This is a genomic window from Streptococcus raffinosi, from assembly GCF_030284685.1.
Classification (GTDB): Bacteria; Bacillota; Bacilli; order Lactobacillales; family Streptococcaceae; genus Streptococcus; species Streptococcus raffinosi.
This window is the reverse complement of the sequence record NZ_JASUZV010000011.1, coordinates 1-57671: the sequence shown is the minus strand read 5'-3', so window position 1 is coordinate 57671 and position 57671 is coordinate 1. Positions and strand designations below refer to the sequence as shown.

Here is a 57671-nt window from a genome sequence, read left to right as displayed (position 1 = left end):
GAAGTCCGATGAGGTCACTATCAGAGAACTTAGAACCGACACGTTCGTTACGATCATCTGTCAAGACATCATAACCTTCAGCCATAAGAGCAGCTTCCAAACGCTCTGTCAAGGCAGTTGCTTCCTCGTCTTTAGTGTTAACCGTAATCAAGTGAACATCATAAGGCGCCAATTCTTTAGGGAAATTAATACCCCAAGCATAACGGTATTGACCTTTTGGTGTCTTGTTAACAAAGAGACGTGCATGTTGCTCAATAACTGCTGATAGGATACGGCTAACACCGATACCGTAACATCCCATGATAATTGGAACTGCACGACCATTTTCGTCAAGAACATTAGCCCCCATGCTTTCTGAGTAACGCGTACCAAGTTTGAAGATATGGCCGATTTCAATACCACGCGCAAACTTAAGAACACCTTGACCGTCTGGAGAAATCTCACCTTCTTTGACTTCACGGATATCTACGTATTCCGCCTTGAAGTCACGCTCTGGGTTAACTCCTGTCAAGTGGTAGCCATCTTCGTTAGCTCCAACGACAGCATTAGCCACATCCTGAACCTTACGGTCGGCAATGATACGAATATTGTCAGGAAGGTTGACTGGACCAAGAGAACCAAAGTTAGCACCAAAGACTTGACGAGCCTCGTCTTCTGTAGCTGGTTCAAGGAAGTCCGCTGCGAGGAAGTTCTTCAACTTCACATCATTAACATGATCATTACCCACGAGGAGAGCCACTACAGGTTCATCATCTGCCATAAAGAGTAAGGTCTTGATAGTTTGTTCTTCTGGAACATTCAAGAAAGCAGCAACTTCATCAATTGACTTGCAATTTGGTGTTTCAACACGAGTTACTTCTTCTTGCGTCACAACCTTGGTCGCTGGTGTGTAGGCATTTGTTGCCATCTCAAGGTTAGCGGCATAGCTTGATTCTGTAGAGTAAGCAATCGTATCTTCACCTGATACCAACCATGATGTCAATTCATGCTTGATGTCTTCCATGACATCTTCTGGGATTTCATCTAATGAAGCGATTGACTTGTCAAGAACGACCCAACGATCAAGGTCTGTACGCTCAGGAGTAACCGCCATGAACTCTTGAGAATCCTTACCACCCATGGCACCACCATCACCGATGATACCCTTAAATTCAAGACCAGCACGTGTGAAGATAGCCTCATAGGCCTTACGGTAGTCTTCATAAGTCACATCCAAATCTTCATAGTTTTGGTGGAAACTATAGCCATCTTTCATGATAAACTCACGTGTACGGAGAAGACCGTTACGTGGACGTTTTTCATCACGATATTTAGATTGGATTTGGTAGAGGTTAAGTGGCAATTGCTTGTAAGACTTAACCGCATCACGAACCAAGGCTGTGAACGTTTCTTCGTGGGTTGGACCTAGGATAAAGTCAGATTTATCACGGTTTTTCAATTTATAGAGGTCTTCACCATAGGTTTCATAACGGCCTGATTCACGCCACAAATCTGCTGTCAAAAGCGCTGGCGCCAACATTTCAACCGCACCGATTTTTTCAAATTCCTCACGCATGATAGCTTTGAATTTTTCGATAGCACGATTTGCCAATGGCATATAAGCGTAAATACCAGCAGAGACCTGACGCACGTAACCCGCACGTACCATAAGGGCATGACTGATAACTTGAGCATCACTTGGCATTTCACGAAGTGTTGGAATCAACATCTTACTTTGTTTCATCATTTACATACTAAGGAGGCTGGCCCTTGGGTCAAGTCCCTTAGACTTCCTTTCATTTCATTTTTTGTTTCTAATCAAAAGAAAGCACGCATAATATCATTCCAAGTGACAGCAATCATGAGGACGACCATGACCGCAACACCTGCAAGTGTGATATAGCTTTCAATTTCTTGATCAAGGGGTTTACGACGAATGGCCTCAATAAGGTTCATGACAATTTTACCACCGTCAAGGGCTGGAATTGGAATAAGATTGAAAATTCCCAAGTTAATAGAGAGCATTCCCATAAGACTGAGAATATCAACCAACCCATTTTCAGAAGCTTGAGCAGACATCTGGAACATGGCAACAGGTCCACCGAGCTTGTTCAAGCTAAAGTGGGTAATAAGGCCCTTCAGCGCCACAAGAATGGTTGTTGTCCCTTCCCAAGCCATTTGGAAACCACCAAAAATCTTATCTTTAAGACCTGTCTTTAAGGCAGGAGAGACACCCAAAAGATAGCTACCTTGGCTCCCCTTCGGTTTAATAGAAACTGTTTCTTCCTGACCACTGCTTCTCTTAACTGTCACAGAAAGGCTCTCACCTTTGGAGAATTTTTGAGTATTACTTGTCAAAGCTGCTTTTAAACTATCCCAATCCGTAACCTTGTCCTTATTGATAGCCTCAATGGCATCTCCATTTTTCAAGCCTGCCACCTGAGCAGCACCACCATCTGCCACTTGAATACGGTTGGTTGATGTGTCGTGGACACCTCCTTGAACAAAGGCTAAGATAATAAAAACAAGCACTCCAAGAATGAAGTTATTCATAGGACCAGCAAAGTTGGTTATTAAACGTCCCCAAATGCTAGCATTTTGATATTGGACGTCCTTTGGAGCGATACGAAGTTCTGTACCATCTTCCTCAACAATAGTAGCATCATGGTCAACGTCATAAGTCTTGGTTTCATCTAGAACTAAACCAGTAATGGTCAACTTATCTTCTAAATCATAGGCAGTGACATTCATAGGCAAGGCCGTCTGGTCAACCTGACGATTAGAAAGATTAATGCGCCTTACCTTACCATCAGTCCCAATCGTTAGACTGGCAGGGCTACCCGTCTTAATCTCAGTTGTATCTTCACCCCAACCAGCCATACGGACATAACCACCCAAGGGGAGGATACGAACAGTATAAACGGTACCATCCTTACCAGTGTGGGCAAAGATTTTCGGTCCCATTCCGATGGCAAATTCACGAACCAGAATGCCCGAGCGTTTGGCAAAGAAGAAATGTCCAAATTCATGGAAGACGACAATTACACAGAAAATCAGTAAAAAAGTAATAATAGCTTTCATTTAGACACCTCCACCCCTAAAAAAGTCCTAGGAAGTGCATAATTGGGAAAACGAAAATCCAGCTATCACAACGGTCCAAAATACCACCGTGCCCAGGAATGAAATTTCCTGAGTCTTTAACGCCGAAATGACGTTTAATAGCTGATTCCACCAAATCACCAAATTGACCGAAAATACTAAAGAGAATCGTACAGATAAGCAACCAGAAGAAGTTGTGTGGGGCATAAACTCCATGGTTAATCAAACCAAAGACTAGTGCTACAATGATTGCTGATAAGATACCACCAATACTACCTTCAATGGTTTTGTTTGGTGATACTTTTGGCAATAACTTATTCTGACCAAATTGACGCCCAAAGAGGTAGGCTCCAATATCTGTCGCCCAAACAATGAAAAGCGCAAAAAGAACTTTTTCCCAACTATCCAAACGTGCCGCAATAAGATTTTGGAAACCGAAACCAACATAAAAGGCAGATGCGATCGGATAGGCTGCATCGTCAAAAGAATAGTGGTCGCTATTAAGGACAATCCCTGCTAAAATCAAAAAAGAAATAATAGCAAAGCCTGTCACACTGGCATTTGTCGGAAGACTGATAAAGTAATGGTCAATCGGCACTGCCAAAATAAAGGCTGCCAACATAGACAAAATACCTTCGATAGAGAAAATCTCCAAGTGCTTCATACGAAGCATCTCAGACACTGCAACCATGGCCATAGCCCCAACCAAAAGCTGGAAAGGAAGACCACCGATAAAGAGCAATGGGAGGAAAATGGCTGCTGCCACACCCCCACCAATTAAACGTTCTTGCATGAGAGGTCCTTTCTAGACACCACCGAAGCGACGGTGACGTTTATTGTAGTCAGAGATGGCTTGGCGTAGCCCTTTCTGGTCAAAATCTGGCCAGAAAACATCTGTGAAGTAGAACTCACTGTAGGCAGACTGCCAAGGTAAGAAATTACTTAGACGAAGCTCCCCACTCGTACGAATAATCAAATCCGGATCACGGTAGAGGTACGGCAACTTATCCGTCATCAAATGCTTCGCAATAAGATCTTCATCAATAGCTTCAAGACTAAGTTTACCTGCTTCAACTTCTTTAGCAATGGCTTGAACAGCAGACACAATCTCCGCACGGCCACCATAATTAAGCGCAAAGTTAAGAACCAGACCAGAATTATGTTTAGTCTGCTCAACCGCCTTTTCAAGAGCCTCCAAAGTTTCCTTAGGTAGACGACTATTATCCCCAATCGTCAAAATACGAACATTGTTTTTGTCTAATTCTGGTACATATTTGTTAAAAAATTCAACTGGCAAATTCATGATGAATTTTACTTCATCTTGTGGGCGTGACCAGTTCTCCGTTGAAAAGGCATAAACCGTCAACACCTTGACTCCAAGTTGTGACGCTTCGATGGTTACCTTTTGCAAAGCATCCATCCCAGCCTTATGACCCATCACACGTGGTTGTAGACGTTTTTTAGCCCAACGGCCGTTCCCATCCATAATAATACCAATATGGTTAGGAATATTGTCTAGAACCTCTTGATGAGATTTTTTTCTAAATTTAAACATGGAATATCCTCTAAATATAGTTTACCCTTTATTTTACCATATTTTTAGGGGTTCTGAACAGTTTTTAATACTGGGGAGATTAGAAAACGTAAAAAGAGGCTGGAACAAAAGTCACAACCTCTAAATTATCATAACAGCTTCACAACTTATTTTTCATCAGAAGACTCAATGGCTGAATCTTCTTCAATAACAGTCTCTTCACTAGTTTCTGTTTTTTCTAAACTTGGTGCAGGCGTAATCACTTTCATGATTGAACGGCTCAAATCGAAGGTCAAGAAAACACCTTCAGCATCCAAAACGATACGATTATTTTCTTTATCAACCTCATCAACAATAGCGATCAAACCACCGATTGTTTCAACTTCAGCACCTTTAGCAAGACCTGAAAAGCGATCTTCTTGAGCTTTTGCCTGACGACGACGGCTATAAGCGATGTAAGCAATAAATGCAATCACATAAATAACAAGAATAGGTATTATTTTCATATTTCGTGTTCCTCCAATAATTCACTTGGCTACTACTATATCAGATTAAAGCAGGACAAGCAAGGCAAATCTTTAGACAAATCACATAAAAACACTTCCCATTGTGAGGAAAGTGTCTAATCACATTACAAGTCTGCTACGTTGTGATAAACTTTTTGAACATCGTCATCTGCTTCAAGTGCATCAACGAGTCCTTCAAAGACCTCAAGGTCTTCACCTTCGAGAGTAACTTCAGATTGTGGAATCATTTCAAGTTCAGTGACTTGAAATTCCTCTTGACCGTTAGCACGGAGAGCTTCCAAAGCTTTGTGAAGAGCTGTTGGTTCTGTGTAAACAGTAATTGTTCCATCTTCTGCTTCTACATCTTCAACGTCTACATCTGCTTCAAGCAACTGCTCAAAGATAGCGTCTGCATCTTCGCCAGCAAATACAATAACACCTTTTTTATCGAACATGTATGATACTGAACCTGAAGCACCCATGTTACCACCGTTTTTACCAAAGGCAGTACGTACATTAGCAGCTGTACGGTTAACGTTTGAAGTCAAAGTATCTACGATAATCATAGAACCATTAGGCCCAAATCCTTCATAACGCCCCTCAACGAAAGTTTCATCTGTGTTACCTTTGGCTTTATCAATGGCCTTATCAATAACGTGTTTTGGCACTTGTGCTTGTTTAGCACGTTCCAAAACGAATTTCAAAGCTGAGTTTGATTCTGGATCTGGTTCACCTTGTTTAGCAGCTACATAGATTTCAACACCAAACTTAGCGTAAACCTTTGAGTTAGCACCATCTTTAGCAGTTTTCTTAGCAACGATATTAGCCCATTTACGTCCCATGGGATTCACCTCTTCTAAGAGATGTTCTGACATCTCTGATTTGTTTTTTCTTTTTTGAAAATAGCAAAACACGCTAAATTCACAATCCCTTACATTATAGCACTTTGACTGCCGTTAGTAAAATTGAAATAAAGACGAACCACTTAGCTTACAAAACATCTACTCGTCACTCTCTCCCAAACGAACAATCTTATCAAAATATGGTTCACTTTCCTTTATAAGATGGTGGGTAACCGTGATAAAAGTGATATCGGGATCACTTAACAATTGGTACTCAATACGAGTAGCATTATCATGGTCAAGATTTGCGGTAGCTTCATCAAAAATCACAACTGAACTTCCTTTTAAGAATGCTCTTATAAGACCTATTCTTTGTTTTTGTCCCTCCGAAAAGCTTCCATCATTTACTTGCTCATCTATACGACTTAGGAAAGATAAAAGATTAACTCTTTCAAGAGCTTCCTTGATGTGCGTATCAGTAATAGCATCATTCCAAAGAGTTAGATTATTCCTCAAGGTGTCATTATAAATATGGGTTTGACTCCCAACATAGGCACATGCAGACACGATTGAATTCTCATCAATTTCTTTTGACTCCAATTTTCCAAACAAGATTTTTCCTTCATAATCTTTAAGATTTCCTAGGAGCAAATTAAGCAAGGTTGACTTCCCACTACCTGAGCATCCAGTAATAGCGTACTTACCTCCCTCTTTAAAGGTTTGAGTGAATCCCTTAATAATAGCATTTTCTCCAAAAGAATAACGCACATTCTTAAAATTAATATCCTGAAAAATAGGTAGGTCAGACTTTGAGACCGTAGGATAATCTTCGAATTTTCTTAAGATAGGTTCAACAGACTTAATGGTTACTTGTAGCTGATTAATAGTTGATAGAGAGTTAAATATGTTACCTGAAATTTGACCCACAGAAGCAATGGTACCTACGGCAATATTCCCAAAAATAATTAACAAACCGGTTAAGAGTAGTATCAACATCTGAGCGATGACTGAAAACAAGGACATCAGAGTCTCTGTACTAGTGCTCCTTTTTGTATAAATGATTTTCTGGGAAATATAGTCCTCAACAATAGATTTCACTTGTCTAAGAAAAATATGTTTACGACTGGCGTAATAAACATCTGCATATCCATATAACTGGTCACTTATTCCTGAGACAAGTTCCTCATTCGCTTTGGAAAATCTCTCCATTGCTTTCTTCATTTTAGTGGCAAATGGTTTAGGAAGATAAGTCAGACACAAAGTTAATAAAATGACTAACAGAACAATCCTTACATCATAACTTAATAAGGCGATAATCGAAAATAAGGTAGTAAAAACCGTTGAACAAAGGATATAAATACTTGTAAAGCCGTTCGATTCAATCAATTGAATATCATTATTTAATACTGAGAGATGTTCTCCAATATCAATCTTTCTGAATTCACTAAAAGAATGATGAGTAATTTTACTAAGATAAGACAGCCGAATCACCAAAGACATCTTCTGAATCAATTTCGCCTGATGAACTGTGATAATATAATTCAAAACTAAATAAATAACGTAAAGTCCTACCTCCAGACCTAATAAGGCTAAAAAAGATTGGATTTGCTTCGATACCAGCTGATTAGTCATTAAAGCTAAAGTAACCGAAGCACTCACAAAAATAGCGGCATTCAGCGCTAACAGTATGATATGAACTAAATTTTCATACTTGTATTTAAGAATATAGGTTCTCATAGACTTCCTCACAATCTACATCACCTTGGTATATAGCTAGTTGGATTAATCGAAGACATTGGAATACCTTGTATCCATTGAAAATTAAAAACCATAGTGATGTTGTACTATGGTCTTAGTTTATCCTATTTTTTTGCTCATTCTATAAAATTGTCATATAGTGGAATTCAGCAACTCTTGATACTCCGCATCCTTCATAAGCAATAACTTTTCTGCACCTAAATTTCTAAGTGTTTCTAAACACCCCTCAATTAGATTTCTTCCTTCAGAAACTTCACCCGACTTTATCAAGTAGAACCCCATTACAAATATCAACTCATGTCTTTCATATAATAAAACCTCAGGAATTCCAATATCATTGACTAAATCTAAATAGTATTTCGCAGAATCTAATTCATCACGTCGTAAAAATTCATAAGCTGCATTAATGAGAAGACTAAGTCGAATTCTTTGATTTGAGTCGCTCTTTCCAAAAAGGCTAGTTCTATACACGATCTCCTTGGTCAAAACATTAAGTGTCTGGGTGGAAATAAACGACATACTATTTCCTAATATGATTAACTCTCTTTCTCCCCATTGTTCAATGCTAAAAAGATAGTCTGTTAATTCCCTTACCTTATTTTCATCAACTTCTTTATTTGAAACACTTACCAAAAAAGATTCTAGCATAATACTGTTATAGAGAAATGATTTGTCTTGTGTGAGCTCAAATTTATGAAGCTCTTCTCCAGCATACTTCTGTAACGATAAACTATCGTTTTGATAATAAGCCTTACTAGCACTTTCTAATAACTTTTCAGTATGAGTTGGATTATCTTGAGATAAAATGCCATAGAACTCTTCAATACTGACATCCAACTTATCTAACAAAAGAAAAAATCTAGATAATGAGATATCAGATTCTCCACGTTCAAACTTGGATAGGAAAGATACTGATAAATAATCACTAGCAAGTTCTTTCAATGTTAAATTCTTTGATAAACGAATTTTTTTCAATAAAGCACCCATTTCCGTAGGTCCAATCATAATCCATCCTCCTATGATGAATTAATTATAGCAACAATCATCCCTAAATTAAAGAGTCATAAAACCCAACTAGCCGGTTCAAAAAAGTTTAAAACAAAAATCGTAAATTAACCTACAAGAAATAATTAATGGAGAGTTTTAGCCTACAAATGGATAAAAAAAGACCAGCCAAAGCTGATCTTATCTGATAATTACAAGCGAGCGTTAAGTTCTGCTCCAAGTTCTTCAAATCCTGGTTTTCCAAGAAGAGCAAACATGTTTTTCTTGTAAGCTTCTACACCTGGTTGGTTAAACGGATTAACAGCATTCAAGTATCCTGAAAGAGCAATCGCAATTTCAAAGAAGTAAATGATGTAACCCAATGTAAAGGCATCTTGTTCAGGGATAGTGATGAACATATTTGGCACGTTACCATCTGTGTGAGCAAGAAGAACACCGTCTGTTGCTTTTTTGTTAACAAAGTCAACATCTTTACCTTGGAGGTAACCAAGTCCATCAAGGTCTTCAGCCAATTCAGGAATAACAACATTCTTACGTGGTTTGTCTACACGAACAACAGTTTCAAAGAGGTTACGTGTACCTTCTTGAATGAATTGACCAAGAGAGTGCAAGTCTGTTGAGAAGTTTGCTGAAGTTGGGAAGATACCTCTTTGGTCTTTACCTTCAGATTCTCCAGCCAATTGTTTCCACCATTCTGAGAAGTATTGAAGTGATGGTTCATAGTTAACCAAGATCTCTGTTGTGTAGCCTTTACGGTAAAGGATATTACGTACAGCTGCATATTGGTAAGCTTCATTTTCAGAAAGTTTATCTGAAGAATATTCTTTACGGGCAGCGTTAGCACCTTCCATAAGAGCTTTGATGTCAGCACCTGAAGCTGCAATAGGCAATAGACCTACAGCTGTCAATACTGAGAAACGTCCACCGATGTCATCTGGTACAACGAATGTGTCCCAACCGTTAGCGTCTGCTTCAACTTTAACAGCACCTTTTTGGCGGTCAGTTGTTGCATAAATACGTTTGTTGGCTTCTTCTTGACCATATTTCTTAATAAGGAGTTCCTTAAAGAGACGGAAGGCAATAGCTGGTTCCGTAGTTGTCCCTGATTTAGAGATAACGTTAACTGAGAAATCCTTGTCTTCAACATATTCAAGCAAGTCTGCAAGATATGTTGATGAAATTGAGTTACCGGCATAAACGATTTGTGGTGCCTTACGTTCTTCTTTAGTTTGAAGGTTAGCAAAGTGATGGTTCAAGAAATCAATTGCTGCTTTGGCACCAAGGTAAGAACCACCGATACCAATAACAACCAAAACATCGCTATCTTCTTTAATTTTTTCAGCAGCTTTCAAGATACGATCGAATTCTTCACGATCATAGTTTTCTGGAAGGTCACGCCATCCAAGGAAGTCAGCACCTGGGCCTGTTCCTTTACGAATCATTTCATCTGCTGCAGTTACTTGTGCTTGAAGGAAATCCACTTCATGTGGTGCTACAAATTTATCCAAAAGTTTTGAATAATTAAATGTAATATGAGCCATTTGTCTCTCCTTATATATATTCAATTACAACTTATAGTTTACTCTTTTATTTGCCTTTTGACAATGTTTTTACCTTTATTCAGCCGAATACCGCTAAAATTTTACTAAAACTCTAACTCTGCTTCAAGTCCGTAGTGATCACTAACCAAAGGTTGATTGTTGCCATCAAAAATGACACTAAGTCGGTTGACTGTCCAATCTTGACTAGCAAAGACATAATCGATACGTAAAGGCTCTTCATTGCCCTTCCAGCCATCGATACCTGGTCCAACTGTATAGCTACCAGTTGTTTCTTTAGCCACTTCAAAACTATCCTGAAGATGGAGTGGGCTAGCCAAGATAGCTTGGTAGCCTTCCTGACCTGCTGGGTTGTTAAAGTCACCTGCTAGGATAAGTGGCTTTCCAATACCTTTGAAACGTTCCTCAATACGTGCCCACTCTTCTTGGAAACCTTTGTCCCACCATGAAAGGTGAACGCTAGCGACAGCCACTTCTCGGCCATCTACAGTCGTCTCAGCAACGGCTACACGGCGTGTATGGTAGTCCGTCGGATCATCAACATCTGAAACCAAGATTTCACTAGCTGTCAATGGTTGACGTGATAAGACAGCAACTCCTTCATTAAGGTGATCATAACCAATGTGATTATAAGCCCAAGTCCAATGGTATTGAAGGCCTTCTTCGGCTAACTTTTCTACCAAAAGACGGACAAAATGATCTTGGTGAATTGGTGTCGCTGAAGGAAGGGCATGATAGTAGTCATCTGTTGCTACTACTGAAGTCTCTATTTCCTGATTGACTTCTTGAAAACAAATTAAATCATACTGGGCTTTAAGAATCTGTTCCTTTAGGGCTTGGAATTTCCCTTCTGCATCTTCTTCCATCCAACTGTGGGTATTTAGAGTTAGAAATTTCATACGTTTATCCTTTTCTCTGTCTTACATATACTGACAAGGAGGTCTCTTACAAACAAAACAGCCCAGGGGCTGTCTGTTTGATTATGATGTAGCCAATTAAAGTTCTACTTTTGCAACTGGAGCTTTAGCTGCCAATTTACCTGTATGTTCTACTTTAACTGATTTAATAGCATCTGGATTTGTAAAGACAACAACTGTAGTTGTTTCACGACCTGCCTCACGGATAGCAGCGAGGTCTGCTTCTACCAAGAGGTCACCCGCAGCAACTGTTTGACCTTCAGTAACTTTAACCTCGAATGGTTTTCCTTCAAGACTAACAGTGTCAAGTCCGATGTGAACCAAAACTTCAAGTCCATTGTCTGTTTCCAAACCAATAGCGTGTTTAGTTGGGAAGATACTTGCCACTTTACCAGCTACTGGAGAAACAATGTTACCGTTATCTGGTTCAACAGCGAAACCGTCACCCATCATTTTTTGTGAGAATACTGGGTCTTTGACATCTTCAATGTTGATGACTTGACCGTCTGCGACTGAGTAGACATCTTCAGTAACACCTTTGAATTTAGCTTCTGCTTTCTGAACAGCAGTCATTTGGCTTGGAAGTGTTTCTGGAATCACTTCACCTGAATCAAGTACGTCTTGGATATCAGATTTCAAAACGTCAGCCTTAGGACCGTAGATAGCTTGAACACCTTGTCCTTTCATGACAAGACCCATAGCTCCTTCGGATTTCCATTGAGCTTCAGTTCCGACTTTTTCAGCGTCTTTGACAGTAACACGGAGACGTGTCATACATGCGTCAACGTCCACGATGTTAGCACGTCCACCAAGAAGGTTGATGATGTTGATAACTTGTGAGCTTGCTTTGCTTGTTCCAGCACCAGCTGATTCACCAGATTCTGAAGAATCATCATTTTGTTCGTAGTTACCATTACGTCCTGGTGTTGCGTAATCAAATTTCTTAATCATGAAGTTAGCGATGAAGAACATGATAACACCAAAGAGTACAGTTACCCAAATGAAGTTAACGATATCCATCGCCAAACCAGCGTTAATAGCGAGTGGTGTACGTGTCAAGAATTCGATAGAACCGAATGAGTGAACACGGAGGTGAACAATGTCAGCCATTGCAAAGGCAGCACCTTGTACAAAAGCGTATACGATGTAAAGTGGAGTAGCCACGAACATGAACATGTATTCGATTGGCTCAGTTACCCCTGTCAAGAATGTTGCAAGCGCAGTGGCAGTCAACATACCTTTGTATTGATGTTTCTTGTCTTCGTCAACGTTACGGTAGATAGCTACGACCATACCCATCAAGATACCAAATGAACCAATCATTTGACCAACTTTAAAGCGGGCTGGTGTGTAGGCTTCAAGAAGGTGTTTGTATTGATCTGGATGCGCACCTTTAAGGTTAGCAAGGTCAGTAACCCATGCGAGCCAGAGTGGGTCTTGACCCAAAACTTTAGTACCTTTTGCAGCACCAGTCAAGACTTCATAAGTACCACCCAATTGAGTGTAGTTAATTGGGATAGTCAACATGTGGTGGAGACCAAATGGCAAGAGAAGACGTTCCAAAGTACCGAACAAGAACGGTGCCAAGATTGGAGCAGTTTCTTTTGAGTTGGCAATCCACATACCAAAACCGTTAATTCCAGATTGGATAATTGGCCATACAATAGCAAGAACGATAGCTGCAATAGCTGAACGAAGAATAACTACGAATGGTACAAAACGTTTACCATTGAAGAATGACAAAGCTTCTGGCAATTTACGGAAGTTATAGTATTTATTGTAAGCAGTAGCTCCGATGAAACCAGAGATGATACCTACGAATACACCCATGTTAAGGGCTGGAGCTTCCAAAACACTGATGAAGTAATCAGATACCTTGATTGATTGGCCAAGAAGTGTGTGTACCATAGCACTCTTATCAGCAAGAATATCTGAAGTAACACCAAAGATTGAACCAGTCAAGCGGTTAATCAAGATAAAGGCAAGACCTGCTGCAAAAGCACCTCCTGCACGTTCCTTAGCCCAACTACCACCAATGGCAAGGGCAAACAAGATGTGAAGGTTACCGATAACCCCCCAACCAATCTGCTCAAGAAATCCACCTGTAATAACGAGTGGTGCCACGTTTGGATTAATCATGGCAATCGTTTTACCGATAGAGATCATAAGACCTGCTGCTGGCATAACCGCGATAACAACCATGAGGGCTTTACCGAATTTCTGCCAGAACTCAAAGCCAAATTTTTCTTTTAGCTTATTCATTTCATTTCCTCCTACTTTTGATGCAAACGTTTGCATACCTTATGTAATTATTATAGCATCTTTTACTGATTTGTAAAGCGCTTTCCTTAACTTTTTTTGATTTTTTTAAAAAAAGTTAAAACCCCAGTAAAACCGGGGCTTTTGATACGTATTAAGCCATCAAAACCATGAGAATAGGAATCACCACCATGGTTGCAAGTGTTGTCTCCGTCACCATGACTGCAGCGTAATCACTATCTGCTCCGTAGAGTTTGGCAACCACAGGTGCATTGGTCATAACAGGCATAGCGGACTGGATGATAAAGACTTGCTTCATCAAAGTTGGTAAGGGTGACCAATAAACGATGGCAGCCATCAAAAGTGGGGCAACCACAAAGCGACCAAGCAGAATTAAGACTTGATCCTTTTTAAGAGTCAGTTGCTTCACACCTGCATTGGAGACCGACAAACCGATAAATATCATAGATAAGGGGGTAGTCAAACTGCCTAGATACTGCAAATCACTGGCTAGAAAAGCAGGGAGCTTAATATGTAGAATAACGATAAGAAGCCCCAGCATAAAGCCCATCAAAGGAGGTGAAAACACCTTTTTCAAGCTTGTTTTTAGGTCAAACTCAGCTTCTCCTTCACCATCACGTTGGATGAGATAGGTCCCCAAGGTCCAGAAAAAGGTCGTATTACACATGTAATAGATCAAAACATAGGGAATACTAGCATCTCCAAAAAGGGCCTGATTGATGGGAAGCCCCACGAAAATAGTATTGGAATTAAAAAACATGGAAATAAAGAGTCCCCGACGGTCCTTTTTCACGGCAAAAATCCTAGCCACGGCTGTCGCAATACCAAGTAAGATAACCATAGATAGCGCTGGAAAACGTAAATCTGGCAACATTTTTAGGAGGTCAGCCGCTGTGAAACGTTGCGTGATGGTATAAAGCATATAGCAGGGCAAAGCAATTTGAGTAACCAACTTAGCGATTAAACCACGCGACTTGTCATCAAACCAGCCCTTCTCACCCATGACGAAGCCCACTAAAATCATACCCAAAATGACTAGGATTCCAGATATACTTGTTAAAAAGATTTCCATGTTTTCTCCTTTTTATTATTTTTATGAGGGAATGATAGACATTAACAAATAGCCAATGGGTTTGTTTGACTACATTTAAAGTCTTTTTCAAACAATATCTCAAAAACTACTTTAGTATATCACAAAAAGAACTTGATTTCTCAAGCTCTTTTCTTCTACTTATTCTGCTTTTAAAAGGGGTTCAAAGATTGATACCAGTCCAAAGAAAGCAATGAAGATCAGTGTGATGGTCGCACTTGCTGGCGTTTCCCAATAATAGGAAATGAAGATACCAGAGAGCATACCGACCAATCCAATACCAATGGCCCAAAAAATCACGGATTTGAAGGTTTGACCGATTTTCATGCCAATCGCTGCTGGAAGAATCATAATAGTAGAAACCAAGAGCGATCCTGCTGCTGGAATCATCAAAGCAATGGCTACTCCGGTTACGATATTGAAGAGGAGAGACATAAGACGTACTGGTAAGCCATCGACATGAGCAGTATCCTCGTCAAAGGTCAAAAGATACATAGGACGAATAAAGAGTAAGGTCAAGACCAGTACAATCGCCGCAATCACAAAGAGGGCACGCACCTGTTCGGAGCTAATTGTGATAATAGATCCAAAGAGATAGCTATCTAAGCTCATGCTACTGCTACCCGCCTTGCTACTGATAATCAAGGCTACAGCCAAGCCCATAGACATGAGGATAGCCGTTGAAATCTCCATATAGTGCTTGTAACTAACCCTTAGATACTCTAGGACTAGAGCAGCAATCACCACAACCAGCAAGGTGGTCCAAGTAGTTGATTGACCCAAGAAAATGCCCACAGCCACCCCAGCTAAAGAAACGTGACTCAAGGTATCACTCATCAAGCTCTGACGACGAAGAATCAAAAAGAGTCCCAAAATAGGTGAGAAGATACTGATAGCGATGACGGCGAGAATAGCACGCTGCATAAAATCATAGGTTAATAATTCACTAATCATGTTTGTGCCCCTCTCCATCTTTTTCATGGACGTTAAAACAACGCCAAGGCAATTTCTGATTACGAACCAGATGGATATTACGGTCCGTGTATTCCTTGACCTCTTCTGGGTCATGGGTAATCATCAAGACAGACTTACCATGCTTATGAGCTGAGTGGTGCATAAGTTCATAGAAGGTATTGGCTGTTCCTGCATCCATCCCTGTCGTTGGTTCATCCAAGACAAAAATATCTGGATCTGAAGCGAAAATACGAGCAATGACGGCACGTTGCTTTTGCCCACCTGAGAGATGTCCAATCTGCTTGTGACGATTTTCCCACATACCAACAGATTCTAGAGCACGTTGAACATGCTCTAAGTCATGTTTGTTCAAACGACGGAACCATCCCTGATGGGGGTAACGACCTGACTTGACAAACTCATAAACGGTACTTGGGAATCCTGCATTAAAGCTGGCAATTTGTTGTGGTAGATAGGCCATTCGAAGCTTCTTGCCATCTTTGTTAGTATCAGAAATCGTCACAGTCCCCTTCTTAGGTTTGAGAATACCCAGGGTTGCCTTGATAAGCGTTGATTTGGCAGCACCATTTTCCCCAGTCAAGGTAACAAACTCTCCAGAGTCCAAGTGATAGTGAATATTATCCAGAACGGGCTCCGCATCATACTGGAAGCTCAGTCCTTCAACTGTAATATAACGCATCTTATTCCTCGATTTTTTCTTCTAATTTCGTCAAGAAACGCCCTATAATCTGACGTTCTTTACTATCAAACTGCTCCAATACAGAGCGATAGACACCTAACGTTTCTTGGTGGTGTTCCTCATGCTCCTGGGCAATGGGTTGAGCCTCTTGTGTCAGGACAAAGTAGGTCACCCGTCCATCATCCTTATCCTTCTTGGCCTCCAACATTCCTTCCTTGACCAAGGTCTTAACAGCCTTAGTAACAGCAGCCTGACTGACATTTAAGGTCTTTGCCAGCTCCGAATTGGTCTTGCGACCCTCAGCCAAAAGCATGAGAATATGTTCCTGAGTATTAGTCAATTTAACTTGACTACGGCACTGCCCAATAAGGAGCTCATGCTGATTTTCAGACTTGAGCACGATTTGATTAATCAATTGATTGACTTGTTCTTCTAGTTCTAGCATTGCTTTCTCCATTTACTTAACCAGTTAATTATATCGAAAATACAGAGGTTTTGCAAGGGAGGACGAAAAAAATTGGAAAAACTCTATCAATACTATTAAGGAAGAATAGACGGAAAATAAAAACCTAACCAATCTGGTTAAGTTTTCATCATATAGAAGCTTATCGTAAAGTCGCAAAGATTTCTTCAACCTGAGCAACAGACTCGGCACGTGAGACTTCGCCACGAACCTTAGCTGCTCCTGCTGTTCCACGAAGATAGTGTGGTGCCAGACCACGGAATTCACGGACAGCAATCTTTTCACCTTTAAGGTCCACCAAACGTTTGAGGTGGTCTTCAGCGATGTCCAGCTTCTTATCAAATGGAAGCTCTGGCAACTCCTCTCCTGTTTCGAAGAAGTGATTGATTTGTGTGAAGATGTATGGATTGTTCATAGCTGCACGACCCACCATAACGGCATCGACACCAAGTTCTTCAATCATGAGCTTAGCATCTTGAACGCTACGAACATCGCCATTTCCGATAAATGGAATCTTAGTGATAGCCTTAGCAACTCGGGCCAAAGTCTCGTGGTCACAGTGACCTGTGTACATCTGCTCACGAGTACGACCGTGCATAGCAAGGGCAGAAACACCTGCAGACTCCGCTGCAAGAGCGTTTTCTACAGCCAAATCACTGTCTGACCAACCCGTACGCATCTTAACAGTCAAAGGAATATCAAGTACTGACGTTACTTCCTTGACAATGTGGTAAATCTTATCTGGATCTTTGAGCCACTTGGCACCAGCTTCATTTTTGACGACCTTATTGACCGGACAACCCATGTTGATATCAACAATATCAGCCTTGGTATTGGTCTGGATAAAGTCGGCTGCACGCTTCAAACCTTCAGCATCACCACCGAAAAGCTGGATAGACATTGGATGTTCATTCTCATCAATATGAAGCATGTGGAGGGTCTTCTCATTATTGTAGAGGAGCCCTTTTTCAGAAATCATCTCCATCACCACAAGACCAGCACCAAACTCCTTTGCAATAGTACGGAAGGCCGAGTTGGTCACACCTGCCATCGGAGCTAGCACTGTACGATGAGGAATCTCCACATTCCCAATCATGAAGGACGAATTAAGTTTAGTCATTGATGAGTTCCTCCAGGTCAGCTTCTGAAAATTCATACTTGCTTTGGCAGAATTGGCAGACGATTTCAGCACCGTGATCTTCATCTTTAATAGCTTGAAGTTCATCCTTACCTAGACTCAAGAGAGCATTTTCAAAGCGTTCACGTGAGCAATCGCACTCAAAGCTAAGCTCCTCTTCAGACAAACGTTTGAAAGGCTCATCCCCATAGATGGCATGCAGAAGCGCTTCAATATGGTCATCAGATTCCAATAGTGTTGAAATGGCAGGCATTTCTTGGATACGTTTTTCATAACGAGCGATTTCTTCCTCGGTGGCTCCTGGCAAGACCTGAAGCATAAAGCCACCAGCAACCTTGACCTTGTCCTCCTCGTCGAGAAGAACATTAAGACCAACAGCAGATGGGGTTTGCTCAGACTCTGTCAAATAATAGGCAAAGTCTTCACCAATTTCACCAGAAATAAGTGGTGTTGATGACGTGTAAGGATTACCAGTTCCATAATCAATGATTGAAACAAACTGACCTTGTCCCATGAAAGGACCGACTAAGACTTCACCGGTCGCTGTTTTCTTGATATCTACACCTGGATTTTGGATGTAGCCCTTAACATGCCCCTTGGTATCGGCTACAGAGATGATATGTCCAAAAGAGCTGTTTCCGATAACCTTTACCGTAATCTTGCTATCACCTTTTTGGTTAGCAGCCAAGATTTGATTGGCAATAAGGGTACGCCCCAAAGCGACTGTTGATGATGATAATGTATTGTGTTTTTCTTGTGCGGTTCTAACTGTTTCAGTGCTATCAAGAACGTAAGCACGGAAAGAACCTGATTCTGAAATTGTTTTTATTAATTTATCCATAGTGACTCTATTATAACACAAAAAAGAGGGTGGAAAAGTCGTAAACGCTTGGCGTTTCCTCTCCCACTCTCTCTAGCAAATTACCATGAAAATTCTGAAAGTTTAGCTTTCCAGTCCATTATTTGGCGATTATCAAGTTGATGTTTTTCTCTTATTAATGGCGGTAAATTCTCCAAATAATCAATATAAACACTCACCAAAAGCTTATAATCATTAGGCGTCAAACGTTTGAGTTGACCATGGACAAAGTCAGTTGCCTGACGGTATTTGGAACGAAGCACCAAATCATCAATATAGTCATTCCCACTAACCATTTGACCATTTTCATCTTCGACCTGACCCAAATCAATATCCAGACTCTCAAACTTAAAAACCTTACTGACGACATTGGCTGTCCCACGAATCTGATTGAGCAACCAGTCGTTATTATACACTCCCATGTTAGTCCCCTTTCACTATTGCTGTATCACCTTTATTATACTGTTTTGCCTAGGTATTGTAAACGTTTGCTCACCTAAAAAATAAAAAGGAGGCGACTAAGGAATCACCACCTTTTTACGGTTTAATTTGCCTTGGCTTCTTCTTTGTAATTCTTAGCCTCTGCTTCTGTAGCATAAACAAAATGTCCTGGTCGGATTTCATACATTTGTCTACTTTCCCCATCATTTTCAATAGAGGAATCGTAAATCAAATGTTGACGCTTACGCTCTCTTTCTGGATCTGGTTCTGGAATTGCAGATAATAGACTCTTCGTATAAGGATGAATCGGGTTATGATAAATCTCATCTGCAGGTCCTACTTCAAGGAGTTTACCCCAATGCATTACACCAATACGATCGGATATATATTTAACCATTGATAGGTCATGGGCAATAAACAAATATGTTAATCCCTGTTCATGTTGCAACTTCTGCATCAAATTAACCACCTGTGCTTGAATAGAGACATCCAAAGCAGAAATCGGTTCGTCTGCTACGATAAAATGAGGATTAACCGCTAAAGCACGCGCAATACCAATCCTTTGGCGTTGACCACCAGAAAACTCATGAGGATATCTTGATAAGTGATCTTCATTTAATCCTACCAAATCAATGAGCTCTTTAACCTTGGCTTCACGTTCTTCTTTGGTTTTAGCCAATTTATGAATATCAATACCTTCAGCAATAATATCACGGATTTTCATGCGTCCATTAAGACTAGCTTGAGGATCTTGAAAAATCATCTGAGCTGTCTTACGGAATTCATGAAGGTCTTTCCCTTTTAAGCTTGATATGTCATTACCTGCAAAGGTAACAGTACCCGAATCAATATCATAAAGCTTTAAAATAGAACGCCCAATGGTTGTTTTACCTGAACCAGATTCACCAACTAGGCCAAAAATTTCACCCTCATAGATATCAAAGCTAACGTCATCAATCGCCTTAACTTCGTTTGATTTTCCTTTATTAAAAGTTAGAGACACATTTTTTAGTTCTACTAACTTCTTACGTTCTTGTGTCATCTTATTTCTCCTTCATCTTTGACCATTTTTCCCATCGTTTCAATATTGGTGAAGGAGGGGTTACTTTAGGAGCTCGTTCATCCAAGAGCCATGTTGCTGCAAAATGCGTATCTGATACCTTAAACATTGGCGGTTCTTCCTGATAATCAATATCTAAAGCAAAGGCATTTCGAGCAGCAAAGGCATCACCTTTAGGAGGATAAAGCAAATCTGGAGGAGTCCCTGGAATAGCTTCTAGGCTACCAGATTCTGTTTCTGTTGTAGGCATAGAGTTAAGAAGACCCCATGTGTATGGGTGTTGCGGATTGTAGAAAACCTCATCCACAGTCCCATATTCCACTATTTTACCAGCATACATTACCGCCACACGATCAGCCATCCCAGCAACAACACCCAAGTCATGTGTAATAAAAATAATGGATGAATCACGCTTTTCTTGGATTTTTTTCATCAGATGAAGAATTTGTGCTTGAATCGTAACATCTAAGGCAGTAGTAGGCTCATCAGCAATCAAAATTTCAGGATTTGCAGCTAGAGCAATGGCAATTACTGCTCTTTGACGCATTCCCCCTGACCATTGGTGAGGGTAGTCATTTATATGTTCTTCGGCATTAGGTATGCCAACATCTTTCATTAATTGTAAAGCCATATCTATGGCTTCTTTTTGAGATACCTTGGTATGAAGCATGATAGGCTCAGCAATTTGGCGCCCAATTTTCATAGTAGGGTCAAGACTGGTCATAGGATCCTGAAAAATCATAGCAATATCATTTCCACGAACCTTAACCCAATCTTCCTCCTTCAAGGTTTGCATATCACGCCCCTTAAAGGTAATGTCTCCAGTTACCTTAGCGTTTTTGTCTGATAGACCCATTAGCGTCCTTGTCGTTACAGACTTTCCTGAACCAGATTCACCAACAATCGCTAGTGTCTCACCTTTTTTCAAGTCAAAATTGACATCACGAATCGCTTTTACTTCTCCAGCGTAAGTATGAAAATTAACATGGAGATTTTTTACACTTAAAATCGTTTCTTTCATCATTATTACGCTCCTATTAGTTTTCTTTGTTAGATTTAGGGTCAAACGCATCACGCAAGCCGTCCCCTAAAAGAATAAAGGCAAGAGAGATAAAAACAAGAGCCAAGGCAGGAATAACCACCTGATAAGGGTAGTATTGGAGATTTTCAGAAGCATCTGTAATCAACGAACCTAAAGAAGCTGTTGGTGGCTTAACCCCCAAATTGATAGCTGACAGAACCGCTTCGTACATAATAGCACTTGGAACTGTCATCATAATTTGAACAATAATGATACCTGAAATATTTGGTAAAACATGTTTAAAAGCTATCTTGAATTTATTTTCACCCAAAGCACGTGAGGCTAAAACAAATTCACGTTCTCGGTAAGATAGGGTCAAATTACGTACTTGACGCGCCATGGACGTCCATCCGACTATGGCAATTGAGATAATGATTGACAACACACCACTACCCAAAAGAAGCCCTAACATCGTTACTATGACCAAGTTAGGGATAGATGAGATGACCTCAATAACACGTTGCATGAAGAGGTCAATCTTCCCACCTAAGAAACCTGACACCAGACCATAGGTCACTCCAATAATCAAATCAATTAAAGTAGCAACGATGGCAATTAAGAGAGAGATACGTATACCAACAATCACACGTTTCGCTAAGCTACGTCCCAGATTGTCAGTTCCCAAAATAAATTTATCGTCTTTTGGAACTGATTGATCAGAGTACACATCATTAGGCTCCGTATTACCTGAAAATACAATACTACCATTCCAGAATGGTAAGCTATCTGATAGTTTAGGTGGTAAATTACGATATGTCTTAACTTCATCACCATTAAAACTATTAGCATCCTTGGCATTAACAAAGAAATTTGAGCCAATTGAAAAGACCAGTAGAATGGCTAAAAACCAAAGGGATATGGTCGCCAATTTATTTTTTTTCAGACGTCTCCAAGCATCTTGTGTAAAAGAAAGAGTCGGTTTTTCAATTTTTTCTTGTGATTCAGTGTTTCCAGCACCAACAAGTTTGAATAGTTTTTTTTCTTCCATGATACTCTCCTTACTTCAGACGGACACGTGGATCCACAAAACTAGTAATGATATCTGTCAATAAGATAGCTACCATAAGCATAACGGCATAAACGATAGTGGTTCCCATAATGACAGGATAATCTTTTGTTGGAATAGAGGTAACAAACTGTTGGCCAATTCCAGGAATTGAGAAAATCTGCTCTATGAGTGCTGAACCTGTTAAAATATTAGCAGCCATTGGACCGATTAAGGTAAGAACAGGAATCATTGAATTGCGATAAGCATGTCGATTACTAATTTGACGTGCTGTTAACCCCTTAGCCCTAGCTAGTTGAATATAATCAGTATTCATGGTTTCAATCATTTCACTACGGAAAAAACGAGTAACTTGAGCAAATACTGGAATAGCAAGAGCTAAAGTAGGTAAAATCGTTTGGCTAAATGAACCCCATCCAGATAAAGGAAGAACTCCCCACTTAAATCCAAGGTAATCCAAAAGCAAAAGACCAATAATGAATGAAGGCACTGAAATACCGAGTGTTGATAGCACGCTCAAGATATTATCAATCCAGTTATTTTTATTACGTGCTGACACTGCTCCTACAAAAAGACCAGACAATACCCCAACGACAAGGGCTTGAATACCCAGTTGCGCTGAAACTGCCAAACGCTGACTAATCATCATGCTAACAGGCTGATTTGCAGACTGATAACTTGTTCCTAAATCACCGTGCAGGACATTCCATAGATATTGCAAATACTGTTGCCATACTGGCTTATCTAAGCCATATTGCTTATTCATAACCGCAATCATATCATTCGTTAATTTGGGATTATTGAATGGTGATCCCGGCATAACTTGCATTAGGAAGAAAGATAGAGTGACAACCACCCATAGGGTAACTAGCAAAATAGCTATCCTTTTCAATAAATATTTCGTCATAAAATTTCCTTTATGTAACAACGAAAGAAGCTGGGACTAAAGCCGCCAGCTTCTTAGTTCATTTTGCGATAAACGTACATACAGTAGCTGATGAATGTTCTACTTTACTCTGTCATTATAATGATAGCAATTATTTATCTTTATAAGCATAGGTGAAGTCAACATCAAGACCAGTTGAGTTACGTACAAGTCCTTTGATTGAAGGATTTTGCAAGCCTTTTGTAAATCGGAAGTAAATCGGATTATACATCGCTTCATCATAAAGTGCTTTTTCAGCAGCTTTATAATCATTTGCAGCGGCTGTTGGATCTAATGCATCAGTCGAAATAGCTTTTTCATAGGCTGCATCGTATGTAGAGCTATTTGCCTTACCATAGTTATAAGCGGAATTTGAAGTGAACAAGCTATAGAATGTTGATCCTTCTGGATAGTCACCACCCCAAAGAACAAGAGCAACATCAAAGTTTTGATTCTTAGTATCTTCAAGACGTTGTTTAAATGTCACAAATTTTTCTTCAACAGTCAAACCAGGAAGAGCTTTTTCCCAAGTTTCTTTAATGTAATCAACTGCAGCTTTAGAAACAGGTGAATCTGAATCTGCTGTAATTGTCAATTTCAAGTCACTTAAACCAGCTTCAGCAAGACCTTCTTTGAAGAGCTTAGCTGCTTCTTCCTTGTTATAGCTATAGCCAGGTGCCACATATTTAGATAAATCAGTACCATCAGGTAATTTTTCCAATCCAGTAGGTGCAAAACTAGTTGCTGGGACTGAACCTGTATCAACCGCAGCTTCGACAATACCTTTACGGTCAGTAGCAAGGTTGAGAGCTTGACGGATTTTAAGATTATCTAGACCTTTAACTTTACCAGTTTCATTATAGGTCATATAACTTGTTGTTGCTTCTGGAACTGTAACAACATCTTTGTTTTTCTTATTGGCATTAAAAATAGCAGACGTATTTGAAATATTTGCAAAGTCAAGTTGACCTTGTTTATACATTTGGACGGCTGTATCAGGTTTTTTAACCGTTTGAATATTGATTGTCTTTGTTTTAACGTGCTTAGCATCCCAGTAATTGTCATTTTTGACAAGTTTGAAGCTACCACTTGTACCATTCCAATTTTCAACTTTAAAAGGTCCAGAATAAATTTGTTTATCAGACTTCGTTCCGTATTGTTTTCCAGTCTTTTCTACAAATTCCTTATGTTGTGGGACAAAGTTTGAGAATGACAAAAGACTCTTGAATTGTGGAGAAGGATTTGACAAAGTAAAGATAACTTTATTTCCTTCAGCCTTAACACCCAATTCATCAACGCTCTTCTTACCAGCAATAATGTCTGCAGCATTAACAAGGTGAGAATCTGAAGCAAGGTAAGCATACTCAGAAGCTGTAGCAGGATCAACCATACGTTGCCAAGTATAGACAAAGTCCTCAGCAGTAAGCTTAGTACCATCTGAATACTTCAAGTCATCTCTAAGAGTCGCTGTATAAGTCAAACCATCAGCTGATACATCAACCTTTTTAGCCAAATCAGGTTGCAACTTCCCATCTTTATCAACACGAAGTAAGTTACTTTCTGAGTTCCCAAGCGCCAAGGCTGAATAGTGATCTGTATTTTTAGAAATATCAAGGGTCAATATTTCAGTAGGGGTGTACCAGTTAATTTCATCTTTACTTGAGGTTGATTTTGAGCCACAAGCAGCAAGAAGTGTTGCAGAAGCTAAAGTAATTACTCCAACGGCTACAATACTCTTAAAGTTACGTTTCTTAATCATAATTATAAGAAACCTCCTCCAATAAAAAATTTACTTTCGTGTATAATTATACCTTAAAATTATCTAAAGTAAAGACGTAATTCTTAATAATTCGACAATTCAGTTATTTTTGTCTTTAAAAAGACTCGAAATATCCCAAAAATGATGCATTTATAGCTCTTGCTTCGCTATACATAGGCGATTTACAATCAATGCCAACAAAAAAAGGCTAAGATGCCTATCTTAACCTTTTTTGTTTTGAACTAAATTCTCAGTTTACTCTGTATTTATACACGAGCTTACTTCTTACCCAACTGATCCTTCCATTTCATAACTAATCAAGCGGTTAAGCTCAACAGCATATTCCATTGGAAGTTCTTTGGTAAATGGTTCTACAAATCCCATGACAATCATTTCAGTTGCTTCTTGTTCGGAAAGACCACGACTCATGAGGTAGTAGAGTTGCTCTTCAGAAATCTTAGAAACTTTGGCTTCGTGTTCTAGGGCCACTTGAGAATTGTGAATTTCATTAAATGGAATCGTATCTGACTTAGATAAATCATCCATCAAGATCGTGTCACATTCAATGTGAGAACCAGACTTTTTAGAGTCCTTATTGAAAGTTACTTGACCACGATAGTCAACCTTACCACCATTACGGGCGATTGATTTAGAGACAATAGATGATGATGTATGTGGCGCATTATGGATCATCTTAGCTCCTGTGTCCTGGTGCTGACCAGCATTGGCAAAGGCGATAGAAAGCATAGTCCCACGCGCACCTTCACCATCTAGGTAAACTGATGGGTACTTCATTGTTTTCTTAGCACCAAGATTACCGTCAATCCACTCAACAGTCGCATTTTTCTTAGCAGTAGCACGTTTGGTTACCAAATTATAGACGCTATCTGACCAGTTTTGAATGGTTGAATAACGCATATAGGCTCCTTCAAGCGCAAAGATTTCAACGATAGCCGCATGAAGGCTGGCTGAAGTATAGGTTGGTGCCGTACAGCCTTCCACATAGTGAACGCTGGCCCCTTCATCAACGATGATGAGTGTGCGTTCAAACTGAGCCGTAGCTTCATTATTGATACGGAAGTAGGTTTGAAGTGGGATATCTACCTTAACACCTTTTGGCACATAAATAAAGGTACCGCCTGACCAGAAGGCTGAGTTAAGGGCCGCAAATTTGTTATCTGTTGGAGGAACCAGTTTTGAGAAGTACTTCTTGAAGAGTTCTGGGTACTCTTTAAGAGCTGAGTCTGTATCCGTAAAGATGATTCCCAACTTATCGTACTCTTCTTTCATATTGTGGTAAACCACTTCTGATTCATACTGAGCCGAAGCTCCTGCCAGGTAAGCACGTTCAGCTTCGGGGATACCAATACGTTCAAAGGTTTCCTTGATTTTTTCAGGAACATCTTCCCAATCACGAGCAGGTCTGTCTGACGCTTTTTGGAAATAGGTCAAGTCATCAAAGTCGATTTCAGAAAGGTCTGGTCCCCACTCTTGCATAGGCATTTTATTAAAGGTTTCCAATGATTTCAAGCGGAATTCAAGCATCCACTCAGGTTCCCCTTTTTCAGCAGACATGGCACGAACCACGTCTTCACTGATTCCTTTTCCTGTTGAAAAGACTGGTGTCACATCATCATGGAAACCGTATTTATATTCCCCAAGATCAATGGGTTTTGGTTCTACTTTTTCATTTGTTTCAGTCATAGTATTTTCCTTTTTTAAAGGGTTGATTAGTTTTCTTATTTTAAAGCTCGCTTCTCTCTATAGCCTTTTTGAGAGCATTCCAAGAGAGGGTTGCACATTTGATACGTTGTGGAAATTTGGAAACTCCTGCCAAGAGCTTAGCTTCACCTAATTTATCTGTATTGATGTCATGTTCTCCTTGAATCATGAGCGAGAAAATTTCCGCCAGTTCTAAAGCTTCTGCCTTAGTCTTACCAATAACAGCATCCGTCATCATACTTGATGAGGCTGTCGAAATGGTACAACCATCGCCAGCAAAGGCAATGTCTTCAATCACGTCACCATCAAATTTGACTGACAGATTGATAACATCTCCACAAGTCGGATTATTCAGTTGAAGTTGCTCCACATCAGGCAAAACACCATGATGGTGAGGGCTCTTAGAGTGGTCGGCCACAACAGCCATATATAAACTATCTAGTCTAGAGAGTGCCATTGAAAAACTCCTTCGTCGCAAGAATTGCCTCCACAAGCTTGTCACAATCCTCTTTGGTATTGTAAACATAGAAGCTCGCACGGGCAGCTGATGAAATACCTAAATGAGTGATCAACGGCTGGGCACAGTGGTGACCTGCACGCACGGCCACCCCTTCATAATCAAGGGCAGTCGCCACATCATGGGGATGAAGTCCATCAATATTAAAGGCAATAACACCAGTATGTTGATTAGGATCTTCTGGACCATAAACCGTCAAACCTTCAATTGCTTGAAGCTTAGGCAAAACATAGTCAACCAATTCTTGCTCGTAAGCATGAACATTTTCCATACCCAGGTTAGTGAGGTAGTCCACAGCAGCACCAAGAGCAATAGCTCCTGCAATATTAGGTGTCCCAGCCTCGAATTTCCAAGGCAGTTCCTTCCAAGTGGCTTCTTGTTCGTAGACGAAATCAATCATCTCACCACCAAACTCAATAGGATTCATCTGGTTGAGAATTTCTTCCTTGCCATAAAGCACACCAATTCCTGTTGGACCTAACATCTTGTGCCCAGAAAGGGCAAAGAAATCACAATCCAAATCTTGAACATCAATGGTCATGTGAGGGGCAGATTGGGCACCATCCACAACCATATAAGCCCCAACTTGATGGGCTAACTGGGCAATCTCCTTAACAGGATTGATACAACCTAGAACGTTAGAAACCTGAGCCAGACTTACAAATTTTGTCTTTTCTGTAATCTTGTTGGTCAAGTCTTCCATATCCAACTGACCGTCTTTCAAGTAGGCATAGACAAGCTTAGCACCCGTCTTCTTACAAGCTTCTTGCCAAGGAATGACATTGGAGTGGTGCTCCATAATGGAAATAAGCACTTCGTCTCCTGGTTCAAGAACCTGCTCCGCAAAACGACCAACCCAGTTAAGACCGGTTGTCGTTCCACGTGTAAAGAGCACTTCTTTAGTTGTTTTCGCATTGATAAACTGACGTAACTTTTCACGACTAGCTTCGTAAGCAGCTGTTGCACGCTCTGCCAAGGTATGCACGCCACGGTGAACATTGGCATTATCCTCATGATAATAGGCCATAAGAGCGTCTAGAACTACTTGAGGTTTCTGAGTCGTCGCTGCATTATCCAAGTACACCAAGGGCTCATCATTAACTACTTGATCTAAAATGGCAAAATCTTGTCGAATCTTATAGGCATCTAAAGTTGACATCTTATCTCCCTATCTAGATATATCATAAGTTAGGCTATCTGTGTCGATAGTTCCTAACGTTTGTTTAGTTTGGTATCTGTTACAGAAATCATCTCGTCACGCACTTCTTTAACTGGGATTTCAGTGATAACTGCTCCCAAGAAGCCACGAATAACCAAACGTTCTGCAGTGTCTTGATCAAGTCCACGACTCATGAGGTAGTACATATCCTCTGGATCCACCTGACCGATTGAAGCAGCATGTCCTGCTGTAACTTCATTTTCATCAATCAAAAGGATTGGGTTAGCATCTGAACGGGCCTTGTCTGAAAGCATGAGCACACGGCTTTCTTGTTGCGCATCAGCACCCTTAGCACCTTTGACAATGTGACCAATACCATTGAAAGTCAAGGTACCACGTTCTAAGATAACCCCATGTTGTAGGATATGACCCACAGAGTTGTTACCATAGTTAGTCACACGAGTATCAATCCCTTGAACCTGACGGCCAGATGAAAGTCCGATAACCTTAAGATTAGCATGGCTACCATCACCAATCAAGTCACTATCAAAGTCTGCAATGACATTACCCTCGTTCATAATACCAAGAGCCCAATCAAGACTCGCATCACGACCGATACGTCCTCGACGACTGATATAGGTTGTCACATTTTCACCCAAACGGTCAATGGCCGCAAACTTAACTTGGGCACCGTCTTGAGCAATAACTTCTACAGAAATATTAGCACTGGCTTTTTCAGTCGCTTCACCTAGGGTTTCAAAACGTTCAAGGTAAGTCAATTTACTGTTTTTACCAGCTATAATTAAAATGTGTTTGTTAAACGGAACATTTGAAGTCCCATCTTGGTAGAAATAGCCCTCAACTGGCAAATCAGCTTCGACATTATCTGGCACGTAAAGGACCGCTGCACTATTGAAGTAGGCATAGTTATAAGCTGCCAATTTGTCCTCATCATAGGCTACAGCCTTACCAAAGAAGGCTTCAACGACTTCTGGGATTTCCTCAAGAGCAGTTGTAAGGTCTGTGAAGACCACACCTTGGCTAATCAAGTCAGCTGGCAATTGTTCAAGAACAGTATTTGTTCCTACTTGAACCAATTTAGGGTTGTTTCCGAGCGCTGTAAAATCAGGCACATTGGCTGATGGTTCATTTTCAGTAAGCGTACCATCACCGAGATTCCAACGATGGAATTTTACACGCTCAATTCTTGGAAGATCCAAGCTTTCAAGCTTATCAAAGGCTGCTTGACGAAGGTCTTGCAACCAGAGTGGCTCTGCTTTTGCTTGAGAAAAAGCGATAATAGATTCTTTTGACATAGGTTACTCCTTTTCTAGTTATTTCGAGTAACTGACTTAAGCTTCTTCGTGGTACTCGTAGCCGAGCTCTTCAGCGATTTTCGCATACCCTTCTTGCTCAAGACGAGCAGCCAATTCAGGACCGCCTGAAAGAACCACTTTTCCTTCCATCATCACGTGTACCACATCTGGAGTGATGTAGTTCAAGAGACGTTGGTAGTGAGTGATAATCATGGCACCAAAACCTTCACCACGCATGGCATTAACCCCTTTTGAAACTACTTTAAGGGCATCGATATCAAGACCTGAGTCAATTTCATCAAGAAGGGCAAATTTAGGTTCCAACATGAGCAATTGAAGAATTTCGTTACGTTTCTTCTCACCACCTGAGAAACCTTCATTAAGGTAACGCTCAGCCATTTCTTCACGCATACCAAGTAATTCCATTTTCTCATCCAATTTAGTGATGAAATCAAGGACAGAAATCTTATCCTCATCTTCTTTACCAGCGTTCATAGCCGCACGGATGAACTCAGCATTCGTAATCCCTGGGATCTCAGCTGGGTATTGCATGGCAAGGAAAAGACCGAGACGTGCACGTTCGTCAACTTCCAAATCAAGGATGCTTTCACCATCAAAAAGGATGTCACCTTCTGTGACCTCATAGTTTGGATTACCCATGATAGCAGCTGAGAGGGTAGATTTACCTGTTCCGTTAGGACCCATAATAGCAGCAATCTCACCCGTTTTAAGGGTCAAATTGAGACCCTTCAAGATTTCCTTATCTTCAACAGAAACATGAAGATTTTTGATTTCAAGTACAGACATTGTATACTCCTTTTTCATATATACAGCGAGACTCAGCTCGCAAAATATCATTATTTTTTGAAAACAGCATTGCTATTTTCTGGAAAACAGGAAACAAATTCCATCTTCCTTAATTAGAATTATTATAACAAAAAAGCCATTACTTGGCTTTTCAAATGTTTATTTTTTTCGTTCTTGCTTCCATTTCAACATGGTCGCTTGACGATAGTCGCTATTCCCGATAAATTTCAAGAGATTAAAGAGTGGTGTCCGACCAACGCCCCAAATCTCAAGCCCTTCAATCAGAATTTCCATTCCCAACATCAAGCTTAACAGTAAGAGAATACCACCTAGACGACTAGAAACATTAAGCAAGAGGGCAATCAATGAAAATAGGATAGCGATAGCATAGACTACTAAAACAGCTCCTCGATGAGTGAACCCCATAGCTAAAAGTCGGTGGTGTAAGTGCATCTTGTCAGCTTCCATAGCTGGACGCCCAGACAACTTACGACGGACAATGGCCACCACCGTATCTACAATCGGTACCCCAAGGATAATAACTGGCGATAAAATCGCTACAGCCGTTGCATTTTTCAAACCCTGAAGCGATAAGACACCAATCATAAAACCAATAAAGAGAGCCCCCGTATCACCGAGATAAATAATAGCAGGGTGATAGTTATAAGGGAAAAAGCCAACAATAGCCGCCACCAAGACAAAGATGGTCATGGTCAAGAAAATATCAGTATCATAGAGGAAGAAATAAGAAATTACCCCCATCGTCATAAGGGAAATGATGGAAACTCCTCCGACCAAACCGTCCAAACCATCAATCAGATTAATAGCATTGGTGATGGCAGTAATCCATAATACCGTTAAAATCAAAGTCAATACTGGCCCAAAATAAATCATAGGACCACCAAAAGGAATCTTAAAGCTATCAAATCGGAAGTCCGTAAAAGCCCACACGACGATTGCTCCAGTCATAATACCAATCATCTTAGGCAGAGGCTTTAATTCTAGAATATCATCAATAAAGCCTGTCAATGCGACGATAGCTCCCCCCACGACAACGGGTAGAATGTACCTAATATATGAAATATGCCAGATTTCCTTATGGATGACCATGGGCATGAACACCAAGGTTGATAATACAAAAGACAACAAAATGGCTAAACCACCTGCACTAGGCATTGGTTTTTTATTAATACGTCTAGCATTTGGATTGTCAACGGCTCCGACACGAAAGGCCAAAGAGCGAACTATAGGGGTCGTCACAACAGCGATTAAAAAAGCCCCAATCAAGACAAAAATATAGTTAATTGTCCAAGGCATATCTTAGCTCCATTTCGTTGCTTGTAATACCGGTAAGGCGTCCTCTTCCATCAAGATTATTGCATGCTCTTGTAGGTAGGCACGTGTGCGATCTGCCACATTTGCATATTCAAGGAAACGCGCATACATATTGTTCGCATAGTAATCAGGCTCATCGGCCAAGTAAAGAAGGATTGTCATATAGTAGGCATCGCCAAGTTTATACAGCTCAGAACCTTCTACAGGCACATCCTTCAAGCCTTGCGTAAAGGTCACCACTTGATCAAAATCAGAGAAAGCCAAGACGTAGTGGGTATAATCTTCACGAATGTTTTCCTCAGCTTCTTCTTTGCTAGGTTCTGTCATTGACTTATCAACTTCTTCCAAAGTCTTTTCGAGTTCTTCAAGCTTATGGTGAGCCTCAATATCTCCCTTATCCATGAAGTTTCCTTCAAGAGCCTTGAGAAACTCTTCTGGAGAAAGGCCAGAGTACTCATCCATGTCAGACAAATCGTTGAAGTCAAGTTCTTCCTTAATATCTGATTTGGTTACGAAAACATCCACACGGTCCTTGCGTGGCGTGACACGAAAGCTCAGCATTCCGCTATTTTTAAAGTTATCTGGCAAGTCCAACTCATCCATAACAGTGTAGAAAAATTCCTCTGTTTTTTCCTGGGGAATCAAGAAATCTTTCAACTCCATACCATGCTCTTCAAGATCTTCCATGGTAATCATGATTTTTAGAGTTGTCTCGCTTATTTGTTTCATTTCCATATGTAAAAAACCTCGCACGAGTAGTTATTTCATTATACTAGAAAAGCCAAGAGATAGCAATTTCTGAGCAAGTTTAGATCTTATTTTAAGAAGCTTTTCTAAAAATTCTCTAATGCTAACAAAACCTTGTATTTCCCCATTAATACCTATCATCTCCCCCAGAAAGTTGTATAATAAAAGTGAGCCTATACGTGGAGGTGATGACCATGACTGCCTACAAAAAAGGGTGGCTACGAGCTAGCATTGCTGGGGGAATAACGAGTTTATTGACGCTCCTTCTCTACTTATCCGGGCAACCCCATCAAGTAAATAAATCTACCTTTCTTACGGGGCTAATTGTCGCCATCATACTAGCAACTGCTCCCATTTACGACGATAACCGTTTATCGCTCAAACAGCAATCACTGCTCCACTTCTCAATCATGTGTGTTACCATCCTTCCAATTCTATGTTTATCTGGATGGTATCCCTTGCATAATGTCGTGGACTTCTTGAAAATCCTAGCTAGTTTCTTAACCTGCGGACTGGTCCTATGGTTGCTAGCTTATCTCATCTTTGGAAAACTTATCCACAAATGATTTCAAAACCAGATAAAAAGGACTCCAATTGAAGTCCTTTTCAGTTTACTTAAAAGTAATTATCCAAAAATAAGTTTGATCGCTCCATAGAGAAGCACGATAATACCAAGTACAATACGGTATTTTCCGAAAACCGTGAAGTCATGTTTCTTAATATAGTTCATCAAGAAGCGAATGACAAACAAGCTGACAACAAAGGCTGTTACACTAGCTACCAGGAGAATGGCTACTTGTCCTCCAGTCAATGTATTCCCATCAATAAAGTACTTAACTGCCTTAAGACCACTGTAACCAAACATGGTTGGAATACCAAGGAAGAAAGTGAAGTCAGCGGCTACGCTACGGCTAGTACCAACGATGATACCCCCAAGAATAGTAGCACCTGAACGGCTTGTCCCTGGGATGATACTCAAAACTTGGAAAAGACCGATATAGAAAGCTGTCTTGTAAGACATACGTGCCAAATCGGTTACCTTAGGTTCAACACGTCGATTACGGTCCTCAATCCAAATAAAGGCAATCCCGTAGACCACCAACATGATGGCTACAACAAGGAAATTACTGAGGTGAGCTTCCATCCAATCATCCAAAAAGAGTCCAATGAAAGCTGAAGGGATACAAGCAATGACTACCTTAAGCCAAAGTTGCCAAGTCAATTGCACTTCACGTGCTGTCTTACCAGGTTGGAAGGGATTCAAACGTTTAAAGTAGATGACCATAACCGCCAGAATAGCACCAAGTTGGATTACGATATTAAACATATCAATGAAGGCTTTACTTTGTCTCAAGTTCAAGAATTCATTAACCAAAATCAAGTGACCTGTTGACGAAATAGGCAACCACTCAGTGACTCCTTCAACAACCCCTAGAAAAACCGCTTTTAGTAATTCAATAATATACTGTGCCGTTTGCATAATTCACTCCGTTTAAAAATGTTAGTCTTATCACACTAATAATGAGTAAGGCTCTAAATTGTCCTTCCCATTATATCAAATTAGCAACTGTATTTAAAGACAATCCTGATATACAGTTTTTTTCTAGTCTTAACTTATTGTCATCAGTCCTAATTTCCTGTAAAATGGTAAGGAATGACATTTTTATAGGAGACATTGTTTCAATGAAAAAAATTATTGTAGCCTGCTTTGCAGCGCTTCTCCTCGTTTTTGGTGGGGTATCAAGCGCTCAAGCAGACGAGTATCTCCGTGTCGGGATGGAGGCTGCCTACGCACCTTTTAACTGGACACAGGACGATAACTCAAATGGAGCTGTTCCAATCGAAGGAACAAAACAGTATGCCAACGGTTATGACGTGCAAATCGCTAAAAAAATCGCTGAAGCTCAAGGTAAGAAACCTTTAGTCGTCAAAACGGCCTGGACCGGTCTCATCCCTGCCCTCACATCTAGTAAGATTGATATGATTGTTGCAGGTATGAGTACAACTGCTGAACGCCGTAAAGAAATCAACTTCTCAGATAGCTACTATACGAGTGAACCTGTAGTTGTGGTCGATGCAAAAGGTAAGTATGCCAATGCAAAAACGATTGACGATTTCAAGGGGGCCAAGATTACTGCCCAACAGGGAAACTACTTGGTAGACCTAATCACACAAATTCCAAATGTTGATAAACAAACACCCATGAGTGACTTTGGTGCCATGCGTCAAGCGCTATCTTCTGGCATTATTGATGGTTATATCTCTGAGAGACCTGAAGCACTCACAGCTGAGGCAGCTAGCTCAACTTACAAGATGATAGCTCTCAAAAAAGGTGACGGATTCAAGGTCTCTAACGACGACATTTCGATTGCCGTTGGTCTTCGTAAGGACGATACAGAAACACTCACTCAAGTTAATAAGGTCCTTGCCACTATTAGTCAAGATGACCGAGCTAAACTCATGAACCACATCATTAGTATTCAGCCTGCTGAAAAACATGATGAAACAAAGAAGACTGGCTTCTTTAGCCAAATGGCAACTATTCTAAGTAAAAACTGGCCACAATTCTTACGTGGTACAGGAATTACCCTTCTTATCTCAATTATCGGTACAGTAGTGGGTACTTTCATCGGTCTTATGATTGGTGTTTACCGCACAGCTCCTAAAGCTGCTAATAAATTTGTAGCCTTGCTCCAAAAACTCTTCGGTTGGGTTCTTAATGTCTATATCGAAGTTTTCCGTGGCACTCCTATGATTGTACAATCTATGGTTATCTACTACGGTACTGCCCAAGCCTTTGGTATCAACATTGACCGTACCCTAGCCGCTGTTATTATCGTTTCTATTAATACCGGTGCCTACATGAGTGAAATCGTTCGTGGTGGTATCTTCGCAGTAGACAAGGGACAATTCGAAGCCGCAACTGCTCTTGGTTTCTCTCACGGTCAAACCATGCGTAAGATTGTTCTTCCACAGGTTATCCGTAACATCTTGCCAGCCACTGGTAATGAATTCGTTATCAACATCAAGGATACTTCTGTTTTGAACGTTATCTCTGTTGTCGAACTTTACTTCGCTGGTAATACTGTGGCAACACAAACTTACCAATACTTCCAAACATTCTTTGTTATCGCAGCCATCTACTTTGTCCTTACCTTTACAGTGACACGTATCTTACGTTACGTAGAACGCCGCTTTGACCAAGATACTTACACACAAGGAGGGGCTCACTAATGACTGAGACGATTTTAGAAATCAAAAACCTCAAAAAATCATACGGAAAAAATGAAGTCCTTAAAGATATCTCCCTCAGTGTTAAAGAAGGAGAAGTTATCTCAATTATTGGTTCGTCAGGTTCAGGTAAATCAACCTTCCTTCGCTCCATTAACTTGCTTGAGTCACCTTCAGGCGGTGAGATTCTCTTCCATGGAGAAAATGTTCTTGAAAAGGGCTATAATCTTACTGCTTATCGTGAAAAGCTTGGAATGGTGTTCCAATCCTTCAACCTCTTTGAAAACCTCAACGTTTTAGAAAATGCCATCGTGGCTCAAACAACTGTTCTCAAACGTGATCGCAAAGAAGCTGAAAGCATCGCCAAGGCAAATTTGGAGAAAGTTGGCATGGGGGAACAATATTGGAAAGCTAAACCAAAACAACTTTCAGGAGGGCAAAAACAGCGTGTTGCTATCGCTCGCGCCCTCTCTGTAAATCCAGAAGCCATCCTCTTTGATGAACCTACTTCAGCCCTAGACCCAGAAATGGTTGGGGAAGTTCTCAAGACCATGCAGGAACTATCTCAAACTGGTTTAACCATGATCATCGTAACCCATGAAATGGAGTTCGCACGTGACGTTTCAGACCGTGTCATCTTCATGGACCAGGGTGTTATCGCTGAACAAGGTAGTCCAGAACAACTCTTTGAAAATCCTAAGGAAGAACGTACCAAGGAATTCCTCAAACGTTTCTTGGGATAAAAACGAAAAAGTTAAGGTTGCAACCTTAACTTTTTTTAGATGCTCTGACAAAGGTTTAAATGAAGATTCCATCCACATTAAAAAAAAACGGCAAATGCCGTTTTTTTGTCTATGATTAGTTACGACGTGTACGTCTGTCAACAAAACCAAGGAAGGCCAAGATGGTCATAAAGAAACCTACAAGGCTAAGTCCTGCTGCAGCTGACTCACCTGTTGCTGGCAAGCTATCTGCTTCTTGTACAGGAGCTTGTTTCTCAGCTTTGGTTTGAACATAACTTACAGGAATTTGATCTACTGTTTGAGCTGCCTTTTCTGGTGTTGTGAAAGCAACAACCTTACCATCTGCATCATAAACAGGTACTGGTGTAAGACCTTTAGATGTGATGTCCGCAAACTCTTTAGCCAATTCTGTTTGACGTTCTTTGTCCGCCTTAGCTTTCATATAGTTATCAAAGACAGTTTGAAGAGTCGTATAGTCGCTTGTTAATTTATCACGTTTAGCGGACAATTCAACAAGTTTCGCACGCTCAGCTGAGAGAACACCTTTCGCCGCAGTCAATTTATCAAAGACTGTTGCACGTTCTGCCTTAGCCTTAGCTAGATTACCTGAAGCATTCGTAAGGGCTGCTACACGGTTCCTAGCAGCTGTCAAAGCTTGGTTTGCTTGTGTCAAGGCTGCTTGTTTCTTAGCAGTATCTTGTTTAGCAGCGTTATAAGCATTTGTCAAACGTTGCAAGGCCGCAGAGCTTGTTGCAAGATTAGCTTTAGCTGTTTGAAGCTCAGCTTGTTTTTCATCAAGAGCTGCTTGAGCTTTGCTGAGAGCTGCTGCTTTTTCTTGTGCATTATCATTAAGGTTGGCAACAGTAGCGTTAGCCTTTTCCAATTCTGATTTGGCTGTAGCAAGGGCTGCTTGTTTTTCAGAGAGGTTAGTCTGAGCTGTTGCCAACTTGCTTGCTGAAGCTTTAAGAGCAGAAAGTTCTGATTGTGTATTATTAAGTTTAAGAGTTGCAGACTCAGAGGCTGCTTTCTTGCTTGCTAAATCACTTTGTGCTTGATCGTTAGCTTGTTTAGCAGCTTCATATGCTTGCTTAGCAGCTGTTTGGTTTGAGCTTGGAGCTGGTTGAGATTGGTTAGTCTCATATGGATTAGGAATCTTAGTCGTATCAAAGTCACTATCAGGACCAGTAGAGTTTTTATTCACATTGTTAACGTGAACGTTAAAGGCACCTGCAACGACACTGACATCTGTACCAAGGTAAGTTTCGCCTCCATCTGCTAGAAGCCCTGCAATAGAACGAGCGTGGTTCCACTCTCTACCATTAAACATGAAGTCAAGCATAGCTTCAAATACATATTTCTTAAGGTCATTAAGAGTGAATGGACCTGTCAAACCTTGCCATGTGTTGAGGTTTTCACCAATACTTACACTATGGAAAGACTTACCAGCACGGTCAAGAGCTGCACCATCATGTTGGTTATTACGGATAGATTCCCAACCCCAGTTGTCAGCAACATAACCATCTGTAACACGGTCTGCTGCCAATACACTACCTTTAGATACAGATGTTTGAGTTGTACCAAAGGCTGTACGGATTTGGTTAACCAAACTTGAAGCATACAATGACAGATCTGTAATTTGAGCTTCACTAAGATTGTTCAAATCACTGATTGTCACATTTTTATCTGCTTCATTATCTTGGTAGCTATTGTTACTACGATCACGTTTGTTAACGTTCTTCAAAGTCTGTTCAGCTTGTGCTTTTTCTGCTGCTGTAGCTGTTTTTGACTCATATGTCTTAAGAGCATTGACATACTCTGACGATACTGTGAATCTTTGGCGAGCATTGGCTGTAGTAGCTGTTGAAGCTTCTGCTTTTTTCTTAGCTGCTTCGGCAGCTGCAAGAGCGGCTGCTTTTTCATTGGCTACTGTTTGGGCATTTTCATAAGCTGCTTTAGCTTGGTTGGCTGCGTTTTGATCTGCAGTCAATTGCCCTTCTTTAGCTGCAATAGCAGTTGCCTTTTCTTTATCAGCTGCCTGAGCGGCTGCCAATTCTTCTTGGGCTTTTTTCTCAGCTACTGTTGCTGCATCAAATACAGTCTGTGCTTTAGCCTGATTAGAGGCTGCATCAGCAGCACTAGAACCATTGAGAGCAGCTTTAGCGGCATCAACTGATTTTTGAGCATTGGCAACTTCTGTTGCTTTGGCATTGACCTTAGCTTGGTCTGCATTTACCGCAGCTTGTTGTTTGTCTGCTGCAGCTTTAGCAGATTTTTCTGCTGATTGAGCACTAGAAACTGCTGACTTAGCGTCATTGGCTGCTTTTTCAGCTGTAGTTACTTGACCTTGAGCAGCTGCAATAGCTTCTGGACTTGCCTCATTGGCTGCTGTTTGCGCCTGTTGCAAGTTGGCATCTGCCGTCGCTAGGTTGGCTTGCGCCTGGTTAACAGTCGCTTCGTTATTAGCAACTACTGATGCTTGTTGTGATACTGCTTGATTAGCAGCGTTGGCTTGTTCTCTAGCCGTTTCGACTTGGGCTTGAGTTGGGACAGCTTGTGTAGCTGTTGATGATACTGATGCTGTTGTTGAGGCTTGATCGTTTGTCGTTACCTCATCAGCTTTAGCAACTGTGGCAGAAACCGCAAGAGCTGCAATTCCGGCTGTCGCCAAAACCTTTTTATTCATAAGACGAACTCCTTTTTATGTTAAAAATTCACTACTATATAATAACATTTTAATAATATTGAAACAAGATGTTGACTCCTAATTTTTAAAATTTAATTGTTTTATAAGCTTTCACAGCTTGTTTACAAAAAATATTAAATTGTTAGTCAAAAGTAGAAATGCTGTTTCAAAGGCCCTTTTTAGTCTTTGAATTTGCCTTATCTGTTTATTTTACCAAATTTTCGTTACAATTTCTTAACTTTCTTTAAACGATTTTTTGATATAATGTGTACTCATCACATGCAAAAGGAGGCTTACGATGGCAAAAGGATTAAAATCATTGGGTGACATCTTACTCGGAATCGTTTCATTCGGCTTATCTTACTGGTTTTACAGAGGCCATCTCGAACAGTACGTTCATTACATCGCCCATTATGGCTTCTATTTTCAAGTTCTACTTAACATTGTAATCATCGTTTTGCTGAGTTATGTCATCTACGCCTTCTTGAAACTCCTCCTGACTAGAAAACTTAAAAAGCAGACACTACTCTTACTCTATCTGATTTACTTTATAGCCCTCTTTTATCTGCTTTTTTTGAAAAATATCGGCCTACAAGGCCTCTCGCTTAACCCCCTTTCTTTCGCCCGAGAACTGTACTGGGGAAGCCACTTTGTTCCTATCATGAACCTACTAATGTTTATTCCTCTAGGGCTCCTCTTCCCTTCACGGTTAAGTAACCTACTGCTTTGCCTTATTGCCCTATTTTCTATCGAATCCATTCAATACTTTGGGCATATGGGAATATTTGATTTAGGAGATATTGTCTTAAATATGTTAGGTATTCTTATTGGAAATGCCATTCATCAACTTCCTCAATTTCAAACACTCATCAAAAAAATCTTAACATAGAAGATGCCTCCAGACCTAAAATCTGGAGGTCATTTTTGCTTTATGTTTAAGTCATTGTTACTAATTGTAAACGACATTTTGAGAGGAATACACCCTCCAAAGACGGTGTCCCTGAACTCAGGCTAAAATCCTAGTGAAAATAAAAAATCTCCCCGAAGGGAGATGAATCTGGTTTATTTTACCTTACGATGCTAGGAACCGAAGCCGAAGATAATACTGAAATTCTAGTAAAAAAGAAAAGCTACCCTATAACAGAGTAACTTAACTTTTTTGTATTCAATCGAACACGGCCTAAGCACTTGGCAAAAAAGATAAAATTTCCTAGAAACTGAGGTTTCTTCGTCAATTTTCCTATTTTTGCTTTGTGCTTTTGACGGCCTTTGTATCTTGAATTAAACATAAACCAAAGACAAAAATAACAGCCCTCTGAGTCTAGAGAGCTGTTTTGAACTCGGGCTAAAATCCTAGTGAAAAAGATGAAACTCCTTGTGTTCCTTGAACACGACGTCGTTTCCCTATTTTCATACGGATTTTCTACGCCCTTAGTATCGTTATTAACGACGGAGTCCAAGTGAGCTGATCAACTCACGGTAACGGTTAACGTCTGTGCGACGAAGGTATGCCAACAAGTTACGACGGTGACCGATTTTTTTCATCAAACCACGGTAAGTAGCGTGGTCTTTTTTGTGTTGTTTGATGTGGTCGTTAAGGTGGTTGATTTCCCAAGTAAGGACAGCAACTTGAACCTCTACTGAACCAGTGTCACCTTCGTGACGTGCGTATTGTGCAATGATTTCATTTTTTTTCTCTTTTGAGATTGCCATGTTTTTTCTCCTTTTTTTGCTCCATCCGAGTCTTAGGATTGGCTCTCCTAAAACCAAGAAAGAGTTGGTTTGTCTTTACGACCTCTCTATTTTAGCTTATCTACTAATCTTTGTCAATCGTAAGATTCCTTGTTTAAGACTTTCATGGCCTAGGCTTTTTTGACCATTTTTGAATTCAGAAGGAATCCTAGGAAAAGTAGAAAACTGACCACAGCATAAGCTAGGAAAATCCAACTAAAACTTGGAGAGACCAGTGCCAACAATTTTAAAACATAAGGAGATACGGCTGAGCCTAAGTTGCATCCTAGGAGAACATAAGCCGTCGCCTTATTCAGCAAATTTCTAGTAATACGTTCAGAAAGACGGTTAAAGATAATGGTCAAAACAACATTGTAAAAGAAACCAACACCAACAGAAGACAAAATCAATATCAGCAAGTTGTTAGCTAGGGATATTCCAAGTAGGCAAGTAGATAGGCAAAACAGCGCCATTGGCAAGAGACGGTGCTTAATGTGACCGATTAGTGAGGCAAAACTAAGTCCAGCTACAATCCCAATTCCCTGCTCCAAACTAAGGACCAGAGCTGATTGTCCACTGGCAATGGTCTTACCATCAATTTGAAACAGGGGCACGCGCAAACTAATCGATGAATTAACGCAAATCACAAAACCTGCCAAGAGGGCCATACCTAAAATCATAGCCAAATCTTTTTTATCCAGACCTTGTTTACTTTTTTGTGCCTCTTTCTTCTCTGTCTGCTCCATTGGTGGTACAAAGAGGAGGTACATGGCTAGGATGATAAAACCAAAACCATAGATAAGAAAAGCAAGTGTCCAATGAATTTTCAGTAATTGTCCAACCAAAAGGGAACACGACGCTCCACCAATCAATTCCATGGAACCTCGAATCCCAAGCATTTGAACCCTCTCTTTGCCCTGATAACGCTGACTGATAATGGAAATAGCCTTAGCATTGATGAGACCAATTCCCATTCCAAAAACAAGACGTGACAGTAAAACAAGTGGATACAATTGAACAAAGAAGGGGAAGATTCCAGCACTACTTAGTAAGATTAAACCTGTCATAATCAATTGTCTATCATTTAACCATTTGTCAACAAAAGGGTTAAGTAAGAGCATAGCCACTACAGAAAATGAAGGAACAGACACTAAAAGCTCGACTTGAGAAGCAATATAGGTTGGACTATAGTAGTCCAACATAGGTGGTAGAGCGGTTGAAATCGAGAAGGCCGAAATCAAAAGCAAGGACAGCCCAAGCAGGCTTATTTTTTCTAAAATTTTTGTCATAGTATCGGGATAAGAGCATCCTTTCTTTACTTGTCTGATAGTTATTTTTTCATTATAATCTAAGAAGAGCTAAAAAAATAGGACCTAGGTCCTAAAAAGGAGACATATGCCTAATCCCACTACAAGACCTCAGCTTGACCAGGTCTTTCCTGTAGCCTACCTTAATCAATTACAAAAGGTCCCCTTTCAGAAAGGCGACTACATATGCACACAAGGGCAAGCTATCACTGAGCTAACCTACATTTTATCAGGTAGAGTAAAAATTGTTCGCTCCCTATCCAATGGTAAAGAACATATCCTAGAAATGCTTCACCAACCACAGCTATTGGGAGACGTTGAACTCATGACTAATCAATTAGCGGGTTCCTCAGTCATTGCCCTCGAAGACGTTCAGGCAGTTCAACTGCCATTAAATGATAAAGAATCGCTCCTCGAAGACCCAGTTTTTCTCTATCAAATTGGGCGTAACCTAGCAATGGCACTACATAAGCAAGGTATTACTGCCTCAAGAAATGTTAGCTACCCTGTCAGGGAGCGTTTGGCTACCCACATCTTGAGTATTGAGGAAGAGGGTAACTTCCAACTGTCGCCATCTATTTTAGCAGCCAGTTTTGGGACCAGCTACCGCCATGTCCAAAGAGTCATCAAACAGTTTATCGACCAAGGAATCATTGAAAAGGTAGCCTTTAAGACCTATGGTATCTTACAGCGACAGACCTTGGAAACACTAGCTTTTATTGATTAGAAAAAGCTTTCGCTGAACCCTTGATGGTTTAATTTTCACCCCTTTTGTGCTATAGTTATAAACAAGTAAATCAAAGAAAATAGAGGTAAATAAATGGACGCTCAAACTAAAATTATCCGCGCCAGCCATATGATTGATATGAATGATATCATTCGTGAAGGTAACCCAACCTTACGTGCTGTCGCTGAAGACGTAACCCTTCCACTTTCAGATGAAGATATTATCCTGGGTGAAAAAATGATGCAATTTCTTCGTAATTCACAGGATCCTATCATTGCTGAAAAAATGGGGCTTCGTGGGGGAGTCGGTCTTGCAGCCCCACAATTGGATATTTCAAAACGCATTATCGCCGTTCTCGTTCCAAACCCTGAAGACGCTGAAGGTAATCCACCAAAAGAAGCCTACAGCCTTCAAGAGATTATGTACAACCCTAAAGTCGTTGCCCATTCTGTTCAGGATGCTGCCCTAGGTGAGGGAGAAGGATGCCTTTCAGTAGACCGTGATGTCCCTGGCTACGTTGTTCGCCACGCACGTGTAACCGTTGAATACTTCAACAAAGAAGGTGAAAAGAAACGCATCAAATTCCGTGGCTACAATTCAATCGTTGTCCAACACGAAATTGACCATACTAACGGTATCATGTTCTACGACCATATTAACAAAGACAATCCATTCGCCATCAAAGATGGACTCTTAATTATCGAATAACGACAATAGCCCTCAGTAGAAATACTGAGGGTTTTAGTTTGGAAACAAGAACTTTCTTCTATTTACAAATAGAAAAAACCAACTTTCGTCGGTTCTTTTCTCCTTAGGTAAACTTGTCCTCAGACAAGCATATTGTAAAGTGTTTCATTACCGTGAAGATTAATATAACTTGGGTCAAAGGCTGAAAGACGATCAACGAGGAGAATTCCTCCGATTAGCATCAATTGCATCCTGATAATATCGTGCATCTGCTTGGTTTCCCCCACGTTCCGCACAACGTTTCTGATGTTGTAAACCTCTTTCAATACGGTCACGTTCATCCAAAGCCTTGTTTCTGTCATCTTGACGACGAATATTATTCTGAACAGAGGTATCCATACCACCACCCGATATCGTGTTACTTTCGCTTGGCTCATTCATTGTCTCTGAGAATAAATAACAAATAGCTATAGCTGCAAGAACTAAGAGGGCAATAATTATAGTTGCACTAATACCTAACCACGAAAGAATAAAAACTACCCAACCATACTTTTCAATGAACTGACCAAGACGAGGAACCAGACCAAGGATACCAGAAAACCACCAAACAGCAAGTACATAAACACTAGTATGAAAGGTTCCGCCTAGGAAATTTGCTAACCAGTCAGGAAAAGATAAATGTGTAATCAAAAAATCACTAAATGGTTGAAAAACATTGTAAAGAAGACCATAAGTATATTTCAAAGCTATAATCGTCACTACAATAACTAACAGCCACTTACCAAATTGCTTCATATTTTAACCTCTAACATACATTAACAAAATTAGTTTACTTTATAATAAAAATAACTATCATCAGTTGTTCCAAATAGCGACTGACCGGTCCATATACGGTCCTTATTTTTGTCTGATTGGTCATCTACGTTGTCATTTGATGAGGTAACAGCACTCGTTAAGGATACACCTGTAGGAAGAAATGCCATAGCTGCGCCACCAGGTCCTACGCCTGATTTTGGTCCAGTACTTGCAGTGAGGTAGCCATCTGTAAATTTCGCATATTCAGTCACTACCTTCTCTTTATCACTAACTAAACCGTTATTATCAAAGGTCAAGGTGTCACCTCTACCATTTTTCCAAGTTCCAGCAACACTAGAGAAGTCACCTTTTTGAATAGCATTAATATCCATGCCAGACTGTTTAGCATCAGACTTGCTTGAACTACTTTCTTTACTACTAGAGTCATTCTTAGCTTCATTTGTACTAGTCTGACTGTCATTGGAATCGCTAAAATCTTTCCATGACTCCTGACCTAGTTCAAATAAACTAGCACCACTAAGACCAACTAGACTTGTGCCATCTTTTGTATCTGCCATACTAAAGTCAACAGACTGTGTCTGATTGAAAGCTCCATTCTTAATTTCATAAGTTTCTGCCTTAGCTTCAGGTCTCATTCTCTGGAATTGTTGACAGTAGATGGTACCATCACTGTAAATCTTCATATCAGTCAAATAACCACCCTTGGCAGAAGTCCCAGCACTAATAGCAAACACAGGCTGATCCGTATTATTAAGATAATAAATAGCGTGTACCTTTTCAGGAGATCCAATTAGAAGTTCATCCTTACCATCCTTATTAATATCAGCAAAACTATATTGAATAGTTTCACCTGCATTGACCGCATCAAAAATAATATTAGTTGCATAAGCTTCATCAGTGGCGAGACCACTAGGAACAGAAGATACACTTTTATTCACAATAATCGGACGATAAATGTCTAGAACAGATGCATAGAGTTTTTCGTTATCTTCTTTTTTACTAGAACTACTTGAGGTTGAAGGAGCCTCATTCTGTGACTCTTTCACTTGAGAAGTTGTTGAAGTCGAATTTTTAATTTTCGTCTGTGATGTCGGTAGCTTCTGGCAAGCGACAAGTGGCAACAGACTAGACAACAATACAAGACTTAATAGTTTCTTTTTCATAATACCCTTTCAAAAGGAACTACCTAGCACAATCTAGATAGTTCCACTTTTATTATTTTTCTTTGGTTAATTCAGCTTTCAAACCTTTAGCAGTCAAGGTCAACTTATCACCGTCCAAGGTATAGTCATAGGTGATTCCTTTATCTGATTTCATAGTCTTATTCTTCTTATCTATGGTAAGTTCTTCATCTTGAGAAGAACTCATTCCCAAAAAGTTTGACTCTGAAGTCATGGTTGCTTTTTTACCATCAGACTTAAGTGTCACTTCAACTCCCATAGTTTTTCCCTTATAGGTCCCTTTAGGGCCTGAACTACAGGCTACCAAAACAAGACTCATAGCTAGAAGAGAAACACCTAATAACATTTTTTTCATATTTTTCATTTTACAATATCCCTTTTCAATAAATATGGTGTAAAGTCATCTTTATCCACGACGTTTACGAGCTGTCACACCTGCAAGTCCAAGGATGCCTAGTCCTGCTAAAAGATAAACTGCTGTATCGGTTTCACCAGTTTGTGGGAGTGGCGCTTGATAGTCAGTCGTGCCACGACGGTTTACGACTGCTTGCGTCGCCTCTGCTGTTGCTACTTGAGCAGCAGCAAATGATGTCGTATGAACTCCAACATATGTATTTGAGTTCACACGATTATTCTGAGTACTATTCACATCCTGTCTTACTTGTTTAGCTTTAGCATCACGCTCAGCTTGTCGGCGTAGCGCTTCTTCTTTTGCCTTTCGTTGAGCCGCTTCATAAGCAATACGAGCATCATAGGCAGCTTTTAAGTTAGTATACTTGGTGCCACTCAATGCCGTTTGAGCTTTCGCATTTGTTAATGCTACAATTGCTTTGTCATAGGCAACTTGAGCAGCATCTTGTGCTGCCACTACTTTGGCGTAAGCTTGTCGAGCAGTTTCAAGATTAGCTTTAGCTTTCACAAGTTGCTCATAAGTAGCTTTTGCATCTATTACTGCTTGCTCAGCATCTTTCACAGCTTGTTCAAGTTCAGCTAGTTTCTCTTTTGCTAATGTTGTAGCTGTTTTACGTTGTGCTAATTCTTGGTTAGCTACATCTAATTTATTTTGTGCAGCAGTCAAAGCATTTACAGCTTCATCACGGGCTGTTTTTGCCATATCCAAAGCTGCTACTTTATCAGCATGTGATGCTGTCACTGTTGCTAGTGTGCTTTCAGCTGTTTCAAGGGCTGCTTGGGCATTCGCCAATTCCGTTTTTGCGGTTGCCAATTTGGCTTCTGCATCGGCTGTTTGACGTGGTGTTGCTACCAATGCATCATATACGGCTTTTGCTTGTTCAAAACGTGTTTGTGCTGCTTGTGCTTGTGCCGTTGCGGTCACCAAGGCTGCTTGCGCTGCTCGGTCGGCAACTTCTGCTGCTTGCTTATCTGGAATTACGAAATCAGGTACATTCTTGCTTGAATCTAGCAACTTCTTATCATAATTAGCATAGTCATGTTCGGGCACTAAAAGTACATGTGTTTCAGTCATTGGAATGTCACCAAAACCTTGGTCTGTATGAGTCAATGTAATGGCAAGACCCAATGATGGTTGCTTAACTAATGAACCCACATGTCCATATGAACCATTCATTTCACCTTCGTATACAAAGCCTGCAACATTATCGGCAATTAATTGATACAATTCTGATTTTGTTGCTTCAACTTTATCTCCAACTTTATATAGACTGTTAGCATTGTCATCAATTTGATATGATGATTTAATAATATCACCAGCCATGTTTTCATAGGAATTAATAGTGTTATTTTTACTATACCAATAGCCCATTTCTTTTGCGGCTTCGTTGACCGCTTTCATATCATGTCCACTAAATGGGTCATGATTCTTAGCATATTTTTCAGCTACTAGGCTGGCAAATTTGATGGCATCGGTATTAACAACAAGTTTTGGTTGACCAAGTTGTGCACGAACATCATTAACCAAATAAGCCATATATTGACTCAATTCTGTTTGCAATTCAATTGGAAGATGCTCAACATCATATTTGACACCAGTTGTATCCGGTGTAAATGTGTCAAAATATGCGTCATTCAATTTGCTTGATTCAGCTTCTGATTGAATTACTTTATCTACAGCTGCACTAAGGGCTGCCATGTTATTTGTTGGTGCTTCAAACAACAAATATTTAAGGTTTTGCTTAAACTCATCACTCATTACGATATGTGTTGGGTGATTCGCATCTCTAAGCACTTGTGCTGTTTCATCAGCTTTTGTTTTTGCGGCATCAACATCACTTTTAGCAACTTGAGCGGTTTGGTATGCTTTTTCAGCATTGATATCTGCAGCTTTTATATCAGCATCAAGTTTTGCATCATTTTGTTTAGCTGTTTCAACGCTCTGTTTAGCTTGTGATACTTTGCTAGTCTTCTCAGCCAGTGTAGCCTGTGCATTGGTAACACCTTGTTTAGCTACTTCAACTTCCTTAGCACTTTTATCAACTACTGCTTGTTTTTCAGACTGAATTTGTGTCGCTTCATCAACCGCTTCCTGAGCTTGGTTCACATTACCTTGTGCTTTATTAACGGCTTCTTGTGCTTGCGACTGACTAGCCTCTTTTGTGGTAACATCCGTTTTCGCAGTTTCAACAGCTTCTTTAGCAGACTGTACCTTAGTTTCAGCTGTTGGGATAGCCTCTTTAGCCACCTGAATATTAGTATCTGTCGCTGAGGCTGCGGCCGTCTCTGCTTTTGCAACAGCATCTTGTGCTGTTGTGGTATTTGCTTTAGCAGTATCTAAAGCCTGCTTTTTACTGTCAGCCACTGACTGAGCTTGTGCTTGAGCTTCTTGATTATTTTCAAATGTTGCTTTTGCGGATGCAACTTGTTCTGCGGTAACTAACTGGGGCTGTGCCTGACTGGCTGTTGTCGTAGTAGTATCAACACTATCAGCATGTGCTTCTTGGCTAATGATACCTGTCGCAAGGACAGCTGTCGCCAAGGAAACTGATGAAATGATTTTCTTAGAATTCATCATAAACTCCTTTTGACTTTTAAACACACCCCATTAATTAAAATGCCTCACTAATTATCCCCCCCCCCGAAAATTTGTCAAGACTTTTTTGGTATTTTTTTAAAAAATTTAATAGCTTTTTTAGTATTCCTTAAAAGATAAAAACATTGGTATTACAACACTTTTACTAGTCGTTATATATTTTCAGAAAATAATTGCGCTCTTTCTTTCTAATCTAATATTTATATTTGCAAATACATTCGGACTCTTAAAGTGTATAAATAATAAAATTACAAGGCTTAACAGACTTATTTTGTTAAAATCTTTTTTAACTTTCTGTTTTTATTCTTAATAAAAACAAAAAACCAACTTTCGTCGGTTCTTTTCTTCTTAGGTAAACTTGCCCTCAGACAAGCATATTGTAAAGTGTTTCATTACCGTGAAGATTAATGTAACTTGGGTCAAATTCCGAAAGACGTTCAAGCAGGCCATCATAATCATTCTTATCACTAAGAGCCACGCCAATAAGAACTGGACCTTTGCCTTTATTGGCACGTTTGATGTACTCAAAACGAGTGATGTCGTCATTTGGTCCCAAGATATCATTTACAAATTCACGAAGGGCACCTGGACGTTGTGGAAAATTAACCACAAAATAGTGCTTGATGCCATTATAAATAAGGGCACGTTCTTCCATCTCTGGCATACGGTTGATGTCATTGTTACCTCCTGAGATGATACAAACGATGGTTTTTCCCTTAATCTCATCTTTAATCACTTCAAGGGCCGCTACAGAAGCTGCACCTGCAGGTTCTGCAATGGTACCAACTTTAGAGTACATATCAATTAAGGTTTCTGAAATCAGCCCTTCATCAACACCCAAGAGGCGATCCACATGTTTACGAGCCACTTCGTAAGTTTTGGTTCCCACCTTTTGGACAGCAATCCCATCCGCAAATTTATCGATTTCTTCGAGTTTTACAGGATAGCCACGGTCAAAAGCTGCTCTCATGCTACGAGCGCCACTAGCTTCAACACCGATAACCTCCATAGATGGTGCCACATCTTTGATATAAGTAGAAACACCAGAGATGAGACCACCACCACCTACTGGAACCAAGATACTATCAAAGGAAACACCCTCCTCTTGAGCCTGCTCATAAATTTCATAAGCAACTGTTCCTTGACCCGCTTGGACATTATAATCGTCGAATGGAGCAATGAAAGTCATGCCTTCAGACTTGGTATATTCCTGTGCTGCTTGAGCAGAAGCATCAAAGGTATCTCCCACCAATTTGATTGTTACAAACTTGCCACCAAAGAAACGGACTTGACCAATTTTTTGGTGAGGCGTTGTTACTGGCATAAAGATGGTTGCCGGAATCTTCATCTCGTTACAAGTGTAGGCAACCCCTTGAGCATGGTTGCCGGCTGATGCACAAACCACTCCACGTGCCTTATCCTCATCGCTTAACTGATGGATGGCATAGTAGGCTCCACGCAATTTGAAAGAGCGCACCTTTTGCATGTTTTCTTTTTTAATATAGATGGTTGCTCCGTATTTTTCAGACAAATAGCGATCAAAATCTAGTGGTGTACGTTCCACTACGTTTTTTAAGACTTCGTTAGCCTTTACGATATCATTTGCAGTAATCATTGGCTCTCCTTTGACACAATATTCAAACTATTTCTATTGTATCACAATTTTCAGAGAAATAGCAGTTTACCCAAAGAAAACTCCTTGTTGGCACAAAGAGTTTTACCTATTATTTGTTATCTTTTTTTGACATCAAGAAATTACGAAGGGCTGCCAGTGCGGCTGCACCTGCTAAAACAATGGCTGTAAGGATAGCCACAGCATGTTCCCCCCACTTATGAGATTTTGCTGTTTTGACAATTGTCTCTTTGAGACCTTCTGTCGTTCCTTTATCACCTTTTTGTGTTGTGGTTTTATTGGCAATATTAAGATTTTGACTACCACTGTAGGTGTTATCTGATGAGGCTGTGTTAGCAACTTCTTGAAGGGTCCCATGAGTGTAACGAACATTTGTCGTGATGCTATCAATCATCTCAACAATATTTCTAATTGTCCTTGCATCATATAAACCACCCTCAGTATCCTTTAAAATAGATACTGCTAATTTTTCAATAGAAGCTTCTGAAGATGCTGCTACCATAGAATGAACTTCTGAGCTTGCTGTTTCTGAATATCTTGCATAATTGCTAAAGAGTGACGCTGCTTCTGTGATTGTTTCTGAAGTACTTGGCAAGGATTCTGATACACGTGGAGAATCAGGGAATCTATTCCAACTATTGATGTTTTCTGATAGTCCACCAAGGATGACCTCTTCTGATGTGCCTACTGTTTCAGAAGTCGCCGAAGCCACTTCTGAAGGACTCACTTGACTTTCTGATTCTGTCAATGAAAGGACTGGTTCAGCCACTACATGTGATTCTGAAACGACTGTTGTCGTTGCAATGGCCGACTCTGAGACCATGGCACTGCTTGCAGGCTCTGATTCAGACATTGAAGATGCTGAAGCCCTTGTGTTGACTGAGGTTGCTGATGATACCGTTGCACTTTCTAAAATGTCTGATAATGCTTCTGAAGTCGCTAAGCTTATGGCCTCCGAAGCTAGTGTATTTACTGAAGCTGATTCTGGCGCTCCTTGACCAGAGTTAGATACCAGGTCTCCATCTTTCTCATCAAATGGTGTTTCTGATTCCATAGATACTGGGATAGCTGCTGATTTTATGAGTGTATCAACTAATGGTGCTGGTTGCATTGTTTCATCTGGTTGAACATGTTCAACAATCGGTTTCACATCTGTAGAAACTTCTGAATCTTTAGTTACTGATATGTTTTCTGAATGAGCTGTTTCTGAGCTTGCTTCAGCTGTTACGGTATTATCTGCTTTCTTACCAGCTTGGTTAGTAACTGATTTTAAGATAACCGGTGCTACCGGTGTTGCTCTTGTATCTTCCTTGATGTAAAGCATGTTCCAGAGAGTCAACTTAGGAACTGAAATGACAAGGACTGGTTGACCATTGTCATCTGTTTCAAGGCTTGCTTGTGCCTTCTTCATGCTTGAAGTTGCCCAATCATCTGGTGATGTCACATAGACTTGATTGGCAATCTTAGCGGCTTCTTGAGCTGTTTTACCTGCTAGGCTAAGACGAACTGTGAGATTTTCTTGTGCATCCGGTGTTTTATTATCCGCATACCCCTCTTCATTATGCCAGCCCGCATTGATACCCATCATGTTAATCATTTGAACAGTTGAGAAACCTTTTCCTGATTTAGCAAATGTCCAAACTTGATTTCCCGTCACACCTAGCGCATCTTTAGAAAGGATTTCACCAGCAGCATTCTTGATAGACACAGCTTGAATGCTGTTAGTCACACCCTCGCCACGAAGAAGGTTTTCGTAAGCAGTAATAAACTGTTGGTAATTGTAAAGCTTACGAATAGCATCCTTAGCCACACTCAGGTATTGAGTTGGGTAATAAGCACTTTGAAGGACGTTTAGGGCTGCATTAGCATTGGCAAGGGCTGCAATGGACATGTGGTAACCACCAGCTGCAGCTACTGTCGCATCTACGAGAAGAGTCGCATCGGTCTGCAATGGCTTACCAGCAAGGGCATCTTTACCAGCACCGTTAGTTGCTTTTCCGCCAGAAACAGTATAGTCAATACCTGGTTCTTCCATGTAAGCACCGACGATGAGTGATTTACCAGTTTTATTGCGGACCATATCAATGCGTGCTTTCAAATCCCCATAGGCAACTTGCATACGTCCTGGAAGCACTGAACCACCGTTTGTCCAAAGCTCATTATAAACAACATCTTGACGTGCCTTGGCTAATTTATCATCATTACCGCCATTGACATCATTGATTGTGATGTAATAGTTCTCACCAATAAGGTCTTTCATGGCATTAATAAATGATGCATATGAATCAGACATCATGTGTGAGTCAGCTTCGTCTGTGCTGTGACGGTGCTCATAATCTGTCACACGGTTGTCACCAATTGTATCACCTTGCCAACCATCAAATCCCATACGGTCCATGGCTGATTTCATGACACCTGCAATGTATTTTTGCCAATCAGGATTAGCTGGATCATAGTAAACTTGAGTTGGGTTGTCACCGATAGTGTAAGTCATCGGCTCACCCTTCTTACCAAAGCTGTCATAGAAATTATAAACCAAAGCAGCGAGCGGAAGGGCTGGATTCTTTGGATTTGAATCTGCTGAAATCATGTTATAGAGCATGGCAACAGCGCCAGACTTATGCACTTGATTCACCAATTCTTTAACGGCCTTAGTGTCAACCTGGGTGTGACTCCAGGTATTCCATTTTTGAACAAAGCTATCAACACCCTTTGGGAAAGGATTGGTAGCTTCACTATAAGCATCGTAGAAGAAATAAGAGTTAATATTCATAGACTTCATAAGCTCAAGCTCTTTACGGTAGGCCTTAAGATTTTTGACAAGGATACTATTTTGATCAGTCGGTGAACCTGCTACAATACCGTAACGTGGGAAGACTGTCCAATCATCTTCAACAGATAAGCCAACACGTTTACTTGTCAAGGCTTTACCCAATTTGTCGTTGACACTGATTGTCACCAAGTAACCTGTGTTGTTTATCAACCATTCTGACGCAACAGTCAAATTTGAAACCTTAACCGAAGCCCCTGCTGCCAATGTCACATCAACATTATCTTGACCGATGATTTCTGAAGCCTGTTGAAGGGTCAAGTTGACAGTCAAAGTTTGAGTTTCTGCTCTTGGGTTAGATACAACAACAGAGTAGTTAACATCACCATCAGCCTTACTATAGGCTGCTTTTGTTGTTTCTGGATCTGTCAAGTAAGCATCGCCATTCAAGTTTTGTTCTGTCACTCCAGTAACTGGTGTTACTTGGGCTGTTGAATGACGTCCTGCTTCCGTAGCATTATCAGATGATGATGTGATGGTTTCCACAGCAGCTGACTCAGGAGCTAGCGCTTCACTAGCTACAAGAGTTTCTGAGCTAGCGCTCTCTGTTGGTACCGCTTGGGAAAATACTGTGGTAGCAGTCGCAGTTGTTGCCGTATCTGTCGTAACAGCTGCAGACGATGGACCTATTTCTGTTGTTGCAACTGGAGCAACCACCTCAGTTGGTACCACGACCAAGTTATCTGCCTTGCTGGTAATGGCGGGGTTGGTTGCTTCGGAACTGACAACGTTATCTGCCTTGGCTACTTGACTAATTCCCAAGACACCACCAGCTACAAACAAACCTGATAATAATTTAGTTGACGATACTTTCTTTGACATCTATCTCTATCCTTCTACAAAATCTTTATCACCTCGGCGTTTCAAATTATCACTATTTTATTTGCATGCAGTAAACTCGAGTCGTTTTTAGTTTCATAAAAACCGCTTAGTGTTTCTTATGAAATTAATGTTAACTTAATCTTTTTTGTAAAACAAGGGAATTTCCGGTAATCCTCGTAAACGGTAACTTTTTCATCATGAATGGTCAGATTTTTTTTAGAAATTCTAGAGCAACATTTTTAATATCATTAAATATTCTTTATTTTTATCTCTCCAAAATGACAAAGATAATTCATAAATGCTGAAGATTCAGTCTAGCAACTTATAATGTCTTGAAGGTCATCTAGACTAGCAAAAAAACACTTCCCATACAAGGTGGGAAATGGTTTGCTTATCTATTTTTGGTATCTAAAATGATGGTCACAGGCCCATCATTAACTAGACTAACCTGCATATCTGCACCAAAGCATCCTCGTTCTACAGGAACATGGGTTGACAAGGATTGATTGAAATCGTCATAGAGTTGGCTAGCCATATCTGGCTTTGCAGCTCCTGTAAAGGCCGGTCGGTTCCCTTTTTTCGTATCCGCAAAAAGCGTAAACTGAGAAATCGACAAAATCTGGCCACTAACATCCTTAACAGAGAGATTCATCTTGCCAGCTTCGTCTGAAAAAATGCGCATATTGACAATCTTACGCACCGCATAATCCAAATCCTCTCTGGTGTCCTCTGGACCCACTCCGACCAAGAGTAAGAGACCCTGATTAATAGCACCAACCGTACGATCCTCAATAGCTACGGAGGCCTTTTGCACGCGCTGAATCACAATCTTCATAGCAAGAGCTCCTTAACCATTGGTACGTTTAACACTGTAAACATCTGGAATAATTTTAATTTTATCCACAAGACCAGTCAATTCAATGAGGTTGGCAATTTCAAAACTAACATGAATATTGGCAAACTTCATGTCCTTAGTTGGTTGCGCATTGACCGTCGCAATACTCTTAGTCGTATTTGACAAGATTTGAAGAACATCATTCAACAGACCTGAACGGTTAAGACCATAGATGTCAATCTCAGCCAAATAAGATTTATTAGCATTACGCTCATCCCACTCTACTTCAATTAACCGTTGTTCATAACCTTCCTGACTCTTGATATTATGGCAGTCTGAACGGTGAATGGCGATACCACGTCCTTTAGTGATGTAACCTTCAATTTCGTCTCCAGGCACTGGGTTACAGCACTTGGCAATACGCATGAGGAGACCTGAGGCACCTTGGATGATAACCCCATTTTCACTCTTGACCTTAAGAACCTCTTTCTTCTCAGTCTTGACTTCGCCACCCTTCATTAGCTCTTCAGCTTCAGCCTTAGCCTTAGCACGCTCTTCTTCACGACGTTCTTTTTCCGTCAAACGATTGAAGACAGCAGCAGCACTGATTTCACCAAAACCAACAGCCGCATAGAGAGCCTCCTCACTGCGTACGCTCATACGAGGAAGAATTTCCTCTATATGCTTCTTGTCCAGATATTTATTGGCAATGTAGCCCTGCTCTTGGAAGTAGCCAACCAAAAGCTCACGCCCCTTGGTGATAGAAGCTTCTTTGTCTTGATTTTTAAAGAATTGACGAATCTTATTTCTGGCCTTAGTGGTCTTAACCATCTTAATCCAGTCACGGCTAGGACCAAAAGAATTAGCATTGGTGACAATCTCAACCACGTCACCTGTCTTGAGCTTAGCAGTCAGAGGAACCATACGACCATTGACTTTAGCACCTGTAGCCTTTTCACCGACTTGGGTATGGATGGCATAGGCAAAGTCAATAGGACCCGAATCTTTAGGCAATTCCTGAACAGCTCCATTTGGTGTAAAGACGTAGATACGTTCTGAGAAGATATCCTCTTTAACAGAGTCCACAAATCCCATAGCATCGCCATTTGAGGCATCTTGGAGTTCCACGAGATCTTTAATCCAGTTCATTCCCAAAGCAGATTCTTTCGAATCTACCTTGCCCTTGATACCTTTCTTGTAAGCCCAATGAGCTGCAACCCCGTATTCGGCAACTTGGTGCATTTCCTTAGTACGGATTTGAATTTCAATAGGCCCTTTTGGCCCATAAACCGTTGTATGGATAGACTGGTAACCGTTGGATTTAGGATTGGCAATATAGTCTTTGAAGCGACCAGGCATGGGGCGCCAAAGCTCGTGGATGTAACCCAACATGGCATAAACATCACTGTGCGTCTCCATGACACAGCGAATGGCAATCAAATCATAAATTTGATCGAAGCGCTTCTTCTTATCACGCATCTTACGATAAATTGAGTAGATGTGTTTGGGGCGGCCATAAATGTCTCCGACAAGTCCCTGTTCAGAGGTATAGGTCTTGATTTTAGCGACAATCTCATCCACAAGTTCCTCACGTTCACGGCGTTTTTCCTTCATCATGTGGGAAATTTTGTAGAATTCCACCTCGTTAAGATAACGGAAGGCCATATCTTCCAGTTCCCATTTAATACGGCTGATACCCAAACGGTGAGCCAAGGGAGCATAGATTTCCATAGTTTCACGAGAAATACGCTCTTGCTTGTCCTTACGAAGATGCTTAAGGGTACGCATATTATGCAAACGGTCTGCCAATTTAACCAAGATAACACGAATATCCTTAGACATGGCCATAAGCATCTTACGGTGATTTTCAGCTAGTTGCTCCTCGTGTGACTTGTACTCGACCTTACCAAGCTTAGTAACACCATCTACGATATTTCGTACATCAAGGCCAAAATCTGCTTCCAAATCATCTAGCGTCTTTTCGGTGTCTTCAACGACATCATGCAAGAAACCACAGGCCACTGTCACTGCATCAAGATGGAGATCTGCCAAGATACCTGCCACTTGAATAGGGTGGATAATATAAGGTTCTCCTGACTGACGAAATTGCCCATTATGAGCCTCCGTCGCATAATGCCAGGCTTTTTCCACTAATTTTAAATCATCTGCTGACATGTAAGCCGAGCAAATGTCTAAAATTTCTTCGCCTGTTATATTTTTATCTTTAGCCATGATTTCTTCCTTCGCTACTTTTTAATTATCCTTTATTTTATCACTTTTACAAGTAAAGAAAAAGAGCTAGATAAGCAATTCTTAGCCAGAAGGAGGCAACTTGAAAAACACAATATCTTGTGTTAGAATGATTGAGCAAACACAAGATATAGATAGAAAGAGGACGCTTATGTCTCAACTTACCCTCGTGTATATTAGTCTTAGTGGCAATACCCAAAGCTTTGTCAAACGGATGTCTGATTATTTATCCCTAAAACACGGGATTACCTGTCGCCAAATCAATATTAAAGAACTCAATCATGAAACCTTCCAAGTGGACGAACCCTTTGTCGCTCTATTGCCAACCTACCTTGAAGGAGGCAATGGCATCGACAATGGAGATGTCGAAATCCTAACTAATCCACTGGGAGACTTTATCGCAGCCCATGATAACTACAAACGTTGCTTTGGTATCATCGGTTCTGGTAACCGCAACTTCAACAATCAATACTGCCTAACTGCTAAGCAATATAGTAAACGTTTTGGTTTCCCTATGTTAGGGGACTTCGAGCTTCGTGGTACACAGTCTGATATCGAACGTCTGGCACCCATTATCCTAGAAGCACAAAAGAACTTTAAACAACTATAAAACTAAAGCCAAAAAGCCCT

General features: G+C 40.5%; 49 protein-coding genes (1 of these 49 running past the window's edge). 7 read left to right on the top strand and 42 right to left on the bottom strand.

Annotated elements, in window-relative coordinates; genetic code table 11:
• The 30 genes from QRD39_RS08040 to mecA form a co-directional block, all read right to left on the bottom strand.
• Positions 1 to 1723, bottom strand: the 5' portion of a protein-coding gene (locus QRD39_RS08040) for a proline--tRNA ligase (protein WP_285956190.1). It extends 140 nt beyond the left edge of the window; only the first 1723 of its 1863 coding nucleotides appear in the window; it begins with the start codon at positions 1721 to 1723; the stop codon falls past the left edge of the window.
• 74 nt (positions 1724 to 1797) lie between these two features.
• Positions 1798 to 3060, bottom strand: coding sequence for a M50 family metallopeptidase (locus tag QRD39_RS08035; RefSeq protein ID WP_285956171.1), 1263 nt, complete (start codon positions 3058 to 3060; stop codon positions 1798 to 1800).
• Positions 3061 to 3076: 16 nt separating this feature from the next.
• Positions 3077 to 3871, bottom strand: coding sequence for a phosphatidate cytidylyltransferase (locus tag QRD39_RS08030; RefSeq protein WP_285956170.1), 795 nt, complete (start codon positions 3869 to 3871; stop codon positions 3077 to 3079).
• A 12-nt stretch (positions 3872 to 3883) separates the two neighbouring features.
• Entirely contained in the window at positions 3884 to 4633 is a 750-nt protein-coding gene (uppS, locus tag QRD39_RS08025; protein ID WP_285956169.1) for an undecaprenyl pyrophosphate synthase, read from the bottom strand.
• Positions 4634 to 4779: 146 nt separating this feature from the next.
• Positions 4780 to 5118 (bottom strand): preprotein translocase subunit YajC, encoded by a 339-nt coding sequence (locus QRD39_RS08020; RefSeq protein ID WP_285956168.1) that lies wholly within the window; start codon positions 5116 to 5118, stop codon positions 4780 to 4782.
• A gap of 125 nt (positions 5119 to 5243) precedes the next feature.
• The gene (locus QRD39_RS08015; protein ID WP_285956167.1) at positions 5244 to 5960 is read right to left on the bottom strand and encodes a YebC/PmpR family DNA-binding transcriptional regulator; all 717 of its coding nucleotides are present in this window, start codon (positions 5958 to 5960) and stop codon (positions 5244 to 5246) included.
• A 159-nt stretch (positions 5961 to 6119) separates the two neighbouring features.
• Positions 6120 to 7697 (bottom strand): ATP-binding cassette domain-containing protein, encoded by a 1578-nt coding sequence (locus QRD39_RS08010; protein WP_285956166.1) that lies wholly within the window; start codon positions 7695 to 7697, stop codon positions 6120 to 6122.
• 153 nt (positions 7698 to 7850) lie between these two features.
• A complete protein-coding gene (locus QRD39_RS08005) occupies positions 7851 to 8723 on the bottom strand; it encodes a helix-turn-helix domain-containing protein (protein ID WP_285956165.1) in 873 nt (290 codons plus the stop codon).
• A gap of 191 nt (positions 8724 to 8914) precedes the next feature.
• A complete protein-coding gene (locus QRD39_RS08000; protein ID WP_004183808.1) occupies positions 8915 to 10264 on the bottom strand; it encodes a glucose-6-phosphate isomerase in 1350 nt (449 codons plus the stop codon).
• A 104-nt stretch (positions 10265 to 10368) separates the two neighbouring features.
• Positions 10369 to 11181, bottom strand: coding sequence for an endonuclease/exonuclease/phosphatase family protein (locus QRD39_RS07995; RefSeq protein ID WP_285956164.1), 813 nt, complete (start codon positions 11179 to 11181; stop codon positions 10369 to 10371).
• Between the two features lie 96 nt (positions 11182 to 11277).
• Positions 11278 to 13461 (bottom strand): PTS transporter subunit IIBC, encoded by a 2184-nt coding sequence (locus QRD39_RS07990; protein ID WP_008535740.1) that lies wholly within the window; start codon positions 13459 to 13461, stop codon positions 11278 to 11280.
• Positions 13462 to 13612: 151 nt separating this feature from the next.
• Complete coding sequence (locus QRD39_RS07985) at positions 13613 to 14551, bottom strand: AEC family transporter (RefSeq protein ID WP_008535739.1); 939 nt, start codon at positions 14549 to 14551, stop codon at positions 13613 to 13615.
• 159 nt (positions 14552 to 14710) lie between these two features.
• Positions 14711 to 15523, bottom strand: coding sequence for a metal ABC transporter permease (locus QRD39_RS07980; protein WP_021144932.1), 813 nt, complete (start codon positions 15521 to 15523; stop codon positions 14711 to 14713).
• Positions 15516 to 16223, bottom strand: a complete 708-nt coding sequence (locus QRD39_RS07975; protein ID WP_004183815.1) for a metal ABC transporter ATP-binding protein — start codon at positions 16221 to 16223, stop codon at positions 15516 to 15518. Before QRD39_RS07975 ends, QRD39_RS07980 begins: the two co-directional genes overlap by 8 nt.
• Position 16224: 1 nt before the next feature.
• Positions 16225 to 16668: a zinc-dependent MarR family transcriptional regulator gene (locus tag QRD39_RS07970; RefSeq protein WP_021144930.1), complete on the bottom strand. Its 444-nt coding sequence runs from the start codon at positions 16666 to 16668 to the stop codon at positions 16225 to 16227.
• Between the two features lie 160 nt (positions 16669 to 16828).
• Positions 16829 to 17806, bottom strand: a complete 978-nt coding sequence (dusB, locus tag QRD39_RS07965) for a tRNA dihydrouridine synthase DusB (protein WP_002883588.1) — start codon at positions 17804 to 17806, stop codon at positions 16829 to 16831.
• A complete protein-coding gene (hslO, locus tag QRD39_RS07960) occupies positions 17799 to 18665 on the bottom strand; it encodes an Hsp33 family molecular chaperone HslO (RefSeq protein WP_285956163.1) in 867 nt (288 codons plus the stop codon). The genes dusB and hslO overlap by 8 nt, the downstream gene beginning before the upstream one ends.
• Positions 18666 to 18745: 80 nt before the next feature.
• Positions 18746 to 19105 (bottom strand): hypothetical protein, encoded by a 360-nt coding sequence (locus QRD39_RS07955; protein ID WP_143567623.1) that lies wholly within the window; start codon positions 19103 to 19105, stop codon positions 18746 to 18748.
• Positions 19106 to 19227: 122 nt separating this feature from the next.
• On the bottom strand, positions 19228 to 20166 hold the full coding sequence (locus QRD39_RS07950) for an ABC transporter ATP-binding protein (RefSeq protein WP_008535734.1): 939 nt from the start codon (positions 20164 to 20166) through the stop codon (positions 19228 to 19230).
• A gap of 1 nt (position 20167) precedes the next feature.
• On the bottom strand, positions 20168 to 21208 hold the full coding sequence (locus QRD39_RS07945) for an ABC transporter ATP-binding protein (protein WP_021151367.1): 1041 nt from the start codon (positions 21206 to 21208) through the stop codon (positions 20168 to 20170).
• Positions 21209 to 21221: 13 nt separating this feature from the next.
• Positions 21222 to 22256 (bottom strand): ABC transporter permease, encoded by a 1035-nt coding sequence (locus tag QRD39_RS07940; RefSeq protein ID WP_285956189.1) that lies wholly within the window; start codon positions 22254 to 22256, stop codon positions 21222 to 21224.
• Between the two features lie 7 nt (positions 22257 to 22263).
• Positions 22264 to 23178 carry an ABC transporter permease gene (locus QRD39_RS07935; RefSeq protein WP_004183834.1) on the bottom strand — a complete coding sequence of 305 codons (915 nt, stop codon included), beginning with the start codon at positions 23176 to 23178 and terminating at the stop codon, positions 22264 to 22266.
• A gap of 130 nt (positions 23179 to 23308) precedes the next feature.
• Positions 23309 to 24955: a peptide ABC transporter substrate-binding protein gene (locus tag QRD39_RS07930; RefSeq protein ID WP_004183835.1), complete on the bottom strand. Its 1647-nt coding sequence runs from the start codon at positions 24953 to 24955 to the stop codon at positions 23309 to 23311.
• A 285-nt stretch (positions 24956 to 25240) separates the two neighbouring features.
• Positions 25241 to 26659, bottom strand: a complete 1419-nt coding sequence (sufB, locus tag QRD39_RS07925; protein WP_004183836.1) for a Fe-S cluster assembly protein SufB — start codon at positions 26657 to 26659, stop codon at positions 25241 to 25243.
• Between the two features lie 40 nt (positions 26660 to 26699).
• Positions 26700 to 27134, bottom strand: a complete 435-nt coding sequence (sufU, locus tag QRD39_RS07920) for a Fe-S cluster assembly sulfur transfer protein SufU (RefSeq protein WP_008535729.1) — start codon at positions 27132 to 27134, stop codon at positions 26700 to 26702.
• On the bottom strand, positions 27121 to 28353 hold the full coding sequence (locus tag QRD39_RS07915; RefSeq protein WP_008535728.1) for a cysteine desulfurase: 1233 nt from the start codon (positions 28351 to 28353) through the stop codon (positions 27121 to 27123). Before QRD39_RS07915 ends, sufU begins: the two co-directional genes overlap by 14 nt.
• 53 nt (positions 28354 to 28406) lie before the next feature.
• A complete protein-coding gene (gene sufD, locus QRD39_RS07910; protein ID WP_285956162.1) occupies positions 28407 to 29669 on the bottom strand; it encodes a Fe-S cluster assembly protein SufD in 1263 nt (420 codons plus the stop codon).
• 36 nt (positions 29670 to 29705) lie between these two features.
• Positions 29706 to 30476 carry a Fe-S cluster assembly ATPase SufC gene (gene sufC / locus QRD39_RS07905; RefSeq protein WP_021144922.1) on the bottom strand — a complete coding sequence of 257 codons (771 nt, stop codon included), beginning with the start codon at positions 30474 to 30476 and terminating at the stop codon, positions 29706 to 29708.
• A 159-nt stretch (positions 30477 to 30635) separates the two neighbouring features.
• A complete protein-coding gene (locus QRD39_RS07900) occupies positions 30636 to 31793 on the bottom strand; it encodes a glycosyltransferase family 4 protein (protein WP_008535725.1) in 1158 nt (385 codons plus the stop codon).
• Between the two features lie 3 nt (positions 31794 to 31796).
• Positions 31797 to 32546 carry an adaptor protein MecA gene (gene mecA / locus QRD39_RS07895; protein WP_008535724.1) on the bottom strand — a complete coding sequence of 250 codons (750 nt, stop codon included), beginning with the start codon at positions 32544 to 32546 and terminating at the stop codon, positions 31797 to 31799.
• Between the two features lie 206 nt (positions 32547 to 32752).
• Between mecA and QRD39_RS07890 the strand changes: the two genes are divergently transcribed.
• On the top strand, positions 32753 to 33124 hold the full coding sequence (locus QRD39_RS07890) for a DUF3021 family protein (RefSeq protein WP_037620112.1): 372 nt from the start codon (positions 32753 to 32755) through the stop codon (positions 33122 to 33124).
• Positions 33125 to 33183: 59 nt separating this feature from the next.
• Here the strand turns inward: QRD39_RS07890 and QRD39_RS07885 are convergent, their stop codons facing one another.
• Complete coding sequence (locus QRD39_RS07885) at positions 33184 to 34038, bottom strand: undecaprenyl-diphosphate phosphatase (protein ID WP_008535722.1); 855 nt, start codon at positions 34036 to 34038, stop codon at positions 33184 to 33186.
• A 203-nt stretch (positions 34039 to 34241) separates the two neighbouring features.
• Between QRD39_RS07885 and QRD39_RS07880 the strand changes: the two genes are divergently transcribed.
• Both QRD39_RS07880 and QRD39_RS07875 read left to right on the top strand, forming a co-directional pair.
• Positions 34242 to 35792: an ABC transporter substrate-binding protein/permease gene (locus QRD39_RS07880; RefSeq protein WP_285956161.1), complete on the top strand. Its 1551-nt coding sequence runs from the start codon at positions 34242 to 34244 to the stop codon at positions 35790 to 35792.
• Positions 35792 to 36532 carry an amino acid ABC transporter ATP-binding protein gene (locus QRD39_RS07875; protein ID WP_285956160.1) on the top strand — a complete coding sequence of 247 codons (741 nt, stop codon included), beginning with the start codon at positions 35792 to 35794 and terminating at the stop codon, positions 36530 to 36532. Before QRD39_RS07880 ends, QRD39_RS07875 begins: the two co-directional genes overlap by 1 nt.
• Positions 36533 to 36647: 115 nt before the next feature.
• On the opposite strand, the gene QRD39_RS07870 is transcribed toward QRD39_RS07875, so the two are convergent.
• Complete coding sequence (locus tag QRD39_RS07870) at positions 36648 to 39215, bottom strand: SEC10/PgrA surface exclusion domain-containing protein (RefSeq protein ID WP_008535719.1); 2568 nt, start codon at positions 39213 to 39215, stop codon at positions 36648 to 36650.
• A 298-nt stretch (positions 39216 to 39513) separates the two neighbouring features.
• Between QRD39_RS07870 and QRD39_RS07865 the strand changes: the two genes are divergently transcribed.
• Positions 39514 to 40104: a VanZ family protein gene (locus tag QRD39_RS07865; protein ID WP_285956159.1), complete on the top strand. Its 591-nt coding sequence runs from the start codon at positions 39514 to 39516 to the stop codon at positions 40102 to 40104.
• A gap of 554 nt (positions 40105 to 40658) precedes the next feature.
• On the opposite strand, the gene rpsO is transcribed toward QRD39_RS07865, so the two are convergent.
• Both rpsO and QRD39_RS07855 read right to left on the bottom strand, forming a co-directional pair.
• Positions 40659 to 40928 carry a 30S ribosomal protein S15 gene (gene rpsO, locus QRD39_RS07860; protein WP_008535715.1) on the bottom strand — a complete coding sequence of 90 codons (270 nt, stop codon included), beginning with the start codon at positions 40926 to 40928 and terminating at the stop codon, positions 40659 to 40661.
• 149 nt (positions 40929 to 41077) lie between these two features.
• Positions 41078 to 42235 carry an MFS transporter gene (locus tag QRD39_RS07855; protein ID WP_285956158.1) on the bottom strand — a complete coding sequence of 386 codons (1158 nt, stop codon included), beginning with the start codon at positions 42233 to 42235 and terminating at the stop codon, positions 41078 to 41080.
• A 106-nt stretch (positions 42236 to 42341) separates the two neighbouring features.
• Here QRD39_RS07855 and QRD39_RS07850 point away from each other — a divergent pair, with 106 nt between their 5' ends.
• Positions 42342 to 42980, top strand: a complete 639-nt coding sequence (locus tag QRD39_RS07850; RefSeq protein ID WP_285956157.1) for a Crp/Fnr family transcriptional regulator — start codon at positions 42342 to 42344, stop codon at positions 42978 to 42980.
• A 93-nt stretch (positions 42981 to 43073) separates the two neighbouring features.
• Positions 43074 to 43688: a peptide deformylase gene (gene def / locus QRD39_RS07845; RefSeq protein WP_021144912.1), complete on the top strand. Its 615-nt coding sequence runs from the start codon at positions 43074 to 43076 to the stop codon at positions 43686 to 43688.
• Positions 43689 to 43880: 192 nt separating this feature from the next.
• Here the strand turns inward: def and QRD39_RS07840 are convergent, their stop codons facing one another.
• The 8 genes from QRD39_RS07840 to QRD39_RS07805 all read right to left on the bottom strand — a co-directional run bounded on the left by QRD39_RS07840 (position 43881) and on the right by QRD39_RS07805 (position 57023).
• On the bottom strand, positions 43881 to 44462 hold the full coding sequence (locus tag QRD39_RS07840) for a hypothetical protein (protein ID WP_285956156.1): 582 nt from the start codon (positions 44460 to 44462) through the stop codon (positions 43881 to 43883).
• 29 nt (positions 44463 to 44491) lie between these two features.
• Complete coding sequence (locus QRD39_RS07835; protein WP_285956155.1) at positions 44492 to 45646, bottom strand: DUF6287 domain-containing protein; 1155 nt, start codon at positions 45644 to 45646, stop codon at positions 44492 to 44494.
• A 52-nt stretch (positions 45647 to 45698) separates the two neighbouring features.
• The gene (locus tag QRD39_RS07830; RefSeq protein ID WP_037612849.1) at positions 45699 to 46028 is read right to left on the bottom strand and encodes a hypothetical protein; all 330 of its coding nucleotides are present in this window, start codon (positions 46026 to 46028) and stop codon (positions 45699 to 45701) included.
• 42 nt (positions 46029 to 46070) lie between these two features.
• Positions 46071 to 48650 (bottom strand): SEC10/PgrA surface exclusion domain-containing protein, encoded by a 2580-nt coding sequence (locus tag QRD39_RS07825; protein WP_285956154.1) that lies wholly within the window; start codon positions 48648 to 48650, stop codon positions 46071 to 46073.
• A 385-nt stretch (positions 48651 to 49035) separates the two neighbouring features.
• On the bottom strand, positions 49036 to 50286 hold the full coding sequence (gene ilvA, locus QRD39_RS07820; protein ID WP_004183868.1) for a threonine ammonia-lyase IlvA: 1251 nt from the start codon (positions 50284 to 50286) through the stop codon (positions 49036 to 49038).
• 109 nt (positions 50287 to 50395) lie between these two features.
• The gene (locus QRD39_RS07815; protein ID WP_285956153.1) at positions 50396 to 53956 is read right to left on the bottom strand and encodes a glycoside hydrolase family 66 protein; all 3561 of its coding nucleotides are present in this window, start codon (positions 53954 to 53956) and stop codon (positions 50396 to 50398) included.
• A 391-nt stretch (positions 53957 to 54347) separates the two neighbouring features.
• Positions 54348 to 54791, bottom strand: coding sequence for a D-aminoacyl-tRNA deacylase (gene dtd / locus QRD39_RS07810; protein ID WP_285956152.1), 444 nt, complete (start codon positions 54789 to 54791; stop codon positions 54348 to 54350).
• Positions 54792 to 54803: 12 nt separating this feature from the next.
• Complete coding sequence (locus QRD39_RS07805) at positions 54804 to 57023, bottom strand: RelA/SpoT family protein (protein ID WP_004183875.1); 2220 nt, start codon at positions 57021 to 57023, stop codon at positions 54804 to 54806.
• A 169-nt stretch (positions 57024 to 57192) separates the two neighbouring features.
• On the opposite strand from QRD39_RS07805, the gene nrdI reads away from it, so the two are divergent.
• Complete coding sequence (gene nrdI, locus QRD39_RS07800) at positions 57193 to 57651, top strand: class Ib ribonucleoside-diphosphate reductase assembly flavoprotein NrdI (protein ID WP_285956151.1); 459 nt, start codon at positions 57193 to 57195, stop codon at positions 57649 to 57651.
• Positions 57652 to 57671 lie beyond the last annotated feature (20 nt).

Bases quoted from the DNA above. Each gene is read 5' to 3' on its own strand.
- QRD39_RS08035 (WP_285956171.1), bottom strand. From the start codon at position 3,060: ATGAAAGCTATTATTACTTTTTTACTGATTTTCTGTGTAATTGTCGTC.
- QRD39_RS08030 (WP_285956170.1), bottom strand. From the start codon at position 3,871: ATGCAAGAACGTTTAATTGGTGGGGGTGTGGCAGCAGCCATTTTCCTC.
- uppS (WP_285956169.1), bottom strand. From the start codon at position 4,633: ATGTTTAAATTTAGAAAAAAATCTCATCAAGAGGTTCTAGACAATATT.
- QRD39_RS08020 (WP_285956168.1), bottom strand. From the start codon at position 5,118: ATGAAAATAATACCTATTCTTGTTATTTATGTGATTGCATTTATTGCT.
- QRD39_RS08015 (WP_285956167.1), bottom strand. From the start codon at position 5,960: ATGGGACGTAAATGGGCTAATATCGTTGCTAAGAAAACTGCTAAAGAT.
- QRD39_RS08010 (WP_285956166.1), bottom strand. From the start codon at position 7,697: ATGAGAACCTATATTCTTAAATACAAGTATGAAAATTTAGTTCATATC.
- QRD39_RS08005 (WP_285956165.1), bottom strand. From the start codon at position 8,723: ATGATTGGACCTACGGAAATGGGTGCTTTATTGAAAAAAATTCGTTTA.
- QRD39_RS08000 (WP_004183808.1), bottom strand. From the start codon at position 10,264: ATGGCTCATATTACATTTAATTATTCAAAACTTTTGGATAAATTTGTA.
- QRD39_RS07995 (WP_285956164.1), bottom strand. From the start codon at position 11,181: ATGAAATTTCTAACTCTAAATACCCACAGTTGGATGGAAGAAGATGCA.
- QRD39_RS07990 (WP_008535740.1), bottom strand. From the start codon at position 13,461: ATGAATAAGCTAAAAGAAAAATTTGGCTTTGAGTTCTGGCAGAAATTC.
- QRD39_RS07985 (WP_008535739.1), bottom strand. From the start codon at position 14,551: ATGGAAATCTTTTTAACAAGTATATCTGGAATCCTAGTCATTTTGGGT.
- QRD39_RS07980 (WP_021144932.1), bottom strand. From the start codon at position 15,523: ATGATTAGTGAATTATTAACCTATGATTTTATGCAGCGTGCTATTCTC.
- QRD39_RS07975 (WP_004183815.1), bottom strand. From the start codon at position 16,223: ATGCGTTATATTACAGTTGAAGGACTGAGCTTCCAGTATGATGCGGAG.
- QRD39_RS07970 (WP_021144930.1), bottom strand. From the start codon at position 16,668: ATGCTAGAACTAGAAGAACAAGTCAATCAATTGATTAATCAAATCGTG.
- dusB (WP_002883588.1), bottom strand. From the start codon at position 17,806: ATGACTAAACTTAATTCGTCCTTCATGATTGGGAATGTGGAGATTCCT.
- hslO (WP_285956163.1), bottom strand. From the start codon at position 18,665: ATGGATAAATTAATAAAAACAATTTCAGAATCAGGTTCTTTCCGTGCT.
- QRD39_RS07955 (WP_143567623.1), bottom strand. From the start codon at position 19,105: ATGGGAGTGTATAATAACGACTGGTTGCTCAATCAGATTCGTGGGACA.
- QRD39_RS07950 (WP_008535734.1), bottom strand. From the start codon at position 20,166: ATGACACAAGAACGTAAGAAGTTAGTAGAACTAAAAAATGTGTCTCTA.
- QRD39_RS07945 (WP_021151367.1), bottom strand. From the start codon at position 21,208: ATGATGAAAGAAACGATTTTAAGTGTAAAAAATCTCCATGTTAATTTT.
- QRD39_RS07935 (WP_004183834.1), bottom strand. From the start codon at position 23,178: ATGACGAAATATTTATTGAAAAGGATAGCTATTTTGCTAGTTACCCTA.
- QRD39_RS07930 (WP_004183835.1), bottom strand. From the start codon at position 24,955: ATGATTAAGAAACGTAACTTTAAGAGTATTGTAGCCGTTGGAGTAATT.
- sufB (WP_004183836.1), bottom strand. From the start codon at position 26,659: ATGACTGAAACAAATGAAAAAGTAGAACCAAAACCCATTGATCTTGGG.
- sufU (WP_008535729.1), bottom strand. From the start codon at position 27,134: ATGGCACTCTCTAGACTAGATAGTTTATATATGGCTGTTGTGGCCGAC.
- QRD39_RS07915 (WP_008535728.1), bottom strand. From the start codon at position 28,353: ATGTCAACTTTAGATGCCTATAAGATTCGACAAGATTTTGCCATTTTA.
- sufD (WP_285956162.1), bottom strand. From the start codon at position 29,669: ATGTCAAAAGAATCTATTATCGCTTTTTCTCAAGCAAAAGCAGAGCCA.
- sufC (WP_021144922.1), bottom strand. From the start codon at position 30,476: ATGTCTGTACTTGAAATCAAAAATCTTCATGTTTCTGTTGAAGATAAG.
- QRD39_RS07900 (WP_008535725.1), bottom strand. From the start codon at position 31,793: ATGCCTTGGACAATTAACTATATTTTTGTCTTGATTGGGGCTTTTTTA.
- mecA (WP_008535724.1), bottom strand. From the start codon at position 32,546: ATGGAAATGAAACAAATAAGCGAGACAACTCTAAAAATCATGATTACC.
- QRD39_RS07890 (WP_037620112.1), top strand. From the start codon at position 32,753: ATGACTGCCTACAAAAAAGGGTGGCTACGAGCTAGCATTGCTGGGGGA.
- QRD39_RS07885 (WP_008535722.1), bottom strand. From the start codon at position 34,038: ATGCAAACGGCACAGTATATTATTGAATTACTAAAAGCGGTTTTTCTA.
- QRD39_RS07880 (WP_285956161.1), top strand. From the start codon at position 34,242: ATGAAAAAAATTATTGTAGCCTGCTTTGCAGCGCTTCTCCTCGTTTTT.
- QRD39_RS07875 (WP_285956160.1), top strand. From the start codon at position 35,792: ATGACTGAGACGATTTTAGAAATCAAAAACCTCAAAAAATCATACGGA.
- QRD39_RS07870 (WP_008535719.1), bottom strand. From the start codon at position 39,215: ATGAATAAAAAGGTTTTGGCGACAGCCGGAATTGCAGCTCTTGCGGTT.
- QRD39_RS07865 (WP_285956159.1), top strand. From the start codon at position 39,514: ATGGCAAAAGGATTAAAATCATTGGGTGACATCTTACTCGGAATCGTT.
- rpsO (WP_008535715.1), bottom strand. From the start codon at position 40,928: ATGGCAATCTCAAAAGAGAAAAAAAATGAAATCATTGCACAATACGCA.
- QRD39_RS07855 (WP_285956158.1), bottom strand. From the start codon at position 42,235: ATGACAAAAATTTTAGAAAAAATAAGCCTGCTTGGGCTGTCCTTGCTT.
- QRD39_RS07850 (WP_285956157.1), top strand. From the start codon at position 42,342: ATGCCTAATCCCACTACAAGACCTCAGCTTGACCAGGTCTTTCCTGTA.
- def (WP_021144912.1), top strand. From the start codon at position 43,074: ATGGACGCTCAAACTAAAATTATCCGCGCCAGCCATATGATTGATATG.
- QRD39_RS07840 (WP_285956156.1), bottom strand. From the start codon at position 44,462: ATGAAGCAATTTGGTAAGTGGCTGTTAGTTATTGTAGTGACGATTATA.
- QRD39_RS07835 (WP_285956155.1), bottom strand. From the start codon at position 45,646: ATGAAAAAGAAACTATTAAGTCTTGTATTGTTGTCTAGTCTGTTGCCA.
- QRD39_RS07830 (WP_037612849.1), bottom strand. From the start codon at position 46,028: ATGAAAAATATGAAAAAAATGTTATTAGGTGTTTCTCTTCTAGCTATG.
- QRD39_RS07825 (WP_285956154.1), bottom strand. From the start codon at position 48,650: ATGAATTCTAAGAAAATCATTTCATCAGTTTCCTTGGCGACAGCTGTC.
- ilvA (WP_004183868.1), bottom strand. From the start codon at position 50,286: ATGATTACTGCAAATGATATCGTAAAGGCTAACGAAGTCTTAAAAAAC.
- QRD39_RS07815 (WP_285956153.1), bottom strand. From the start codon at position 53,956: ATGTCAAAGAAAGTATCGTCAACTAAATTATTATCAGGTTTGTTTGTA.
- dtd (WP_285956152.1), bottom strand. From the start codon at position 54,791: ATGAAGATTGTGATTCAGCGCGTGCAAAAGGCCTCCGTAGCTATTGAG.
- QRD39_RS07805 (WP_004183875.1), bottom strand. From the start codon at position 57,023: ATGGCTAAAGATAAAAATATAACAGGCGAAGAAATTTTAGACATTTGC.
- nrdI (WP_285956151.1), top strand. From the start codon at position 57,193: ATGTCTCAACTTACCCTCGTGTATATTAGTCTTAGTGGCAATACCCAA.